We start from the raw sequence: 57009 nt of genomic DNA, 5'->3' as shown, positions 1-57009 counted from the left end.
GGACGCCGAGGGGGCGGCCGACGGGGAGGCTGCTCGGGAAGCGGCGGACGAGACGGTGCCTGAGAACAGCGCCGAGGAGACCGATGAGAAGACCGCCCAGCTGATCGCCACGGCACCCGACGGCACGCCGCAGCCCGAGAAAGGAGCGGCAGGGCCCGAGATGGCAGGGGCTGGGGCAACAGGGTCGTGGGCGGCAGGATCCGGTGCGGAGCCCGGCGGGGAACGTTCCGGCTTCGGGGAGCCGAGCGCAGGATTGCCTGGCGTCGGGATGCCCGGCATCGGGATGCCCGGAGCGGAGGAGTCCGCTGCGGGGGAGCCGAATGTGGGCGCGTCCGGTACGGGGGAGCTGAGCGCAGGATTGCCTGGCGTCGGGATGCCCGGCATCGGGATGCCCGGAGCGGAGGAGTCCGCTGCGGGGGAGCCTGGCCCTCACGACTCCGGCGACCTGACGCACGTGGTGGAGCGCGTGACCCCCGCGACCGAGACGGACGGCACAGGCACCGGCACCGACGCCGACATCGACTCCGCGTGCGAGTACGAGGACGACGACGTCGAGGACCCGGCCAAGCTCCCGGATCCCCTGGCAAGCGAGAACCACCTTGGGACGGCGGCCGCAGGCACACAGGTTGGCGCAGTGGAACAGGACTGCGCGGCGGAACAGGAGGGTGCGCCGGTAGACGAGGTCACGACGGCCGAGGCGACCCGGACGGCCGTGCCGACCGTGACGTCCCTGACGACTGTGACGGCCATGCCGACCGTCGAGAGCGATCGGCCGCAGGACCCGATGCCCGAGACGGGACACGACGTCGCCGCCCTGGCCGGGCAGGACGAGTGGCTCGTCGAGACCTCGCCCGCGCCGACGCTTCCCATGCAGCCGGGCATGGCCGCCGACGACGGCCCGGAGACGGGCGAACTCGATGATGCCGACGACTTCTGGTCGGCCGTGCTGCGCGACGAGACCGAGCGTGACTGGCTCGACAGCCCGGACCGCCCGCGTCGGCTGGAGGAGACCCGTCCGTACGGCAGGCCCGGCGGCCTGGCCGAGGCGGATCCAGGCGGCCAGGTGAGCCTCATGCAGGCGGTGAGCGGGCGCTTCCCGGACCCGCGAGGCACGTGGATCCGCCTGATCAACGCCGAAGGCCCGACGGAGGACGCGTTCAGGTCCAACAACGCCGTCGACTGCGCGCTGTCGGTCATGTCCACCTGGCACGGTGAGCCTGTCGTGGCGGCGCGCAGGCAGCCGGAGTACGACGGGTCGGGACGCCCGCTGCTGACCGGGGAGACCGGGGGCGTCGCCCGCGCCGAGGAGTGGCTCGGGCATCGCTTCGAATACGTGGGCCACGGCCGCCGGGCGTACGTGGCGATCGCGCAGCGGCTGATCTTCGGTGGTCACGGTGCCGCCGCCGTCCTCATCACCCGGTGGGCCGGGGGAGGCAGCCACGCGTGGAACGCCGTCAACTGCCGGGGCGAGGTCCTGTGGATCGACGCCCAGCGGGGTCACATGGCCGTGGAGCCGCCGTACGAGGATGTGACGGGGGTCTTCGCGGTGGTGATCGACCGCCAGGGCCGCCGCCTGTGACCACCCTGCCGACGCCTGCGGCCCGTGCGGCGAGCACGGGCCCTGCGGCGGCGACGGCGGTCAGGGACGGCCGTGGAGCGCGTCGTCCGCGTCGAGCCGTTCGATGAAGCCGAGGACCCGGGCGGCGACCCGCTCGGGGAACTCGCCGTTGAGGGCGTGGGAGGCGTCCGGCCACAGCTCGACCGTGCCGTGGGCGAGCAGCCGGCGGGCGCGTTCCGCGGCCCTGCCCGGATTGTGGATGATGCTGCGCCCGGCGATCACGGCGAGGGCCGGCACGCCGACCGCGGCGACCTCCTCGTCCGAGGGGTACGTCGGCGGGGGGGGGAATGCGGCGAACTCCCGCATCCCGGCGGAGATCAGGGCGGCGACCGGCTCGTCGCCGGATATGTCGGCTCCGCCGGAGATCCAGCCCAGCAGCCGCCTGCGCCACGGCTCGGGGAGCGGCCCCACCGCTCCCAGCGAGACGGCGACCGCCTTCCAGGTGATCCGGCCGAACAGGCAGGCGGGATCGAGCAGGCTCAGGGAGGCGACCTTCTCCGGGGCGTGCATGGCGAGCCGGAAGGCGGTCCACCCGCCGATCGACACTCCCAGGAGGTGCGTACGGTCGAGGCCGAGCCCGGCCAGGAGTTCCGCGAGCCACACGCCGTGGTCGGCCGCGCTCGCGAACGGCCTGCTCTGCACCGAGAGGCCGGGCTCGCCGAGCAGGTCGATCGCGTAGACGACGCGGCCGGAGGCGCGGAGGCCGGCGAGGTTCGGCGCCCACATCGGGGTGGACGCGGTGCGTCCCGGCAGCAGGAGGAGCGGCGTTCCGGCATCGGCGCCGTCCGCGCCGAAGCGGTAGGCGCGGACCGTGCCGAAGCCGGTCGGCACATCCCGGACCTCGTCACACGGCGGGAGGCCGGCCATGGCCCGGTCGTACGTCCGCCGGTAGCGCGCGTAGGCCGGCGCGTCCCGGAAGTGCCCGAGGCGGCGCCGGCGGAACTGCGCTCCGATGTTGGGCCGCACCTCGTTCACGTACGGATCCTCCGCTCACCTTGGCAGTACGATCGTATTGCATCACTATCACAATACGTTCGTATCGCGAAAGAGGGAGCGGGCCGTGCCGAAGCAGGTCGACCACGCGGCCCGGCGGGAGGAGATCGCCCAGGCCGCGCTGCGGCTGTGCGCGCGAGACGGCCTGGCCGGAGTGACCATAGGGCAGGTGGCACAGGAGGCCGGCGTCTCCAAAGGGCTTGTGCAGCACTACTTCGCCGGGAAGGCCGATCTGCTGCGCGCCAGCGCCCAGGTCCTGAGGGGAGAGATCGAGCGCCAGGTTCGCGATGCCGTACGGGACGCTCACGGCCCTGCGGAAACGCTGCGGTGCGTGCTGCTCGCGATCGTCGAGCTGGGCGTGACAGCCGTGGTCCCGCTGCTCGCCGGGCACGCGTTCCTGAGCATGGCCGTCGCCGACCCGGAGATCCGCGCCCTCTATCGTGCCGGCGGTGACGGCGTCCATCGCGAGATCGCCGCGCTGCTGGCGGCCGCCGGCCCGGCCCCGGACGTCGATCCCGGCGCGGAGGCCCACGCACTGCTCGGTCTCGCGCGTGGCCTCGCCGACGGCGTGCTGCTCGGGGAACTCGGCGTCGACGCCGCGGCCGCGATCGTCGACCATCACCTCGGCCGGATCCTGCCCGGGGCCCGGGCCCGCTCCGACGATCCTTCCCCGTCGCGGGTCTCCGGGTGACGACCAGCGTCGGGTGTCGGTCGTCGGTCGTCGGGCATCGTGTGGCCGGAGACGGCGTGCGTGCCCGGCCCCGCCGCCCGGGTCACCCGCTCGCCCGGGTCACCCGCTCGCCCGGGTCACCCGCTCGCGCGGGCGGCCCGGGTCACCGCCGTACCGGCCCGGGCGACCGCTGTTCCGGTCCGGACGGCACTGGTGAGCGGCGGGGGAGCGGGGGTCAGGAGGCGGCCAGCGCTCCGACGACCGAGGCCCGGGCGGCACGGCGGGCGGGCAGCAGCGCGGCGAGCACTCCGGCCAGGCCGGAGGCGGCGATGAAGAGCAGGATCTGCCCGATCGGCAGCTCGAAGGAGACGTCCGTCGTGAACGCCGTCGTCGCCGCCCAGCCGTACGCGGTGCCGAGCACGACGCCGACGATCGCACCGACCAGGCCGAGGACCAGCGCCTCGACCGAGAGCATGCCCCGTAGCTGCGGCCGGGTCAGGCCGAGGGCGCGCAGCAGTGCGGACTCGCGGGTGCGTTCGTGGACCGAGAGCGACAGCGTGTTCGCGATGCCGAGCAGGGAGATCACGATCGCCAGGGCGAGCAGCCCGGTGACGACCATGAGGATCGAGTCGAGCGCCTCGTCGAACTGGCCGCGGATCTCGGTGGTGCTGCCGACCTTGACCGCCGGGTAGGCCGCCGTCGCGGCGTCCACGATCGTGCGCGCCCGTTGGGGGTCCACCCCGTCCGCGGTGTTCACCAGGACCTGCGCGTCGTCCACCCTGCCGAAGTGCCGCTCGAAACTCTGCTCGGCCATGGTGATCGACGGCAGCATCGACACGTCGGACTTCAGCACCGCCACGATCTTGAGCGGGGTGCTCTTTCCCTTCGACGTGACCGTCACGGTGTCACCGACCTTTGCGCCGAGATCCCGGGCCACGTCGTCGGCCACCGCGACGTCGCCCACGCCGAAGCCGTCCATGGTGCCGGACGACGCCTCCGGCTTGATGGCGGTGCCGATGGACGACTGGGTGACCGTGCCCACCTTGTAGTCGTGGCCGTTCACCTTGGCCTTCTCCCCGCGGAACTCGGTCACCGTGGCCAGGTCGCGGTTCGCGCGCAGCGTGTCGGCGATCGAGCGGGGGATCGTGCCCGTCTGCGAGGACAGGATGTAGTCGGCGGGGAACTGCTGGTCGAGCCGGCCGCTCACGGTGGTCCGCATCGTGGAGGTCAGGACCGCCATGAACGTCATCAGCGTCACGCCGACCGTCAGGGCCACCGTCGTGGTCGCCGCCCGCTTGGGGTTGCGCCGCGCGTTGTCCACGGCGAGCCGCCCCGGCACGCCGAACAGCCGCGCCGGCACCCAGCCGGCCAGCCCGCTCAGCGGCCGTACGATCACCGGGCCGAGGATGAGCACCGCGAAGAACACGAGCACGCCGCCCGCCATGACCGTCAGCAGTGCCGCCTGGCTCGGCTCCTGCAGCACGCCCGCCACGGTGAGCCCGACCCCGGCCAGCACGAACAGGGCGGAGGCGACCATCCGGACGACCCCGGTGCGGAAGGTGTGCTCCTCGACCTGCGTGCGCAGCGCCGCGACGGGCGGCACGCGGGTGGCCTGGCGCGCCGGGAGCAGGGCGGCGGCCATCGTCATGACGGTGCCGGTGCACATGCCGACGACGATCGTCTGCGGGGACAGGCTCACGGTGCCCGTGGGGATGTCCGTCCCGACGGCCCGCAGCACGGCGACCGCGGCGGCCCCGAGGCCGAGGCCCGTCAGCAGGCCGAGCACCGACGACACCAGGCCGACCACGGCCGACTCCAGCACGATCGAGCCGAAGACCTGCCGCTTGGTCGCGCCGATGCAGCGCAGCAGCGCCATCTCGCGCATCCGCTGCGCGACCAGGATGCTGAAGGTGTTGTAGATGACGAGCGCGGCGACGAGCAGCGCGACCGCGCCGAACAGCAACAGGCCCAGCCGGAAGGAGGACGTGTCCACATGGTTGCGCTGGGCCACCTCGTCGGCGCGTTCCTGCCCGGTGACGACCTTCGCCTCGCCCGCCGCCGCCGCGACGGCCGTACGCAGGCTCTCCTGCGAGGGGCCCGAGGAGAGGACGTCGATCTCGGTGAAGCCCTTGGCGCCGGTGACGCGCCGAGCCGTGCCGGGGGTGAACGCGACCGCGCCCCGGTAGGCGAGCTCCTGGTCGAGGCCCACGTCGAAGACGCCGACGAGGCGGAACTCCTGCCGCTTGCCGGCATGGTCGAGCACCGCGATGGTGGCCCCGGGCGTGAACCCCTGCGTCTTGGCGGTGTTCTCGTCGAGCACCGCCTCGTCGGCGGCAGAGGGGGCCCTGCCGGAGGTGATCTTGATGCGGCTCGCCGGGATCGACACCCCGGCCGTGGGGTAGTCCCCCACGACCTTGCCGTCCTTGCCGATGAGCGGCACGTCCCCGGACACCATGGGCTGCGCGTCCTTGACGCCCGGCACCGCCTTGATCGCCGCGAGCGCGCTCTCCGGCAGGTTCTCGTCTGGCCCGGCGCCGTCCTTGGGCGTCACCACCACGTCCACCTTGTCGGCGTCCGCGGCGAACGACTGGGCGAACCCGGCGTCGATGGTGTCGGTGAGCACGAACGTGCCCGCGATGAAGCCGACCCCGAGCACGATCGCCAGAGAGGTGAGCACCAGGCGCAGGCGGTGCGCCAGGAGCCCGGCGAGGGTGGTCCGGAACACGGCTCAGGCCTCCAGCGCCATCAGCGTGTCGAGCACGGCCTGCGGCGTCGGCCGATCGACCTCGCTCACCAGCAACCCGTCACGCAGGAAGACCACCCGGTCGGCGTACGACGCCGCCACCGGGTCATGGGTCACCATCACGATCGTCTGCCCGAGTTCGCGTACGGACCTGCGCAGGAACGCCAGCACCTCGGCGCCGCTGCGTGAGTCGAGATTGCCGGTCGGCTCGTCGGCGAAGATCACCTGAGGCTTGCTGATGAGCGCCCGCGCCACGGCGACGCGCTGCTGCTGGCCGCCCGACAGCTCGTTCGGCTTGTGCCTGAGCCGGTCACGCAGGCCGACCGTCTCGATCACGCGGTCGAACAACGCCTGGTCGGCCTGACGGCCCGCGATCTCCAGGGGCAGCCGGATGTTCTGCTCGGCCGTCAGCGTCGGCAGCAGGTTGAACGCCTGGAAGATGAACCCCACACGCTCGCGCCGCAGGAGCGTGAGCTGCTTGTCGTTCAGACCGGTGATCTCGACGTCGCCGATGCTCACCCGCCCGTCCGTCACGGTGTCCAATCCGGCCAGGCAGTGCATCAGGGTGGATTTGCCGGAGCCGGACGGCCCCATGATCGCGGTGAACGCCTCCGCGGCGAAGGCGACGTCGATGCCGCGCAGCGCGTGCACCGCCGCGTCGCCCTCGCCGTACACCTTTGTCAGTCCACGCGCGACGACCGCGGTGCGGACCTGGGTTGTCGTAGTCATGCCGCCACGCTATGGCCGTGATCAGGGCGTTTCCTCGGCCTCGCGGACGTTCTCGGCGTGCGGCCCCGGTACGGGCCCGCTGGGACGTGTGCGACTGGTGAGGTAGTCCGGCCTCAGCCCCGCGGATGATCGGGGGACACTACGCCCGTCTCGTACGCGTAGATGACCACCTGGGCCCGGTCGCGCAACCCCAGCTTGGCGAGGATGCGGCCGAGATGGGTCTTCACCGTCGCCTCCGCGAGATGCAGCCGCGCCGCGATCTCGGAGTTCGACAGGCCGCGGGCCACGTGGACCATCACCTCACGCTCCCGCGCCGTCAGCACGCCCGAGTCCTCCCGCCGCGCGTCCCCCTCCGGCAGGAGCACGGCGAAGCGGTCGAGCAGACGGCGGGTCGTGCTCGGCGCGACCACCGCGTCGCCGGAGTGGACCGACCGGATCGCGCTGATCAGCTCGGCCGGCGGCACGTCCTTCAGCAGGAACCCCGCCGCGCCCGCCTTGATCGCGGCGAACGCGTACTCGTCGAGGTCGAACGTCGTGAGGATCAGCACCTTGGGGCCGTCGGGCGCCGCGCAGATCACGCGGGCCGCCTCCACGCCGTCCATCCGCGGCATGCGGACGTCCATGAGGACCACGTCGGCCTCGACGGCGCGCAGCGCCTCGACGGCCGCCAAGCCGTCCGCCGCCTCGCCCACGACCTCGATGTCCGGCTGCGCCCCGAGGACCATCCGGAACCCGGTCCGCACCAGCTCCTGGTCGTCCACCAGCATGACGCGTATCACTGCCGCTCCGTTCCGCTCGTCATCGCCGCGATCCCCGCAACCGTACGCGGCCGGGAGACGGCCGGGTCACCACGGTCCGGGACCTGCCGTTCATCACGGGTTGGGGCCGGCCGGCCGCTTCGGCCGGGGGACCGCCGGGCGTCCCGGCCGGGGGCCGGCTGGGCGTTGGGCCGGGAGCCGGCCGGGTCACGCGGCCACCCCGACGGGAATGCGGGCGACCACCCGGAACCCGCCGCCCATGCGCGGGGCGGCCTCGACGCTGCCGCCGTACATCGCCGCCCTCTCCCGCATGCCGATCAGCCCGTGCCCGCCGACCATGCGCGGTGCGGCCGCGCCCCTGCCGTCGTCGCTGATCCTCAGCTCGATCTCACGCCTGCCGTACGTCACCTCGACCCAGGCCCGAGTGCCCGGGCCGCCGTGCTTGAGCGCGTTCGTCAGCGCCTCCTGCACGATCCGGTAGACGGCGAGCTGCTCGCCCTCCGGCAGGCTCCGCGCGGTGCCGGACACGGTGAACTCGGTCGGCAACCCCGAGGCCCTGACCTGCTCGATCAGGTCGCCGAGCTGGGCGACGCCGGGCTGCGGAGCGTACTCCTCCGCCGGGCTGCCGGCGTCGTGCCGCAGCACGCCCACCAGCCTGCGCATCTCGGCGAGCGCCTGCCGCCCGGTCGCCGAGATCGCCTGCATCGCGCGCCGGGCCTGCTCGGGGTCGCTGTCGATGGCGTATCCCGCGCCGTCGGCCTGGACGACCATCACGCTGACGTTGTGGGCGACCACGTCGTGCAGTTCGCGGGCGATGCGGGCGCGCTCGGCCGCGGCGGCGATGCGCGCCTGCTGGTCGCGCTCCCGCTCGGCCCGCTCGGCACGTTCGACCAGGCTCTCCACATAGCGGCGGCGCGTGTTGGTGTAGATCCCGGCGAGCCAGACGGCGACGATGAACGCCGAAGACGAGACCCATGCCCGCCCGGCCTCGAGAGACCAGCGCAGCATCGCCAGCAGCAGCCCGAACTCGGCGACCGCACCGGCGGCCAGCGCCCACAGGAGTGTGGAGCGCGCGACGACGTTGTACAGCGCGACGAGCACCGCGATGTTGGCGGGCAGGACGATGACGCCGAGCAGCCACTGGACGAAGCTGACGGCGGAGACCACCGCGAAGACCTCACGGGGATGGTCGCGGCGCCACGTCAGCGGAACGATGAGCGCGGCCGACAACAGCAGCAGCCAGGGCACGCCGACCTCACGTGCCCCCATAGCGCTGGCTCGGCTGAACACTTCGACGGTGATCAGGCTCAACAGCGCCAGCGGGGAGACCGTGAGCGAGTCCACGAGCTTGCTGTGGCGCCGGGTCCAGGCGCGCAGTCTGCCGAACACGTACCCAACCATATGTATCGGCTGCTCAGGAGGGTCTCACCCTTGCGGCGGATCCGGTGGTACGACTCAGGTCGCAGCCGCCTGCCGCGTTTACGCCGTTCTTACGGATCTCGGCGCATTCTTGTCCTCGGGAGCGCTTCTGTGAAGCGGGTCAAGGGAGATTTGGATGGCGGATCAGGACGCGGGGTCGCGCGGCGCAGGGGACGAGCCGCGCGGCCCGCGCCCGGAGCCGGAGACGGGGCCGGCCCGGCCGAGTGAGCCGACCACGACCAGCGGACCGGCCGGACCCGCCGGGCCGACCGCGCCTCTGCCACCTGGGAACACTCCCACGACGCCCTGGACCAGCCCGGCCGGCTCGCCCGGAGGCGCGGGGCCGGGATCGCCACGGACCGGGAACACGCCCGGAGGTGCGGGGCCAGGCTCACCTGGGATCGGCCTGGGAAACACGCCCGGAGGCGGGGCAGGCGCGTCCGGCACCAGTCCGGGAAACGTCGGGCCGGGACCGGCGTGGACCGGCCCGGGGAACGTGGGGCCGGGATCGCCTTGGACCGGGCCTGGGGGCAGGCCCGGCGCGACGGGACCGTACGCGACCTGGGCAGGCTCCGCAGCCCCTGGTGGCCCCGGGCAGGGAGGCGTCGGCGCGCCCCCGACCGGCAGCGGGTATGCCTTCGGCCCCGGCGGCGCGGGATGGAACGCCCCGGGCTGGCACGACCCGCGGCCGCGGGTCGCCTCGGCCCCGCGGCCCGGCATCGGCACGCGCCTGGCGGCCCGGCTGCCCCGCGGACACGTGGGGCAACTCGTCGCCGTCGGCGTCGCGTCGGCGATCGTCGGAGCGCTCCTCGGCGGTGGCGTCGTCGCCATCACCGGCATGATCTGGGACCGGTCGCACGCGGGGACGACCTGGATCGGCGGAGACGACCGGCAGCGGTTCTTCCCCCGCGGCTTCGGCCAGGACGTGCCGCAGGGCCAGAACGGCCTGCCTCCCTGGTGCAGGCAGACCGACGCCGGAGTGCGCTGCCAGGCGCCCGGCTGAGAGCTCGCGTTTCGTCTTCCCGATAGGCGCGTGCCGGCGGAGGGGCCGGCGCGCGCCTACGGGTCTTCCCCGCATCGGCGCCGTCGGTATCGAACTTCCATGGCGGTTGCCGGAGAGCCCGTGGTCGGCGCCGTAACCTCTTGCCGCGCCTGCGCGCATCCCCATCACGGCCACTCCCGCTCACTCTGAGCGCGGAGCAGCGCGATCGCCGTGTGCCGCCGCGAACCGATCGAGGAAGTCGAGGTCGTCCGCCGTGACCATCACGGCCATTCTCGCGGGCGCTCTCCGCCGGTCGAAATAATCGCCGCCTTCGACGGTATTCGGCGTGCCGCTGTTTTCATTTGATTTGTTGTGGGGCCGGCGGGATTCGAACCCCCACTGTACGGCACCTAAAGCCGCGGTCTCCTGCCGTTGGACTACGGCCCCTTTTCCTCTTCCCTTTCCTGCGAAGTTCTCCGTCTGAGAATGGCAGTTCGGGCAGAGAAATCTCAGATTGTCTTTTCTGTTGTCCAGCCAGTTTCCGTTGATGTGGTCGATGTGCAATGTCAACGGCCGGCCTTGCCAAGTGCCGCCTATCTTACAGTCTGCGCAGCGGTAGGGAACTCCCACTTCGCGAAGCGCCCGGCGAAGCTTCGTCGGCTTCTCGCGGGTGGCACCCGGGTGGTTCAGGACCAGCACCTGCGCCGGAAGGCTCCGCCGTGGTGACGCCTGCCCCCGCCTGTGGGCCTGGCCGAGGAAGTGGGATGTGTCGATGCCGAAGTGCTTGAGGCGGCGGCTGATGTGGGCGTGGGCGCCGCCCGACCAGGGGATGCCGAGATAGCGCAGCACGTCGGCGATGCTGGTCGCGCCGGCCGCCGCGTCGGCGAGCAGCTCGGGGGTGTATTTGTACTTCGCCATGCCCCGGAATTTATCGGCCGCGACCGACAATTCCGGGAGTGTGGCGAAAGGGATATCTCAGGAAATTCCCAGCTCTTTGGTGAGTCGGGCGACATGGCCGGTGGCCTTCACGTTGTAGAGGGCCTTCTCGACCTTTCCGTCCGGGTCGATGATGAAAGTGGAGCGGATGACGCCCATCACCGTCTTGCCGTAGTTCGTCTTCTCGCCGTACGCGCCGTACGCCTTGTGCACGTCGAGGCCGGTGTCGGACAGCAGCGGGAAGGTGAGCGCGTCACGCTCACGGAACTGCCGCAGCTTGGCGGGCTTGTCCTTGGAGACGCCCAGCACCACGTAGCCCTGCTCGGTCAGTGCGCCGAGGTTGTCGCGGAAGTCGCAGGCCTGCTTGGTGCATCCGGGGGTCATCGCCGCCGGGTAGAAGTAGAGGATGACCCGCTTGCCGCGGAACGACTCCAGCGAGACCTCGTTTTCGTCGGCGTCGGTCAGGGTGAAGTCCGGCGCGGGGTCGCCGGGCTGGAGCTTGCTCATCACGTCCTCCGGAAAAAGGTGACCCGCGGCGATCGGCGGGCAAGCGTCAACCAAACTACCGGCTCAGCCGCTGTGCGGGGCGACCGCCGGACCTGGCAGACTGATCACACACGAATACCACAGGAGGGGGATCGCATGGCGGACACCGATCCCGATGCGCTGGAACGGAAGATCGAGCGCACGCGGGCGGAACTCGCTCGCACGGTCGACGCCATCGCGGACCGGGTGAGCCCGAAGCGGGTCGCGGGGCGCGGCGTCGCGAAGGCGAAGGCCAACGCGCGCGACTTCGTCACGTCGATGGGGGACATGGTCCTGGGGCCGCGCACGTACGCCCCGGCCGACGGCGAGGGCGAGGAGCCCGCGGAGTACGAGGCGCCCGACATCGCTCCGGTGCTGATCGGGATCGGCGTGGTCGTCGTCGTGGGCGCGGCCATCGTGCTGCTGCGCCGCCGCCGATCTCGCTGAAACGCCGCTGGGCCGCCGGCCCACGGCGGACCGCTGAGACGCCGCGTGGCCACGCCGCCGTGACGGGTTCACGGCGGCGTTCGCGTTCCCCGGCCGTGTCCGGAACCATCGAGACCGGCGGTCAGAGGAAGGTTTTGCCCTCGCCGCGATAGGTCGGGACCTCCTCGGTCACCCGATCGCCCTCGACCAGGTGCAGACCGGCGAAGCGTTCGCACAGCTCCCCGGCCTTCGCGTGGCGGAACCAGACGCGGTCGCCCAGACGGAGGTCGGCGGCGGCCTCGCCCAGTAGCGGCGTCTGCACCTCACCCGCCCCCTCGTCCGGGTGATAGCGAAGCCCCGCCGGCAGGTACGGCTGGGGCAGCCGGGGGGGCCCGGGGGACCCGGAGGCGGGGTAGCCCCCGCCGAGCACGGTCGCGACGTCCGGAGCCGGCTTGCGCACGACCGGCAGGGCGAACAGCGCCGCCGGACGGCCGGTGAAGCCCCGATAGAAGTCGAACAGCCGGGGATGGAAGAACCCCGAGCCCGCCGCGACCTCGGTGATCGCCCGCTCGGCGGCGGTCTTCTCGATGCTTCCCGTCCCGCCGCCGTTGACGAACTCCAGGTCGGTGACCTGGCGTACGGCCTGCACGATCCGGCCGCGCCGCACGACCAGCTCGCGGCGCGACCGTTCCTGCATCCACCGCACCGCGCGGCCGTACGGCCCCGGAACGTCGTCGCCCACCCCGGCGATCTGGGCCTCGTACGCCATGAGCCCGGTCAGCCGCACCCCGGGGCGCTTGACGATGTGCGCGGCGATCTCGGCGGCCTGCTCGGGCTCGCGGATCGGCGACCGCAGCGCGCCCGCACGGAACGCGCCGCCGAAGGCCACGAACCCGGCGTCGATGTCCAGGCACACCCGGATCCGGTGGGGGAGGCGCAGGCTCTCGATGAGGTCGAGGTGCTCGGGCGAGTCGATCACGACGGTGATCTCCCGCGCGGCGATTTCGTCCGTCCCCAGGGCGCGCAGCGCGGTCCTGTCGGCCGTGGGATAGGCCACGAGCACGTCCCGCAGGCCGGTGGAGACCAGCCACAGCGCCTCGGGCAGCGTGAAGGCCATGATGCCCGAGACGCCGTCCATGCCCAGGATGCGTTCGAGCACGGCCCGGCAGCGGATCGACTTGCTGGCCACCCGGATCGGCTTGCCCCGGGCGCGGCGCACCATGGAGGCCGCGTTCGACCGGAGCGCGTCCATGTCGAGGACCGCGAAGGGCGGCTCAAGGTGGGCCGTCGCCTGGTCGAGGCGCTGTCGGTCGTCCATGGGCGCAGCCTAATACGGCACCGCCGGGAAATACATGAGCGCCGTTCACGTTAACCGTGCCCGGGCAAAATCTCCGCCGTGGAGCGTTCATGATCGCGCAAGGCCGCGGGTGACCCGCCCGTCCCGCCGGTGCTCCGTGTACCCATGGTGAGGTGACTACCGGGCGGGCCCGGCACGGTGAGCGGGAAGGGTGAACGGCTGATGAGCGTCGTGCAGGGAATCCTGGCGGGTTCGTCGGCGAGGAGCGCCGACGGCGACGCCGAAGGCTCCGACGACGCCGGACAAGGCTTCGGATACGGCTTCGGATACGGCTCCGGAGGCGCCGAGAGCGCGGGCGGCGGCGACGGCGACGGCGTCAGGGGCGCGGGAAGCGACACCGGCGGCGGACGCGCCGCGGCGGGCCGGAGCGCCACGCGCCTCCTCCTGCCGGGCCGGACCCCGGCCGCCGTCGTGGTCGCCACCGTGATCGCCCTGCTCGGCTGGGTGTGCACCGCCGTGGTCGTCGCCGTCATGCTCGGCATGTCCCTCGACTGGCGGCTGCCGCCCCGGCTGATGAACCTCACGACGTCGGACCCCGCCGTTCCCGCCGCCGGGGCCGGCATGATCGTCTGCGGTCTGGGGCTGGTGGCCCTCGCGCTCGTTCCCGGCCGTCCCCGGCTCATGCCCCTGGCCTGCTCGGACCCGCTGCTCGCGATGGGCCTGACCCGCTCCGGGCTGCGCCGTACGCTCGCCGCCTCGGCCCGCGAGGTCGAGCACGTGCGGCGGGCCGACGTCCACATCCTCCGCAGGCGGATCGAGGTCGCCGTGGTGGCCGACGCCGACACGACCGGCGCCCTGCTCCGCGAGGTCGGCGCGGCGGTCGGCGACCGGCTGTCGGGCCTCGGCGTCCGGTCCCGCCACGAGGTGGTCGTACGGCTGCGCAGGAGAGGGGGCTGACATGCGTCCGCGATGGGGGAACCGCATCGGGCTCCTGCTGGTGGGCGTCGCGCTCGTCGCGGGAGGCTTCGGCCTGCTGACCGCCGTACGCCGGCGGCCCGGCGTGACCCTGATCGACGCGAGCGTGGCCGACGGGAGCGTCGTCGACGGGAAGCCGTGGGCGCTGCCCCTGGTGGCCGGGGCGGCGATGGTGCTCGCCCTGGTCGCGACCCGCTGGCTCTTCATGGCGCTCGGCTGGGGCCGGGTCGGCACCCGCACCGGCGCCGGCATCGCCATGCTCGGCGTGGCGTTGAAGGGGATCGACGGGATCGGCCGCATCTCGGTCAGGCTCGTGCGCGACGGCAGGGTGCGGGTGACGGTGTCGCTCCGGCGGTCGGCCGACCTGCGGCAGGTGATCAGGCGGCTGGACGAGTCGGCGGTCTCACGCGTTCGCCGCGCGGTCGGCCGCGACGACGCGCTTGCGGTCGTTCGCCTGCACGTCCGCCGCCGCTGACCGGCCCTGCCTGCGCCACGGCGCGGGCGTCGCGCCCGTGCCGATGGCAAGCCCGGCGGCCAGGCAGGCGAGCGGCACGACCGGCACCACATAGCGGTGGTCGAAGGCGGCGATCAGGGGCGGCAGCAGGAGCAGGGCCGCCGCCGCGGTCCAGGGCAGCAGCGCCGTCCACCGCCGGGCGACCAGCCCGGCGAGCCCGGCCAGCAGGATCACCGCCAGCAGCGGCCCCCGCAGGAAGCCCTGCTCCTGATAGGCGCGCAGCAGGCCCGCGAACGGCTCCACTACCTTGGTGTCCCCGGAGCTTCCCTGGTAGGCGGTGGTCAGCTCGCCCGCCGTACGGCCGGCGGAGGCCACCTTGGACGTGAACGGCTTCACCGAGGCGGGGAAGACGTACGCGCTCTGCGGCCCGGGGGAGGGGTAGACCTTCCGGTCCCATTCGAACGCCCACATGGCGTCGTGCAGCCCGGTCATGAGGAAGTCGAGGGGCTGGCTGCGGATCGCCAGCGAGGCGAACTCGCTCGCCAGCCGGTCCTTGTCCTTCTTCACCCGCTGGATGGGCGAGTCGGCGTCCCAGATGTAGGCGGGCGCGGCCAGCCGGGGCCCCGACGGGCACAGCACCGCCAGCTCCTTCGGCGGCTCCATCACCGAGCAGTCGGCGAAGGTCATCGTGCGCGACCACAGCCACGTGCTGTTGCCGCCCAGCCCGTACGACCCGTGGGTGTCGTGGAACCAGACGGCATAGCCGCCGAGCACGGCGGACGCGGCGGCGAGCCCGGCGAGCGCGGCCTTCCATCGTCCGGCGAGCACCACCGGCAGCAGCGCCAGCGCGATCAGGGGCAGCCCGAGGGTGCGGGTGACCGTGGCGAACCCGAGCAGCAGCAGCGCCGCGACGACGGCCCACCCGCCCGGGCGGGGACGCCACAGCAGGATCGTCACGGCGGCCACGACCAGCGCGGTGAACGGCAGGTCCGCCATGACGAGGTGTTCGAGCTGGATCTGGTGGACGTCGAGAAGCACCGGCGCCGCCGCCAGCGCCGCGCCCCAGCCGGGCAGCCGGGTGCGGCGGCGCAGCAGCGCGTACACGCACACGGCCATGCCGAGACCGAGCAGATGCTGGACGATCACGACGGCGGTGACGCTGCCCAGCGGGCTCAGCGCCGCCAGGAACAGCGAGTAGCCGGACGGCCGTGAGGGCAGCGGCCGCAGGTCGAGCGCCGAGCTGAGGTAAGCGAAGGAGTCGGCCCAGAACCACAGCGCGGGCCGGTAGCCGAGCACGGCGAGCGCGCGCAGTGCGACGCCCGCCGCCAGCACGACCAGGAACGCCCGATGCGGGCGCAGCGCCTCGCGCCACCTCACGTGACGGCCCTCCTCCTCGCCGGGAAGTCACCACGATATTGGCGAGCGGCACATGCGTCACATTCGAGACGTCACCGCGCGGGCCCTCACGGACGGCGGCGTGCTCAGCGCCACCTCCGGCACCGCACCCGTCCCCGCCGCCGTGCCCGGCGGGGGCGGGGACGCGGGGATCAGCACTCGATGACGTTGACGGCGAGGCCGCCGCGCGAGGTCTCCTTGTATTTGTCGAGCATGTCCCTGCCGGTGTCGCGCATCGTCTTGATCGCCTTGTCGAGCGACACGAAGTGGCGGCCGTCGCCGCGCAGCGCGATGCGGGCGGCGGCGATGGCCTTGATCGAGGCGACGGCGTTGCGCTCGATGCACGGGATCTGGACGAGCCCGCCGATCGGGTCGCAGGTCAGGCCGAGGTTGTGCTCGATGCCGATCTCGGCGGCGTTCTCGACCTGCTCCGGCGTCCCGCCGAGCGCCTCGGTGAGGCCCGCCGCCGCCATCGAGCAGGCCGAGCCGACCTCACCCTGGCAGCCCACCTCCGCGCCGGAGATGGAGGCGTTCTCCTTGAACAGCACGCCGATCGCGCCCGCGGTGAGCAGGAAGCGGATGACGCCGTCCTCGTCGGCCCCTGGAAGGAAGCGCATGTAGTAGGACAGAACGGCCGGCACGATGCCGGCGGCGCCGTTGGTCGGCGCGGTGACGATCCGGCCGCCCGCCGCGTTCTCCTCGTTGACGGCCAGCGCGAACAGCGTGACCCAGTCCATCGCCCGCAGCGGGTCGGCGCCGTCGGCCTCGCTCTGCAGCCGCCGATGGAGCTGGTGGGCCCGTCGGCGCACCTTGAGGCCGCCCGGCAGGACGCCCTCGCGGCTGGTGCCGCGCCGTACGCACTCGGCCATCACCGCCCACAGATGCAGCAGGCTGGAGCGGATCTCCTCCTCCGTACGGCCGAAGGCCTTCTCGTTCTCCATCATCACGCCGGAGATCGACAGGCCCGTGTCGGCGCAGTGCGCGAGCAGTTCGTGCGCGGTCGTGAAGGCGTACGGCAGCACCGTGTCGTCGGGCTTGATCCGGTCGGCGCCGGTGGCGTTCTCGTCCACCACGAAGCCGCCGCCGACCGAGTAGTACACCTTCTCGCGCAGCACGGTGTCGTCGGCGTACGCCGTGAACCGCATGCCGTTCGGGTGGTGGGGCAGCGACAGTTTGCGCTCGAAGACGAGATCCTCGCCGACCACGAACGGGATCTCGTGCACGCCGTACACCGTGACCGTGCCGCTCGCCCGCATCGCCGCCAGCCGTTCGTCGACGGTGTCGACGTCGACCAGTTCGGGCTTGTCGCCGGACAGGCCGAGCAGGACCGCCTTGTCGCTGCCGTGGCCCTTGCCGGTCAGCCCGAGCGAGCCGTACAGGATCGCCTCGATCCGGGTCACCTTCTCCAGCAGCCCGTCCTGGTGCAGCCCGCGGGCGAACCTGTGCGCCGCCGCCATCGGACCGCCCGTGTGCGAACTGGACGGTCCGATGCCCACCTTGAACAGGTCGAAGACGCTGATCGCCATTGACCGTCGCCCTTCGCACCGTCTGTCAGGACTCGCCGGAGGTCAGCGCGGCGTACTCCGCGGCCGACAGCAGGTCGTCGGGCTCCTCCTCCACGCGCACGCGGAACAGCCAGCCCTCGCCGTACGGGTCGGAGTTGACCAGCGAGGGGTTGTCCACGACGGCGGAGTTGATCTCGACGATCTCGCCGCCGACCGGCGCGAAGATGTCGCTCACGGACTTGGTGGACTCCACCTCGCCGACCGCGTCGCCGGCCGCGATGGTCGCGCCGACCTCGGAGTGCACCTCCACGTAAACCACGTCGCCGAGCTGCTCGGCCGCGTACGCCGTGATGCCCACCGTCACGGTGCGGCCGTCCTCAAGCCCGGCCACCCACTCGTGTTCCTTGGTGTAGCTCAGGTCGTCCGGAATGGTGCTCACTTGCTCCTCCTGTAGAAAGGCAGATCGACGACGTCGACCGGTTCTTGGCTGCCCCGGATGTCCACGGCCAGGCCACCCTTCTCCAGGGCGCCCTCGTCCACGTACGCCATGGCGATCGGGCGGCCGAGGGACTGCGACGGAGCGCCGCTGGTCACCTCGCCGACGACGGCCCCCTCCCGGGTGACGGAGTAGCCGTGGCGGGGCACGCGCCTGCCGCGCGCCACCAGCCCGACCAGGCGCCGCCTGGTGCCGTACTCCGCCGCCCGCTCAAGGGCGGCCTTGCCCACGAAGTCGCCCGGCTTGTCGAAGCGGACGACCCGGCCGAGGCCCGCGTCGAACGGCGTGATCGCCGCGCTCAGCTCGTTGCCGTAGAGCGGCATGCCGGCTTCCAGACGCAGGGTGTCGCGGGCCGACAGCCCGGCGGGGACGAGCCCGGCGTCTCTGCCCGCCTCGGCGAGGGCGTTCCACAGCGGCACGGCGTGCTCGTTCAGCACGAAGAGTTCGAAGCCGTCCTCGCCGGTGTATCCGGTGCGGGCGATCAGGGCGGGCGCGCCCGCGACGATGCCGGCGACGATGGCGTAGTACTTCAGCTCGTCGAGGTCGGCGTCGGTCAGCGCGGCCAGGATCTCGGCGCTGCGCGGGCCCTGCACGGCGACCAGCGCGTACTCGTCCGACCTGTCGGTCACCTGCGCGTAGCCCCGGACGCGTTCGGCGAGCTCACGGGCGACGAGGGCGTAGTTGGAGGCGTTGGCGACGACCATGTACTGGTCCTCGTCGAGGCGGTAGACGATGAGGTCGTCGAGGATGCCGCCGGTCTCGTTCACGATCATCGTGTAACGGGCGCGGCCGGGCGCGAGGACGCTGAGGTGCCCCACGAGCGCGTGGTCGAGCGCCTCGCCCGCCTGCGGGCCGACGACGAAGATCTCCCCCATGTGGGACAGGTCGAACAGGCCCGCGGCCGTGCGCACCGCGTTGTGCTCGGCCGACTCGCTGCCGTAGCGCAGGGGCATCTGCCAGCCCGCGAAGTCGGTCAGGGTCGCGCCCAGACTTTCGTGGACCCCGCGGAGCGGGGTGGATCGGGACATGCGCACCTCGGAAGGACGGATGCTGCGTTTGACTATCGGGCATCCTCCCCCTCTGTCATCGGCGCCTGAGAGCTTCGTCCGATCTTTGCCGGACTTTCACCTTCGGCGAGGCCTGACGGCCTTCTTTCCAGAGGTCACCTGGCCCGCACGGTCCTTTGCCTTGAGAGGTTCGCGGGGAGGGCTTGCTCCTTCAGGGGCCCTGACCGGATGCCAGGACGCTCTCCCGCACGGGATCACCGGTGTGCTGCAAGCCTAGTGGGTCGCCGCCATCCCCGTAACCGGCCGGATCACCTGATTTCCCCTGTCACTTCCCGGCCGTGCCATCCCGTACGGGTCAGTGGCTGGAGTCGCACGGCGGCCGATGCGCCGCGCGGAGCCGCACATGGGTGGACGGGAGGTCGTCGCCGGTGAGGATCCGCTGGTGGAGGGCCTGGGTGTCGGGGGACGGCTCGGTGCCGAGGCGGTCGACCAGGGTGCGGCGCAGCCGCTGGTAGGACGCCGAGGCGTCGTGGGTGCGGCCCGACCGGTGCAGCGCCAGCATGAGCTGCCGGTGCGGCCGTTCGCGCAGCGGGTGGCGCCTCGCCCATTGGGCCAGGCCGCCGACGATCTCGTGATGGTGCCCGAGCGCCAGCCTGACGTCGAAGAGGTCCTCGGTCACCGCGCGCCGCTCCTCGTCGAGCCGGTCGGCCCACGCGGAGAGCGCGTCCACATGCCTCATGGCGAGCAGGGCGTCGCCGCGCCACAGGCTCAGCGCGTTCTCGAACATCCGCGCCGCATTGTGGTAATCGCAATTCTCACGAGCGATTCTGCCCTGTGCCGCAAATTGGTTGAATACTTCAGCATCCACGGATGCCGGTGGCACGGAAAGAAGGTAGCCGCCCTCCACGGTGTGCAGTGGAGAAAGGTGGGGGTCGCGGGGCGACAGACGTTGCCGCATCTGCGCGATGTAGGTGGTAAGATTCCGCGCCGCCGATTTAGTGGGACGGCCATTCCACAACAGATCGATGAGCCGGTCCCGGTGGACCGCGATATTCGGATTGAGCAGGAACAACGCGAGCAGCTGCCGGTGCCTCGGGGCGAGTCCGGCGATGACATCCCCTGAGGGCTTCATGGCCAGGAACGTTCCGAGCACGGCGTATAACACGGTTCCCCTCGCACGAAAGCAGCGTGAACGCGCCGACGACGCGGCTGTGATCGCTATTTGACCATATCCCTCTCCGGCGGCGTGCGTCAAAATATATACCGTTTCTATGTCGGCTGCCCGGGGGCCCATAAACACCGCTCCGCCCGGGCCAATGCCGGCTCCGCATGCTCCGATACGCCGATAACCCAAATGAAAGCGGTTGCAGATGCTGCTCTCGTCGGCCGTCCCCGGAGGCGGTGTGCGTGAGTGGCGTCGATTAGCCGGATGATCGGCGCGCGTACGGCGCCGCGCCCGGGCTGGCGTGAATCGAGCCCGGGGAGGGGGAATCGGGCCCGGGGAGGGGGAATCGGGCCCGGGGAGGCGCGAATATCGCGCTCAGCGGGCCGCCGTGAGGCCGTCTTCCGCCGCGGGGGCCCGCAGGGCCTGGTTGACGGCCTCGGTGCGCCGGGCGTCGCCCCACACCCACTCCACGCGGGCCTCGCGCCGCCGCCCGGCCAGCCAGTCGTCGAAGAGCCGCTGCTCGATCCCTTGCCGGGTGGCGTCGTCGAAGGTAGCGGGTCTGACCTCCACGACCTGGACGACCACGGGGTCGGGTCCGTACGGGCCGAGGACGTCGCCCGGTGCGGCGTCCGCCGCCTCCGGGCCGAGCTCGGCGCGGAACAGGCGGCGCAGCCGGGCGTCCGCGCCGTGGTCGAGCGTCTCGGCGGCGGAGGCGAGGGAGCCTGGTCCGCCGTCCCGCAGCCGGTCGGCGGCGGCCCGGGCGGCCTCCACCCGGGGATACCGCAGGAACACCACGCACAACCGGTCGTAGGAGCGAGGGGCGGTGGCGAAAAGACTTTCGGCGCGGTCACCGGCGACCCGGCGACGAAGCCGGGCGATCCCCGCCTCCTGGGCCACGACGTCCTCCAGGCCGGCGTGGTCGAGGCCGCGTTCGGCCATCCACTCCTGGGTGGCCTCGACCGTGAGCAGCCCCCGGGCCCGCCGGAAGGCGTCGAGAGCGTCCTGCAACTCGGCGGCGGACAGGTCTGCCGGGTCGCCGGCCAGCTCCTGCGCGACCAGGGCGGCGTCGACCAGTCTGCTGGCGAGTGAGGCGTCGCTCCACAGCTCGTCCAGCACCGCCATGGCCTGCTCCATGGCGACCTCCATGCCGTTGACCCGCACGACGACCTGCTCGCCGGAGTTGCGGCTGCCCCGCAGCGGCCAGGGCAGCGCGAGGTCGGGAGCGAAGGCGATCGAGACCGTGCCGTCGCCCACCGGGAGCAGCATGTCGTAGTGACATCTGCCGCCGGGGTGGTCGCGCTGCCACACCAGGCGCATCGGCACGCCTTCGTGCTCCGCCCGCAGGCCGCCCAGCAGGAGCCTGGCCTCGGCGGGTTCCCGATCACAGATCCGGCGCAGGTACGCCAGGACATCGGTCAGCAGACGGGCAGAAGGAACAACACCACGGTGGACACCACTCTGGGCGGCGCGGTGGGCGGCACTGCCGACAGGAGTCTCGGTGGCACCAACGGCGGCAACGACGGCGGCACTCTGGGTGGCGCGGTGGGCGGCACTGCCGGCCGGAGATTCGGTGGCATCAACGGCGGCACCAAGCGGGGCACCGACGGCGGCACTCGGGGCGGCGCGATCGGCGGTGCTGCGGTCGGCACTGCGGTCGGTGCTGTGGTCGGTGTTGTGGTCGGTGTTGTGGTCGGCACTGTGCGGCATGTCGGGCTCCTCGGGGCGCGGTCGATCCCGCTCCCTCCGAGCGGGATCTGTCGGGCTGGTCGGCGGCGGGGATGTCAGGCCGGTTCGAGCAGGAGGTCGCAGAGGGCCTCGCTGATCGGCAGGCCGGTCATGTTCTCGACCCACAGCCACTGGGCGTTGGGGTTGACCTCAAGGAAGACGTGACGGTCGTCCGGTGTGACGATCAGGTCGACGGCGCCGTACAGCAGGCCGAGGCGGTCCATAAGCGCGAGGCACCGGTCGGCGATCTCCTCCTGCAACCGGTGCGGCCGATGCGGCGTGGTCCTGGTGTCGTAGTAGCGCCAGTCGAGGCTCGACCGGTTGGACGCCTGCGAGTGGATCTCGGCGGCGAAGATCCGTCGCCCGACGATGGTGACGCGCAGCTCGACGCGCTTCGGCACCATCTCCTGCACGATCACGGGGCAGAACCGCAGGCCGTCGGCGTACGCGAGGTCGCGGGGCGACACCGGCTCGGTGAGGCGCGTCGCGGTGAGGCCGCCCGCGACGCCCTCCACGAGCGGGACGTGGAAGGCCTTCGTGATGATCCGGCCGTCGTGCCGGTCGTGGAAGTCGAGGAACGACTCGGCGTCCGTGGTGATCAGTGTCTCCGGGATCGCGAACCCGAGCTCCGCGGCGAGCGCGAGCTGGGAGGACTTCTGGCCGGACCGGCGGAAGACCGACTCGCGGGCGGGCACCTGACGGCACGGCAACTGCTCCCACAGGTCGCCGAGCAGGCTCTTGCACTCCTGCACGGTGTGGGCGGCGACCGCAGGATCGGCGATCTCGGGGTGCGCCCGCGGGGGAGTCGGCCGGCGCCACCACACGGCGGACACCGTGTCGAGGTCGATCGTCTCCTTGTCGCGGCGCAGGATGCGGCGGGTGCCGAGGTCGGTGCCGTAGCCGAGGTCCAGCTTCGCGGAGACGGGGAAGTCGCCGGGGTCGAAGACGCTGACGCGCGCGCCGCGCCGGGCGAGCAGACCGCCGACCCGCTCGGCGTGCGGGTCGTCCTCGCTGGTGAGCACGAGAACGTGAGAAGAGCGCAACGGAGGGCCTTTCGACGTGCCTCAACAGACCTGAGCGCGGACGGGACGCCGGGGCGGCGCCTTCCGGAAGTGGCCCGAAACCGGACAGAACCCGAATCGACCGGGCCTGAATGGACGCGGCCTGAATGGACCGGGTGTGAACGGCCAGGGCCTTGATCGAGCGAGCCGTGCATCGGCAGGTACGGGATCGAGCGGGCCGTGGACCCACGAGGCGCAGTGCGGGGCCGTGGATCTACGGGCCAGGCGGGTAGGGACGCCACCGAGAGCCACCGGGCGCGGGCGGAGACCGCTGGCTGCCATCGGTGGCCACGTGAGCGACCTGAGCCCCGGTGCCGCACCACCGGAGCTGCCTGGCTGCCGAGGTCACCGGTGTCGCATCACCGGAGCTACCGCCGTCGCCCAGGGCCGCAGGAGCTAGTGCGGCCACGGCCGCCGCAGGGGCTACCGGTGGGCCACCGGAGCTGCCCGGCCGCCGAGGCCGCCGGGCCAGCCCGGAGCCAGCCCGGAGCCAGCCCGGAGCCAGCCCGAGGCCGCCCGGGGTGGCGTCCCCGCCTTGTGCGTCACGGGCGTGCTTCACCCGGCCGGGTCATGCCGTGACGCGGTGAGCATGTGTCAGACGGCGATGTCGTCGTACTTGCACATGCCGTCGGCGTAGCAGCCGGTCCTGTCGAACTCCGGGGCCTGGCCGCCGGTCACGCCGCGCAGGCGCTCCTCGTCCAGTTCCTCGCCCACGGCGTCGATGGCGGTGAGGACCGTGCGAACGGTGCGAGACGTCATGACCACTCCCTCAGCACAGGTAGTCGTCGTAGCCGGCGCCGGACCGCGTGCGTGAGGCCATGGGGTCCTGCATCCCGCCGGTGATGCCCTCCAGGCGGCTCTCGTCCAGCTCGGCGCCCACCTCGGAGAGGTCGCGCAGCTCGGTCCTGAGCTGTCCGCTCATCGTCTTCTCCTTTCGGTCGTGTCGGGAGCCGGGTGGCTCCCCCCGTGTCCCAGAGCCTGTCGCGGTGGTCTTGGAACCGGATTGCGGGGGAGAGGTAAGCGACTTGTGGCCGGCTTTAGCCGCAGCTCGTGAAGGTCAGGCGCCCAGCCGCTGCGCGGCGACGAGGCGGGCGTAGTGCCCGTCGCGGTCGAGCAGCTCGTCACGGCCGCCCGCCTCCACGATCCGGCCCCGGTCGAGCACGAGGATGAGGTCGGCGTCCCGCACGGTGCTCAGTCGGTGGGCGATGACGACGCGGGTGCCCGCGAAGCCGCGCAGGCTCTCCTCGATCGCGGCCTCGGCCACGGTGTCGAGGTGGCTCGTGGCCTCGTCGAGCAGCAGCATCCTCGGCTCCGACAGCGGGGCGCGGGCGAGCGCGAGCCGCTGGCGCTGCCCGCCCGACAGCCCGCCGCCGTCGGTGAGCAGCGTGCGGTAGCCCATCGGCATGGCCCTGATCTCCTCGTGCAGGCGGGCCGCCCGGGCCGCCCGTTCCACCTGCTCCGGGGTGGCGGAGGGGACGTTGAGCGCGATGTTGTCGAAGATCGTGCCGTGGAAGAGGACGGGCTCCTGCGGCACCACGCCGAACTGGCGGCGCAGGGCGCGGGGATCGAAGGCGGCGGCGGGCACGCCGTCGTAGCGGATCTCGCCCTCGCCGGGCGTGAGCAGCCCCAGGATCAGCCGGGCCAGGGTGGTCTTGCCGGAGCCCGAGGCACCGACCAGCGCGACCTTCTGCCCGGGGCGCACGGTGACCGTGACGTCCCGCAGGATCCACGGGCTGTCGGGGCCATAGCGGAAGCCGACGCCGTCCAGCTCGATCCGCCCGGTGAGCGTACGGGTGACCGGGGCGGCGGGAACGGGCTCGGGCTCGGCGTGCCAGACGTCGGCCAGCCGCTCCACGTGCGGCCTGACCCCTTGTACGGCCTGCAGGCCGGCGATCAGCGAGCTCAGCGGGGCGAGCGCGGCGCCGGCCAGGGCTTGCAGGGCGAGCATCCCGCCGAGCGTCAGCGTGCCGTCCGCCACCTGGCGGGCGCCCGTCCAGACGAGGGTGAGCGGGGCGGCGAACTGCAGGGCCCCGAGCAGGGCCTCCTGCATGGCCTGCGCCCGGCCGCTTCGCCCGGAACGCTCGGCGACGGTGGCGACGGCCGTCGCCCATCGGTCCGCGATCCGCGGCTCCGCGCCGGAGGCCTTGACGGTCTCGATGCCGCGCAGGCCCTCGATCAGCCTGCTCTGCAGGTCGTTGCGGGCTTCGGTCTCGCGGTGGGTCAGGTCGCCGACGCGGCGGCGGGTGAGGAGCAGCAGGCCCGCCTGGGCGAGGGCGAACGCGACCAGGCAGCCGCCGATCAGCGGGCTGCGCACGCCGATCGCGATCACGTATCCCAGGGCCAGCGGGGCCTCCAGGAAGGCGAGCGTCACCTGGTTGGTGAGGACCTCCCGGATCAGCGAGGTCGCCAGCACGCGGTTGACCAGGTCGGCGGAGCCGCGCAGGGCGAAGAACCGGTAGGGCGCCGCGAGGAGCCGTTCGCCCGTTACACGCACCAGCTCGCCGTCCGCGCTCGCCCTGAGCGAGACCATCGCGTATCCGCGCAGCACCCGGACCAGCCCGTACGCGGCGACCAGGCCGAGCACTCCGAAGCCCGCGACGGTAAGCAGGTCGTGGTCGCCGGCCGGCAGCACCCGGTCGACGACCAGCTCGGTCAGCGCCGGGAGGGCGAAGCCGAACGCCTGCATGACGACGCTGAGCGCCACCAGCAGCGCGAGCAGCCGGCGGTGGCCCGCGAAGGCGACAGAGGCGGGCCACCGCCACCAGCGGCCCCGCCGGGGGCGCGCGGTCCGCCGGAATCCGGGGCCGGGGGGGAAGACGAGCAGCACGCCGCTGTAGTCCAGGGCGAGCTCGGCGGTGGTGACGCGACGGCGGCCCGTCTCGGGATCGACGATCGTGACCCCGCCGCGCCCGTGACGCTCGACGACCACGTAGTGGTCGCCCTTCCAGTGCGCGATCGCCGGGAGCGGCGCGTGCGCCAGCCCCTCGGGAGGCAGGGAGAAGGCCCGTGCCTCCAGCCCGCGCCGCCTCGCCGCCCTGACCAGGGTGAGCGCGGAGGTGCCGTCACGGCCGGCGCCCAGCTCCTCGCCGAGCTCGCGCACCTCCACGTGGTGCCCGTACGCGCCGAGGACCATGGCGAGGCAGGCGGGGCCGCACTCGGTGGGGGTGCGCTGGTGGACGACAGGAACCCTGCTGAAAGCTGTGCCGCGATTGAGCCTCATGGTCCACGGAGTGTCGGCCGGGAGGCTTGTCCATCGCTTGTGACCGGCTTCAATCCCGCGGCCCCGAGAAGCGGTGGCGAAAAGCGGCGGCTCAGTGGCGGGCGGCGGTGACCAGGGCGTGGAACAGCGGCCCGTCCTCGTCGGCCTCCGGATGCCACTGGACGGCCAGGGCGAACGCCGCGCCCGTGACCTCGACGGCCTCGATCGTGCCGTCGTCCGAGCGGGCGGTGACCTCCAGCCCGTCCGCCAGGCGGTCGATCGCCTGGTGATGGTAGTGGGCGGGCGTGAGGTCCTCGCCGTCGTAGATCTTGGCCAACCCCGGCGAGAGCCGTACGGGAAGGCGGCCGAACGTCCCGGGCGCGGGGGAGTGGGCGGTGTGGCCGACCACGTCGGGCAGGTGCTGCTGGAGGGTGCCGCCCAGCGCCACGTTGAGCACCTGCAGGCCCCGGCAGATGCCGAGGAACGGCAGGCCGGTGCGCAGGGCGGCCTCCAACAGTCCGAACTCCGCCTCGTCGCGGAACTCCCTGACATATCCGGTCTGTTCCGCGGGCGGCGCGCCGTAGCGGGCGGGGTCGATGTCGCCCCCGCCCGCGATGATCAGCCCGTCCAGCCGTTCCACCAGCGCGGCGGGCTCCCCGGCCGGCGGCAGGATGACCGGCTGGCCGCCCGCCCGCGCGATGTGGTCGACGTACATGTACGGCAGCAGCGCCGTCGGCATGTCCCAGACGGTGAACCTCGCCGGCTCGACGTAGCAGGTCACGCCGATGACGGGACGGGCCATGGCATACCCCTTTACAGCGGAGTGACGTACGCGCCGGAGATGCCGCCGTCGACCAGGAACTCCGAGGCGGTGATGAACGACGCGTCGTCGGAGGCGAGGAACGCGACCGCCGCGGCGATCTCCTCGGCCCGGGCGAAACGGCCGATCGGCACGTGGACGAGACGGCGCTGGGCGCGCTCGGGGTCCTTGGCGAACAGCTCCCGCAGCAGCGGGGTGTCCACCGGCCCGGGGCACAGCGCGTTGACCCGGATGCCCTCGCGGGCGAACTGGACGCCCAGCTCGCGGCTCATCGCGAGCACGCCGCCCTTGGAGGCGGTGTAGGAGATCTGCGAGGTGGCCGAGCCCATGACCGCGACGAACGACGCGGTGTTGATGATCGAGCCCTTGCCCTGCCGCTGCATGTACGGGATGACGTGCTTGCAGCACAGGTAGACGCTGGTGAGGTTGACCTCCTGCACCCGGCGCCAGGCGTCGAGGCCGGTCTCCAGGATGGAGTCGTCGTCCGGCGGCGAGATGCCCGCGTTGTTGAACGCGATGTCGACGCTGCCGAACTCCTCGAACGCGGTCCGGTACATCCGGGTCACGTCGTCCTCGTTCGCCACGTCGGCCTTGACGAACAGGCCGCCGACCTCGGCGGCGGCCTTCGCACCGGCCTCCTCGTCGAGGTCGGCCACCACGACCTTGGCGCCCTCCTGGGCGAACCGGCGGGCCGTGGCCAGGCCGATGCCGCTGCCCGCGCCGGTGATGACGGCGACGCGGTCCTGCAAACGCTGCATTGATCTACTCCGTGGAGATGAAGACGTTCTTGGTCTCGGTGAAGGCCGACAGGGCGTCCGGGCCGAGCTCCCGGCCGAGGCCCGACTGCTTGAAGCCGCCGAACGGGGTCCAGTAGCGGACGCTGGAGTGCGAGTTCACCGACAGGTTGCCCGCCTCGACGGCCCGCGCCACCCGCAGCGCCCGGCCCACGTCGCGGGTCCAGATCGACCCCGACAGGCCGTACGCCGTGTCGTTGGCGATCCGCACCGCGTCGGCCTCGTCCTCGAACGGCACGACCGACACCACGGGCCCGAAGATCTCCTCGGTGAACGCCCTGCGGAAGGACTCCGAGGACGATCCGGCCAGCACGGTCGGCGGGAACCAGAAGCCGGGGCCGCTCGGGCACGACCCGGCGGCGTACACGTCGGCCTCGGTGACGAACGACGCGACGCGCTCCCGGTGCTCGGCGCTGATCAGCGGGCCCATCTGGGTCGCCGGGTCGTTCGGGTCGCCCACCCGCACCGCGCGCACCGCCTCGGCGAGCCGCGCGAGGAAGTCGTCATAGACGGAACGCTCCACCAGGATGCGCGAGCGGGCGCAGCAGTCCTGGCCGGAGTTGTCGAAGACCGCCATCGGGGCGGACTCGGCCGCCCGGGCGAGGTCGGCGTCGGCGAAGACGATGTTGGCGCTCTTGCCGCCCAGCTCCAGCGTCACCCGCTTGACCTGCTCGGCCGCCTTGGCGCCGATGAGCTTTCCGACCTCCGTCGAGCCGGTGAACACGATCTTCCGTACGTCGGGATGCTCGACGAGCCGGGCGCCGGCGACCTCACCCTCGCCGGGCACGACCTGGAGCACGCCCTCGGGCAGCCCGGCCTCCAGGGCGAGCTCGGCCAGCCGCAGCGCGGTCAGCGGCGTCCACTCGGCGGGCTTGACGATCACCGTGTTGCCGGCGGCCAGGGCCGGGGCGACTCCCCAGGTCATGATGACCATCGGGAAGTTCCACGGCACGATGATCCCCACCACGCCCAGCGGCTCTGCGAACGTGACGTCCACCCCGCCCGGCACCGGGATCTGCTTGCCGTGGTCGCGCTCCGGCGCGCCCGCGTAGAAGTTCAGCACGTCGCGGACGTTGCCCGCCTCCCAGCGGGCGTTGCCGATCGTGTGCCCGGCGTTGGCGATCTCCAGCCGCGCCAGCTCCTCCGCGTGGTCCTCGACCACCTGCGCGAAGCGGCGCAGCAGCCGGGCCCGCTCGCCCGGGGCGACCGCCCGCCACGCGGGGAAGGCCCGGGCGGCCCGCTCGACCACCCGGTCCACCTCGGCGGCGTCCGCCATCTCGACCTCGGCGACCACGTCTTCGGTCGCCGGATTGACTATCTTCACAGCCGTTCGAACCCCCGATAGAGCTCCCAGTCGGTGACCGCCGCGTCGAAGGCGGCCAGCTCGACCCGCGCGTTGTTGGCGTAGTGCTCGACCACGTCCTTGCCGAAGGCCTCCTCGGCGATCGGCGACTCCTCCCACAGCGCCAGGGCGTCGCGGAGCGTGGAGGGCACCCGCTCGGCCCCGGAGTCGTACGCGTTGCCGGTGAACGGCTCCTCCAGCTCCAGCCCGTCGTCGATGCCGCGCAGCCCCGCCGCGATCATGGCGGCGACCGCGAGGTACGGGTTGACGTCGCCGCCGGGCACCCGGTTCTCGATCCGCAGCGAGGGGCCGTGGCCGACCAGCCGCAGCGAGCAGGTGCGGTTGTCCACGCCCCACTTGACGGCGGTGGGGGCGAAGCTGCCGGGCACGAACCGCTTGTAGGAGTTGATGTTGGGCGCGTAGAGCAGGGTCAGCTCCCGCATCGCCGCGAGCTGACCGGCGATGAACCGCCGCCCGGTCTCCGACAGCCCGTACGGCTCGCCGCCCGCCATCACGGGGGTGCCGTCGGCCTCGCGCAGCGAGATGTGGATGTGGCAGGAGTTGCCCTCGCGCTGGTTCGGCTTGGCCATGAAGGTGATCGACCTGCCGTCCTGGGCGGCGATCTCCTTGGCGCCGTTCTTGTAGAACACGTGGTTGTCGCACGTGGTCAGCGCGTCGGCGAACCGGAAGGCGATCTCGTGCTGGCCGAGGTTGCACTCGCCCTTGGCCGACTCGACGTACAGCCCCGCGCCCTCCATGCCGAGCCTGATCCTGCGCAGCAGCGGCTCGATGCGGGAGGTGCCGAGCAGCGAGTAGTCGACGTTGTAGAGGTTGGCCGGGGTCAGGTCGCGGTAGCCCCGCTGCCAGGCCTGCTCGTAGCTGTCGTCGTAGACGACGAACTCCAGCTCGGTGCCGACGTAGGCGGTCCAGCCGCGTTCGGCGAGCCGGGCGAGCTGGCGGCGCAGGATCTGCCTGGGGGAGGCCACGACGTCGGCGCCGTCCTCCCACACCAGGTCGGCGAGCAGCAGCACGGTGCCCTCGTGCCAGGGCACGCGGCGCAGCGTCGACAGGTCGGGCCGCATGACGAAGTCGCCGTAGCCGCGCTCCCAGGACGACATGGCGTAGCCGTCCACGGTGTTCATGTCGACGTCCACCGCGAGCAGGTAGTTGCAGCCCTCCGCTGCGTGGCTCAGCACCTCCTCCAGGAAGTACCGCGCAGAAAGCCGCTTGCCCTGCAGCCGCCCCTGCATGTCGGTGACCGCGAGCAGGACCGTGTCCACGCGGCCCGCTTCGACGTCATCGCGGAGTCGATCCACGCTGAGCACGGTGCCTCCCGTCCAAAAGTCTGGAATCAGACCATTGAGGGCATGCAAGCACCATGTTCCCCTCGTCGTCAACAATGTCCGAGGGGTTTAACCTCGATCACAGGGACGGGGGACCCGCTGTGACGGGTGGAGGGACGATGCGCATGGAGATCACCCCGGCGGAGACGTCCGTCTCCCGTTCCCGGACCCCGGCCGAGCCCGCCTCTCGGGACGCGGCGGTGGGGATCACCGGCGCGGTGTCGCTGCTGCGGCCGGTGCGGGCGGGCAACGCGTTCGAGGAGACCGTCGAGCGCCTGCTCCAGGCCATCAAGCTCGGCGTCGTCCCGCACGGCGAGAAGCTGCCGCCGGAGCGCGAACTGGCCGCCCGGCTCGGCATCAGCAGGGTCACGCTGCGCGAGGCGATCCGCGCGCTGCAGGAGGCCGGTTACCTCGACGTACGGCGCGGCCGGTACGGCGGGGCCTTCGTCGTCTACCAGCCGCCGAGCCCGCGCAAGGGCGACCTGCGCAGGGCCGTCACCCGGATGGGAGAAGACGACCTCGAAGACGCGCTGACGTTCCGGATGGCCGTCGAGTGCGGGGCGGCCCGGGTGCTCGCGACCACCGAGCTGACCCCGGGACAGCGGGAGACGCTCGCCGCCCGGCTGGCCGGGGTGAACGACGCGGCGCCGGCCGACTATCGCAGGATGGACATCGCGTTCCACCTGGCGATCGCGGAGCTGAGCGGGTCGCCGCTGCTGGCCGCCGCGTGCGCCGACGCCCGGCTGCGGGTCACCGACCTGCTCAACGCGATCCCCGTGCTGGGGCCCAACATCGAGCACGCCGCGGTGCAGCACGCCGCCATCGCCGCCGCGATCCTGGACGGCGACCCCGAGGCGGCCGAACGGGCGGTGGCCGAGCACCTGGAGGGCACGGCGGCCCTGCTGCGCGGCTTTCTCGCGTGACCACTTCCCCCGCGTCGTAGCATCGGAGGCCGGGGGATCGCTTGATGGCCGGCTGGTTTCACGAACGCATCATCGAGGCGCACCGTCTGCCGCTGTTCTGCTTCTTCGCCGCGTTGATCACGGCGTTCGTCTTCACACGGGTGAACGTACGGCTGATCAGGGCACGGGTGCGGTGGCTCGGCAACGTCAGCGTGGGCGAGATGCACATCCACCACGTGGTGTTCGGCGTGGTGCTCACGCTGCTCGGCGGGGTGGCCGGGCTGGTCCTGTCGGACGTGTCCACGGGGTGGTACTCGTTCTCCGCGGCCGTGTTCGGCGTGGGCGCCGCCCTCGTGCTCGACGAGTTCGCGCTGATCCTGCACCTGCGCGACGTCTACTGGCAGGAGGAGGGCCGCACCTCCGTGGACGCGGTCTTCGTGGCGATCGCCGCCACCGGCCTGCTGCTGCTCGGGCTGCGCCCGCTCACCTGGAACGGCGCGGCGGACGGCGGCCACTGGACGGCTCTCGCGTTCCTCTTCGTCAACCTAATCTTCGCCGTGATCACCCTGCTCAAGGGGAAGATCTGGAGCGGCCTGCTGGGCCTGTTCGTGCCGCCGCTGCTGTACGTGGGGGCGGTGCGGGTGGCCCGTCCCGGCTCGCCCTGGGCCCGCTGGTGCTACTCCGAGCGGGCGCGGCGGCCCCGGCCACGCCTGATGGCCAAGGCGATCCACCGGGAGGAGCGCTGGCGCCGCCCGGTCATCCGGGTGAAGATCGCGGTGCAGGAGTTCGTCTCCGGCCGCCACGACCTGCCCGCGCCCGCGCTGCCCGACCGGCGCCTCCGGCGGCGGGTCGTGTCCCCCCGTCCCCGGCAGGGGGCGGACCATCCCGGGCGTCCCTGGCGGTCGGGCCGGCCCCGCGCCCACTGAGACCACGCCGCCGTCCCGAAAGAGGGATGATCCGTGACGCCGGGCCGACGACCGTGAGCGGTCACCGAACCTCCGGGGCCGGGGAGGAGTCGTAGGAGACAGGGCGGCAGCCGCGCCTTTCCGATTCGCCTTCGCCAAGGAGGCTGTGACTGATGGCTCGATGGTCATTCCGGCGGTTTTTATCGGGTGCCGGGTCGGTCGCGTTCTTCGTGGCCTGGTTCGGCATCCTGATCGTGGCGCTCGTCGCCCAGGTTTCCAACCTCGTCTCGGCCCTGGACCTGGGGCGGCACGGTGTCCGCACCACCGGCGTCGCCCTCGCCACCCGGTCGGAGACGTGGAACGACACCGACGGCCACCCCATTACCGTTGACTACACGAAGATCGGTTTCACGGTGGGCGCACAACGGCACGTCGAGGAGATCTCCGGCCGGTACGCGACAGGGGAGAAGGTCCGCATCGTCTACGACCCCGAGAACGTGAACGTCGTCAGGAGCGAGGAGGACACCGGCCTCGGCGGGCTGGCCGGACATTTCGTGCTGATCGCCATCCTGCTCGCCATGCTGGTCTTTGGCGTCAGCTTCGTTTTCTCCTGGTACCGATGGTGACGATGCCCGCCGCGATGTGATCGAGATCCGCGTACGCGCCGAGGATCCGGCTCCGGGAACGCCCTGCCGGGACGTGTGCCGATCGCTCAAAGAGCATTTCGGCCGGTTCTGTGGGTATTTCACCCCAAGTAAGAGCGGTGGGGGTGGGAGGGGTGGTCATGGAGTCTCGCGAGCGGTTCATGTTCCAGCGGATGGCGGCACAGCTCAAAGGGGAGGCGGCGCTCCTGACGGGGGACCGGCTCATGGCTGCCGAGGCACGCGCGGAGGAGGCCGAGGCCGACCTGTGCCTCACCTGGTACGCGATCATGGACACCACCCGGATGATCCGCCTGACCTACGGAGTGCCGGGATGAGGGATCATCACGGTGGGTGCGCGGGCGATACTGACGTGGTGACCGCGTCTTCCACCTTCCCGGCGCCCCCGTTCCACCTGCGCCTCATCGAGGACGCGCGGCCGGTCCTCGACCGCTACGGCCTGCTGCTCGCCGGCGGTTACGCGCTGCTGGCGCACGGATGCACGTCGAGGCCGGTGGACGACCTCACCTTCGCCACCGGCGGCGAGGCCCCGCTGGAGGAGGCCGGCCGGGCGCTGGCCGAGGCGTTCGGCAGCACCGGCCTGTCGGCCGAGGTGCGCGAGGCCGGCGCCCGCATCGGCCGCGTCGTCGTCACCGACGAGATCACCGGCCAGTCGTGCGAGGTCGCCCTGCTCCGCGAGCCGCTGCGCGACCGGCCCGCCGACATCGGCCCCTGCCGGGTGCTCGGCCTGGACGACGCCGTGGGGCTCAAGGTGCGCGCGCTGCAGGACCGCGGCCTGCCGCGCGACTTCGCCGACGTGGCCTCGGTGTCCGGCCTCTACTCCTTCCGCCTGCTCGAACAGCTCGGCGCGCGCTACGACGACGAGTGGCGGGTGGAGGACCTGGTCGAACGGCTGGAGACCGTCGACCTGCTGGCCGACGAGGCGTTCGGCGGCCTGGACGAGGAGGGCGTCGCCGCCGTACGCCGCTTCGCGTACGCCTGGGCGGAGGACATCAAACTGCGCCGCGTCGACGACGGCGACGCCGAGTTCGACCTGGACGTCCCCGACCTGGACTGATCCACGACGTCCGAAATCCCCGCGCGCATCGGCGTTTCCGGTGAATTAGGGTCTCCGGGAGATCGCACACAGGCTGCGCAGGGCCCGGGCACAGGGCCGGCGCGCCCGGTCCGTGCGCAGTGCTCGCGGAGGGGGCTCCATGGGGACGGAGGGCGACGGCCCTGACGGGGGACGGCCCGCGCCACGGCCGAAGGCGTCACTAGGGGAGCGCGCCGCCTGGCGGCTGCTGCTCGACCAGGTGCGCCCCCACCGGCGGGTGCTGCTGCTGGGCGGCGTGCTCAGCCTCGTCGGCAGCCTCACCGGGCTCGCCATGCCGGTCATGGCCAAGCGGGTGATCGACACGTTCGGCGCGGGCGGCGCACTGGCCGGCCCGGTGCTCGGGCTGTCGGCCGCCGTCCTGGCCGGGGCGCTGATCTCGGCGGCCGGGCGGTTCCTGCTGGAGCGGATGGGCGAGACCATCGTGCTCGACTCGCGCCGGGGCCTGGTCGACCGCATCCTGCGGCTCACGGTCTCCGACGTCGACCGGCTCAAGCCCGGCGACCTGCTGTCGCGGGTCAGCTCCGACACCACCCTGCTGCGAGCCGTGTGCACCGACGCGCTGGCCTCGCTGGTCGGCTCGGTGTTCACGTTCCTGGGCGCCGCCGTGATGATGGCGATCATGGACGGCCTGCTGCTGGTCGTCACGCTCGCCGTCGTCGCGCTGGTCGGGCTCCTGGGCGTGGTCATCGCCCCGCGCATCCGCCGCGCCTCCCTTCAGGCACAGGTGGCGCTCGGCGAGATGGGCTCGATGCTCGACCGCGCCCTCCAGGCGTTCCGTACGGTCAAGGCCAGCGGCGCGGAGGCGCGGGAGATCGCGACGGTGGGCACGGCGGCCGCCGAGGCGCGCGACCGGGGCGTGGCCGCCGCCGCGTGGACCTCGCTGGCCGGGATCGGCGCGTGGATGTCGATCCAGCTCGCGTTCCTCGCGGTGCTGGGGGTGGGCGGCGCGCGGGTCGCGTCGGGGCAGATGGAGATCTCCACCCTGATCGCGTTCCTGATGTACCTGTTCTATCTGGTCTCCCCGATCGGCCAGATCGTGCAGAGCCTCACGCAGATCCAGAACGGCCTGGCCGCGGTGACCCGCATCCAGGAGATCGCCACGCTGCGCACCGAGCCCGCCGCCCCGGCGGCGCGGGCGGGGGGCGAGCCGGTCGGGGTGACGTTCTCCGGGGTCGTCTTCCGCTACGGCGACGACCGGCCGGTGGTCCACCAGGGTGTGACGTTCGAGGTGCCGGCGGGCGGCATGACCGCGCTGGTCGGCCCCTCGGGCGCGGGCAAGTCGACGGTGTTCGGCCTGGTCGAGCGGTTCTACGAGCCGCAGGAGGGGACGATCACCGTCGGCGGGCGCGACATCCGCGAGTGGCCGCTCGGCGAGCTGCGGGCCATGCTCGGCTACGTCGAGCAGGACGCCCCCGTGCTCGCGGGGACGTTGCGGGAGAACCTCGTCTTCGGCGCGCCCGGAGCGACCGACGAGGAGGTCGCCCGCGCCCTCGCCCGTACGCGCCTGGACGACCTGGTCGAGCGGTTGCCCGAGGGACTGGAGACGCCGGTCGGCCATCGCGGCGTGCTGCTGTCGGGCGGCGAGCGGCAGCGGGTCGCCATCGCCAGGGCGCTGCTGCGCAAACCCCGGCTGCTGCTGCTCGACGAGGCGACCTCACAGCTCGACGCGGTCAACGAGATGCGGCTGCGGGAGGTCGTGGCGGAGGTGGCGCGCGAGACCACGGTGCTGGTGATCGCCCACCGCCTGTCCACCGTGACCGGCGCCGACCGGATCGTGGTGATGGAGGCCGGTCGCGTGCGGGCCTGGGGGACCCACGACGAGCTGGTCTCGGCCGACGAGCTCTACCGCGAGCTGGCCGCCACGCAGTTCCTCGTCTCGTCCTGACCGGCGTCCGCGAAGTCCTGCCGACCGGCACACGCGATGTCCGTCCGACCGGCACACGCGAAGCCCGTCCGACCGACGCACGCGATGTCCGTCCTGACCGGCGTCCGCGAAGTCCGGCCGACCGGTGTCCGAGATCCCCGCGTGACCGGTGCCCGTGATCTCCGCAGACGCCGATGGCGAAGCCGTGAGCAGCCCTTACACCGGGCCACAGCTTCTTTCGACCGGAGACCGGGAAGATCGGTGGTGCGTAACCTCTCCTTCACCACCGCCCGGTTGCCGGAGCTGTCGCGCGTGCGGGCGCGTCCGGTGACCAGGGTCGGAGGCGGGGCGTCCCGGCCATGCCGGGGCGCTCCGCCACGCTTCACAGGCTGCCGGTTATCCGGCTACCCGGTTATCCGGCGAGGTGGCGCATGGAGCGGACCGACCAGGCCAGGGCGGGCACCGCGAGCACCGCCATCAGGACGAACGCGAGCGCCACGTGGCCGTCCGCGAGGTCGCCGGCGAACAGCGCCCGCCCGGCCTCGACCGCGTGATAGAGCGGGTTTACCTGGGCCACCGTCCGCATCCACGCCGGAGCGAGCGACATCGGCAGCAGGATGCCGGTGAACAGGATCAGCGGCAGCGCGAAGAACTGCAGGATCTGCGACATGCCGTTCTCGTCCCGCACCGCGAGGGCCAGGCCGTACGACAGGCCGGAGGCGAAAAGACCGGTCAGGGCCATGAGCACGAGCATCAGGGCGACGCCGGGCAGGCTGGGCCGCATGCCCATCAGCAGGGCCACCACGATGATCACCAGAGCCTGCGCCACCAGCACGATCATGTCGCGCAGTGTCCGGCCCAGGACGATGGCCGGGCGGCTCGCCGGGCTCGCGGCGAGCCGTTCGAGCACTCCGGTGCGGATCTCTGCGATCATGCCGAAGCCGACGAACAACGAGCCGAACAGCGCGATCATCACCATCACGCCGGGGGTGAACATGGCGAGCGTCCGCTCGTCCCGCACGCCGGGCATGGTGTTGGCCAGCAGCGGGGCGAACAGCAGCAGATAGAGGACGGGCTGGAGGAGGCCGAAGAACGGCCAGATCGGATTGCGGGCGGTGTTGCGCAACTCGTAGGCCAGGAACAGGCCGGTGTGCTTCAGCATGGCTGCGTCTCTCCGTCGGCGTGTCTTTCCGCGGGCGGGTGATTTTCGAGTGGAGTTCAGGCGGCGTCGCGGAGCGAGCGGCCGGTCTTGTGCAGGAAGACGTCGTCGAGCGTGGCCCGTTCGAGCGCGACCGACTCCAGGGTCAGGCCGTGCCCGGTGAGCGCGGCCATCAGGTGCGGCAGTGCCCGCTCGCCGTCGTCGAGATAGACGCGCAGCAGGTCGCCGCCGGCCCGCACCTCCCGCGCGTACGGCAGGCCCTCCAGCACTCGCGCCGCCTCGTCCGTGCCGGACACCCGCAGGGACACGACATCCCCGGCGATCTCGCGCTTGAGCTCGGCGGGCGTCCCGGCCGCGACGACGCGCCCGTGGTCGACGATGACGAGGCGGTCGCACAGCGCGTCGGCCTCGTCCAGATAGTGGGTGCTGAGCAGGACGCTCGTCCCGGCGTCGCGCAGCGCCTTGATCTGGTCCCACAGGTTGGCCCGGTTCTGCGGGTCGAGGCCGGTGGTGGGCTCGTCGAGGAACAGCAGCGGCGGCCGGTGCACCAGGCCGAGCGCGATCGCGACCCGCCGCTTCTGGCCTCCCGACAGGGTGCGGGCCGGCCGGTCGGCCAGTGTCGTGAGGTCGAACGCCGCGAGCACCTCGGCGGTGCGGGTGGTGGCCTCGGCCGCCGTCAGGCCGTTGACCCGGGCGGCGAGCATGAGGCCGGCCCTGGCCGTGTTGTATTCGTCCACGCCGCCGGCCTGGCCGACGTACCCGATGCGGCGCCGCACCTGCTCGGGGGAGGCCAGCAGGTCGTGCCCGGCCACCGTCGCGGTGCCGCCGGTGGGCGCGACCAGCGTGGCCAGCATGCGGATCGTCGTGGTCTTCCCCGCGCCGTTCGGGCCGAGCACCCCGAAGATCTCGCCCTCGGCGACGTCGAGGGCGACGCCGCGCACGGCCTCCACCGGCTCGGCGGCCGGGCCGCCGCGGCGGCCACGGCGCCCACGGGGGCCGCGAGGGCGGTAGGTCTTGCGTAACTCCCGCGCTTCAATGATCACATTCGGCTCCTCGTCGGTCAGGGAAGGTCGTCGTGCTCGATGCGCTCGACGGCCTGTTCCAGCCACTCCAGCTGGGCGCGGAATTCGGCCGCGGTCAGCTCCAGGCACTCGTCCACGTGCCGCGGGGCGCCCGCCGCGCGCTTGGCGTGACGGGCCCGCTCGTAGCTCGCGAACCCCGCGCGCAGCAGCTCGGCCCTTTCCCGCACGATCGCCGGCAGATCGGCCTTGGGCAGCCGGTCCATGAACGTCAGCGCGACCTGGAACGGGTCGACGATCGGCATGATCTCCGACCAGTGCTCGCGGAGCCGCCGGTCGAACTCGGCCCGTCCCTCGGGCGTGATGCCGTAGACCGTCCGCCCCCGGCCGGAGGGCCGGTCGTCGCCGACCACTTCGAGCAGGCCCTCCTGGGCCATCTTCCCGAGGGCGTGGTAGATCGAGCCGAAGGCGATGTTGGCCCAGTGCTGGGCGCCCCACAGTTCGAGTTTCTTGCGCACCTCGTAGCCGTGCAGCGGCCCATCGAGCAGCACGCCCAGGATCAGCACTCGCGTCGATGACATATTCAAATTTGTATACAAGTTTGAGTATGGTAGTCAACCATGAACCGCGAGACAGACAGGCACGAGATCCGCAGGGACGACGACGGCGCCCTGCTCGGATACGTCCGGCGGACCGGCGGGGGGTGGGGGCCGCTGACCGTCTTCGGCTACCCCATCGGCCCGGCCGGGCCGTACGAGCGGGCGGAGGAAGAGGTGCGCCGCGCCGGGCTCGACGTGCTCGCCGGGCAGTGGGAGTTCCTCGAAGACGGCGAGTGGTATCGCTGCGTGATCCTGGAGGCCTCCGCCGGCGAGGTGCGGGTGCGCCCGGCCGACCACCGCTACCCCCACCACCGCTACGCCCTGACCCTGGAGCGCCCCACCCCCGAGACGCTGCGCCCGGGGCGGTGAAACGCCCGCCGCACCCGGCCGGCCGGAAACGCGCCACGCGGTGTGCGGCAAGATCCGCGCGGCGTTCTAAGGTGAGGTCCATGCGACCCACGGCTCTGATCACCGGCGCCTCGCGGGGTGTGGGGGCGGCGATCGCCCGTGCCCTCGCCTCCGACTACGACCTCTTCCTGGGCGGCCGGGACGGCACGGCGCTCGACGCGCTGTGCGCGGAACTGCCCGCCGCCCGCCCCTGGGCGGTGGAGCTGACCGAGCTCACCCCCGCCGACGTGGAGGGGATCGAGCGGCTCGACGTGCTCGTCCACAGCGCGGGCGTCGCCAGTGTCGGGCCCCTGGCCGACACCCCCGCCCGCGAGTGGCGGCGGCTGATGGAGGTCAACGTCATCGCGGTCGCCGAGCTGACCCGGCTGCTGCTGCCCGCGCTGCGCGCGGCACGCGGGCACGTCGTGCTGATCAACTCGGGGGCCGGGCAGCGGGCCAACCCCAACTGGGGCGCCTACGCCGCGAGCAAGTTCGCCCTGCGGGCGTTCGGCGACACGCTGCGCGAGGAGGAGCACGCCAACGGCGTCCGGGTCACCGCGATCTTCCCCGGGCGGGTGGACACCGACATGCAACGAGCCATCCGGGCCCAGGAGGGCGGGCCGTACGAGCCGGGAAGATACCTGGAGCCGGAATCGGTGGCGCGGGCCGTGCTGGCCGCGGTGACGGCGACGCCCGACGCCCACGTCACCGAGATCACCGTGCGGCCGGCTGGGGGACCCACCCGCTGACGCCCCCGCGAGGCGCGCGGGACGGATGTTCATTACAGTGGCATCACCGCCATGCCGCCCATCTGGAGGACCGGTGCACGTGACCTACTGGTGCGAGATGGCGTGGCTGCCGCCCGGCGAGATCGTGGAGAGCGTGGTCGTCGGCGTCGAGGGCCGCCGCATCGTCGAGGTCAGGCCCGAGGCGGCGCCTCCACCCGGAGCCGTACGGCTGGCCGGGCTCACCCTGCCCGGCCTGGCCAACTGCCATTCCCACGCCTTCCACCGCGCCCTGCGCGGCCACACCCAGACCGGCCGCGGCAGCTTCTGGACCTGGCGCGAGCGGATGTACGCGGTCGCCGAGGCGCTCGGCCCGGACAGCTACCTCGACCTGGCCACCGCGACGTACGCCGAGATGGCGCTCGCCGGGATCACCACCGTGGCCGAGTTCCACTACCTGCACCACGGACCCGGGGGGCGGCCGTACGCCGACCCGAACGCGATGGGCCACGCGCTGGTCGAGGCGGCCAGGAGGGCCGGGCTGCGCATCACCCTGCTCGACACCTGCTATCTGACCGGCGGCATCGGCGACGCCCTCACCGGCACCCAGCTGCGCTTCGGCGACGGGGACGCCGATCGATGGGCCGCCAGGGCCGACGACCTCGCCCAGGTGTACGAGGGCGAGGAGGACGTCGAGATCGGCGCGGCCATCCACTCCGTGCGCGCGGTGCCGCCCGAACAGATGCCCGTGGTCGTCGACTTCGCCCACCGGCACACCGCGCCGCTGCACGCGCACGTCTCCGAGCAGCCGGCGGAGAACGAGGCGTGCGTCGAGCTCTACTCGGCCACGCCCGTGCAGGTGCTGCACGAGCACGGCGCGCTCGGACCACGCTCGACGGCGGTGCACGCCACCCACCTGTCCGACGTGGACGTGGCGCTGCTCGGCGGCTCCACCACCCACGTGTGCATGTGCCCCACCACCGAGCGCGACCTCGCCGACGGCGTCGGCCCCGCCCGCAGGCTGCTGGACGCCGGATCGCCCGTCACGCTCGGCACCGACAGCCAGGCGGTCATCGACCTGTTCGAGGAGGCCAGGGCGGTGGAACTGGACGAGCGGCTGGTCACCGGCGAGCGCGGGCACTGGCACGCCGAGCAGCTCCTGAACGCCGCGACCGCCATCGGGCAGGCGTCGCTGGGTTTCCCCGACGCCGGATGCCTGGTGCCCGGGGCCTGGGCCGACCTCGTCTCCGTCCGGCTCGACTCGGTCCGTACGGCCGGAGCCACCAAGGCGACTGCGGTGGAGGCGGTGGTGTTCGCCGCCACCTCCGCCGACGTCTACTCGGTGGTCGCGGGCGGACGGCGGATCGTGGAGGACGGACGGCACGTGCTCGGTGACGTCGGCGCGCTGCTGGGCGAGGCGCTCGCCCCGCTCAACCGGTGAGGTTTGCGCCGTTCACGGGGTGGCGAGGATCAGGAAACGTGGGGCCGAGCGGCATGACATCAGTCGTTTACACGGGGATCGGATCGCTGTACACGGCGGACCCCGAGCGGGAGGAGATCGAGGACGCCGCGCTGGTGGCGGAGAACGGGGTGGTCCGGTGGATCGGCCGGTCCGCCGACGCCCCGGCCGCCGACGAGCAGGTCGACGTGGAAGGGCGCGCGGTCATCCCGGGGTTCGTGGACAGCCACGCGCACCTGGTGTTCGCCGGCGACCGCACCGAGGAGTTCGCCGCGCGGATGGCCGGACGGCCCTACACCGCGGGCGGCATCCGCTCGACCGTCGAGGCCACCCGCCGGGCCACCATCCCCGAGCTGGTGTCCACCACCGCTCTGCTGGTGTCGGAGATGGCCATGCAGGGCACGACGACGTTCGAGATCAAGAGCGGCTACGGCCTCACCGTGGACGACGAGCGCCGCAGCCTGGAGATCGCCTGCCAGTTCACCGAGGAGACCACGTTCCTCGGGGCGCACGTCGTGCCGCCGGAGGCGTGCGCCGACGACTACGTCCGCCTCGTGACCGGCCCGATGCTGGAGGCGTGCGCGCCGTACGCCAAGTGGGTGGACGTGTTCTGCGAGCGCGGCGCGTTCGGCGAGGAGCACAGCAGGGAGGTGCTCGCGGCGGGCCGCAAGGCCGGGCTGCAGCTCAGGGTGCACGCCAACCAGCTCGGCCCGGGGCCGGGCGTGCGGCTGGCCTGCGAGATGGGGGCGGCATCCGCCGACCACTGCACCCATCTCGATGACGCCGACGTGGACGCGCTGGCCGCCTCCGGGGTGGTCGCCACCCTGCTGCCGGGCGCGGAGTTCTCCACCAGGTCGCCCTACCCGGACGCGCGGCGGCTGCTCGACGCGGGCGTCACGGTGGCCCTGGCGACCGACTGCAACCCGGGCACCTCGTTCACCACCTCGATGCCGTTCTGCGTCGCTCTCGCCGTACGCGAGATGGGCATGACGCCGCTCGAGGCCGTGCGGGCGGCAACCCGTGGCGGCGCACGGGCGCTGCGGCGCACCGACGTGGGCACCCTGTGCGTCGGCGCCCGCGCGGACCTCGTCATCCTGGAGGCGCCGTCGTACGTCCACCTCGCGTACCGGCCCGGAGTGCCGCTGGTGGCGCAGGTGTGGCGAATGGGGCGCCGCCTCGTTTAGACCCGCGCAACCTGGGTAAACGCCTTTCTTCCCGGCCGCGCATCCTCCTCAGGGAGGAAACCGAAACCATTCCCCGGTCGTATCCGTTTGGGGAATCTTTGCCATGGACCGGCCGTTGTCCGGGTCAGAAGCAGGAAGCCGGGGACCGTGCCGAACGGGGCGGACACGTCCGGCTCACCGGCTCACATATTGCATATCGCGGCGGCGGAACGAGGTGCCATCGGATGGCGACGGGGAATCGGACGCAGGAACAGCACATCTCTGACCGGGATCTGCTCGGGACATATCTGGCCGAGATCGGCCGCGTCCCCTTGCTGACCGCGGAGCAGGAGGTCGAGCTGGCCAAGCGTATCGAGGCGGGGTTGTTCGCCGAGCAGTTGCTCGACAGCGGGCGGCCCGAGCCGAAGATCGCGAATGCGACCGACGAGGAGCTGGAGCGAATCGCGATCTCGGGACGGCGGGCCAAGGACGAATTCATCCAGGCCAATCTGCGCCTCGTGGTCGCGGTCGCGAGGAAATACTCCGGACGGGGAATGCCGCTGATCGATCTTGTGCAGGAGGGCAACCTCGGTCTGGTCCGCGCGGTGGAGAAGTTCGACTATCGCCGGGGATACAAGTTCTCGACCTACGCCACCTGGTGGATCAGGCAGTCGGTGGGCCGCTCGATCCACGAGCAGGCGCGGCCGGTGCGGCTGCCCACCCACGCGGGCGAGCAGATGACGCGGCTCATGCGGGTGCGCAGGGACATGCTGGCGGAGTTCGACGCAGAGCCGACCGACGCCGACCTCGCCGAGGTGCTCGACCTGCCGATCGAGCGGGTGCAGGAGCTGCGCCGCTGGGCCTCCGACCCGGTCTCCCTCCAGCTCGGCGTGGGCGACGAGGACGAGACCGAGCTCGGTGACATGATCGCCGACGAGACCTGGGCGGACCCCGAGCAGCAGGCCATGGCCACGCTGGAGAAGGAGCGCCTGGAGGAGTGGCTGACCGGCCTGGAGGGCCAGATGCGCGAGATGCTGCGCTGGCGGTACGGCCTGGTGGACGGCCGCGAGCACACCCTCACCGAGGTGGGGGAGCGCTACGGCATCGGCCGTGACCGCGCCCGGCGCATCGAGCGCGACGCGCTGGTGCGGCTGCGCAAGATGGCCAGCGCCGCGTAACACGCGCCCCCACACCGGCCGGTTCGTCACGCGGGGCGGGCGTTCGCCCCGCGTGCCGGCCGCCTCGCCGCTACGAGGCTTCGCCGTCGAGCCCCAGCGCGTGCGCGTTTCCGGCGCACCAGTCGGAGAAGCCGGGGGGCGGTGGCCGATGGTGGCGGCGATGCTCTCGACCTGCCCCGCGATGGTGAACGTCTCGTCGCCGGTGAGGGTGTAGGTCCGGCCTTCGTGGCCGTTCTCGGTCAGCACGAGGGCGGCGACGGCCGCGACAGCAGGCTCGTGAGGCTCTGGCTGACCGACGCGGGCCGAGCGCTCCGGGAGCCGGTCGCGGCCGAGCGCCATGGCCTGGAGGAGAAGATCACCGCCGGGCTCACCGAGGCCGAGATCCGCAAGCTGATGACCGCGCTGGGCAAGGTCTACGAGTCGGCCAGAGCTCTGCTGTGAGCAGGGCATCGTGACGCGCACCCTCTTTGGGGGTGCGCGTTTTGTCGTTCCAGACACATCCGAAACAGGCCCGAAACACGGTGGTGGCGAGTTTCACACATGTGAAACACACATGGTCGTGGGCTGAAACGGCGGAAGAACACGCTGTCGCCAACGTCAGTGCGCCAGCCGGCCGAGGTTGCCCGGGAGGAAGTCACTGCGGGAGTGATAACGGCCATACGCCAAATGTAAGGAGGGCCGCGTCGGTGAAGATCGATACCGGCACCACCGCCTGGATGATCACAGCCACCGCTCTGGTGCTGCTGATGACGCCCGGGCTCGCGTTCTTCTACGGGGGCATGACCAGGGCGAAGAGCGTCCTGAACATGATGATGATGTCTTTCGTCAGCATCATCACCATCACCCTCGCCTGGGTCCTGTACGGCCACTCGCTGGCCTTCGACGCCTTCGGCGACGGTGACAACTTCATCAACAAGCTCGTGGGCGGGGGAGACGCCCTTGGCCTGCAGAGCCTGATCGACACGCCCACCGCGGACGACGGCACCGGTATGCCGAGCCTGGTGTTCTCGGCCTTCCAGCTCACCTTCGCGATCATCACCGTGGCTCTCATCAGCGGCGCCATCGCCGACCGCGCGAAGTTCGGCGCGTGGGTCGTCTTCGGCCTCGCCTGGGCGACGATCGTCTACTTCCCCGTGGCCCACTGGGTCTGGGGCGGCGGCTGGCTGGCGAACCTCGGCATCGAGGACTTCGCGGGAGGCACGGTCGTCCACGTGAACGCCGGTGCCGCCGGCCTCGCGCTGGCGCTGGTGCTCGGCAAGCGCACCGGGTGGCGCAAGGACCCGATGCGGCCGCACAACCTGACCCTGGTCCTGCTCGGCGTGGGTCTGCTGTGGTTCGGCTGGTTCGGCTTCAACGCGGGCTCCGAGCTCGCCGTCGACGGCACCGCCGGCCTCGCCTTCATGAACACCCAGGTCGCCACGGCCGCCGCCGCCGGTGCCTGGATCCTCGTGGAGAAGCTGCGCGACGGCCACTCCACCACCCTCGGCGTCGCCTCCGGCGCCGTCGCCGGCCTCGTCGCCATCCCCCCCGCCTGTGGCTTCATCGACCCGTGGGCGGCGCTCGTGCTCGGCCTCGTCGCCGGCGCGGTCTGCGCGTACGCGGTCGGCCTGAAGTATCGCCTCGGCTTCGACGACTCGCTCGACGTGGTCGGCGTGCACCTGGTCGGCGGCGCGATCGGCGCGGTCGCGCTCGGTATCATCGCCCGCTACCCCTTCGCGGACGGCCAGAACCAGGGCCTCATCTACGGCGGCCCGATCTCGCAGCTCGGCGTGCAGGCCCTCGGTCCTGTCGCGGTCGGCCTCTACTCCTTCATCATGGCGTATGTCATCGGGAAGATCATCGACAAGACGATGGGCTTCCGGATCAACCAGGAGGACGAGGTCACCGGCATCGACATCACGACTCACGCCGAGACCGGGTACGACCTCGGCACCGTCCACTCCTCGGGAGTGGCCTCAGTCAACGGGCCCGTGCCCGCGCCTGCGAAGAAGGTCGACGCATGAAACTCATCACCGCAGTCATCAAGCCGTTCAAACTGGACGACGTGAAGGCCGCCCTGGAGCAGTTCGGCATCAAGGGAATGACCGTCTCGGAGGCCAGCGGCTACGGCCGTCAGCGCGGCCACACCGAGGTCTACCGCGGCGCCGAGTACCAGGTCGACCTGGTGCCCAAGGTCCGGGTCGAGGTCCTCGCCGAGGAGGACGACGCCGAAGACGTCATCGACGTCATCGTCAAGGCGGCCCAGACCGGCAAGATCGGCGACGGCAAGGTCTGGTCGGTCCCCGTGGACACCGTCGTCCGGGTCCGCACCGGGGAGCGCGGGCCGGAGGCGCTGTAACCGGATGATGAGAGGGGAGGCGCGCTCGTTCGCCGCGGTCCGCAAGGACAGGGCCGCGGACATCGACAGATGGCTCACCGATCTGTTCCGCACGGCGGCGACACGGCCGTACGCGCGGGAGGGCGGATCGGGAGGGAAGGGCGGCTTCCCCGACGAGCGTGGCCCCGCCGCCTCCCACGGGATCGGCCCCACTGGAATCGGACACAGCGGGGCCGCTCCCAACGGGATCAGCGGGGTCGCCCTCGTCGCGGTCGGCAGCCTGGGGCGGGGCGAGCTCGCCCCGGGCAGCGACCTCGACCTGGTCCTGCTGCACGACGGCCGCGACGATGTGGCGAAGATCGCCGACCGCATCTGGTATCCCATCTGGGACTCCGGAATCGGCCTCGACCACTCGGTCCGTACGGTGGACGAGGCGGTGAAGGTCGCCAGGGAGGACCTCAAGGCCGTGCTGGGCCTGATCCAGGCGCGCCACGTCGTGGGGGACCCAGAGCTGACCAGGGCCGTACGGGAGGCCGTGCTCGCCGAGTGGCGGGCCGACTCCCGGCGCAGGCTCGCCGAGCTGCGCTCCTCGGCCGACAAGCGCGCCGAGGTCGGCGGTGAGCTGGCCTTCCTGCTCGAACCCGATCTCAAGGACTCCAGGGGCGGGCTGCGCGACGTGCAGGCGATGCAGGCCGTGGCCGCCGCCTGGGTCGCCTCGGCCCCCGGCCCGCGGGTCCGGGAGGCGTACGAGCTGCTGCTGGATATCAGGCACGGGCTGCACCTGGTCACCGCGCGCGGCACCGACCGCCTGGTGCTCCAGGAACAGGACGCGGTCGCGGGCACACTGGGCCTGCTGGACGCCGAGGCGCTGATGCGCCGCCTGGCCGAGGCGGGGCGCACCATCTCCCACGCGTTCGACGCCACCTGGCGGACGGTCGACCGGCTGCTCACCGGTCCCGCGCCGCGGGGCCGCAGGCCGCTCGCCGACGGCGTGGTGGAGCACGGCGGCGAGGTCGTGCTGGCCCGCGGTGTCAACCCGCGCACCGACCCCACGCTCGTGCTGCGCGCCGCCGCGGCCGCCGCCGAGGCCGGGCTGCCGCTCGCGCCCGCGACGGTGAGCGCGCTCGCCGCGCAGTCGCCGCCCTTGCCCGTGCCGTGGCCTCCGGAGGCGCGCGGCGCGCTGGTCGCCCTGCTCGGCGCGGGGCGCGCGGCCGTGCCGGTCTGGGAGGAGCTCGACCAGGCCGGTGTGCTCGTGAAGCTCATCCCCGACTGGGAGCGGGTGCGGCACCGCCCCCAGCGCAACCCGGTCCACCGCTACACCGTGGACCGGCACCTCATCGAGACCGCGGCCGGGGCCGCGGCCTTCACTCGCGAGGTGTCCCGTCCCGACCTGCTGCTGATCTCGGCGCTCCTGCACGACGTCGGCAAGGGCTGGCCGGGCGATCACTCCACCACAGGTGAGATCGTCGCCAGGGACATCGGCACCCGCATGGGCCTGCCGCCGGCGGACGTGGACATCCTCGCCACCGTGGTGCGTCATCACCTGCTGCTGCCGGAGACCGCCACCCGGCGCGACCTGGACGACCCGGTCACCATCTCCAGGGTCGCGGAGGCCGTCGGGTCCCGGGAGGTGCTCGAACTGCTGGCCGCGCTGGCGGTGGCCGACGGCAACGCCACCGGCCCGGCCGCATGGAACTCCTGGAAGGCGTCCCTGGTCTCCGACCTGGTCCGGCGGGTGCGGTCGGTGCTGTCCGGCACGCCGCCGATGCCCGCGCCCGTGCTCTCCCCCGAACAGGCGGCGCTCGCCCGGCACGGCGGTGGCGCGGTGCGGGTGAACGGGAGCGCGGTCACCGTGGTCGCGCCCGACCGGCCGGGCCTGCTGTGGCGGGCGGCCGGGGTGCTCGCGGCGCACCGCATGGCGGTCCGCTCCGCCTCCGCCGCGTCGGCCGGGTCGACGGCGGTCATCGAGTTCGTCGTCGTCCCCGAGTACGGCACGCCGCCCGACCCGGCGACGCTGGAGGCCGACCTGCGCCTCGTGCTGGCCGGCCGGCTCGACATCGAGCAGCGCCTGGCCCGGCGGGCGAGGTCGATGCGCCCGTCGCGAGTGCCGGTCGCGCCGCCCCGGGTCACCCTGGTGGACGACGCGTCGCTCACGGCCAGCGTGGTGGAGGTGCGGGCGCACGACAGACCCGGGCTGCTGTGGCGGATCGGCCGTGCTTTCGGCGACTGCGGCCTTGACGTACGCGCCGCGCGTGTGGAGACTCTGGGCGCAGAAGCGGTGGATGTCTTCTATGTGGCGGATCGAATGGGTCGTCCCATTCTCGATGAGCAACAGCGGATCCAGGTGCGAGAGCACGTGCTTGCGGCACTCAGATGACGTAAGTAACGATCCTCACCTCTTGGTAACAATTGGGGTGCTGCGGTAGGGGTAGGGCCGCTCCCCGTCGTGACCTTGTGGTCGAATTGTCCCCGCTTATACAGCTGTGTCACTTCATGCTGTCCAGACGCGTGAAGGCAGGCCGAACGATGGCGGGGCCGGTGAGCATGGAGCAGTCGAATACCGATAACCGCAGGCGACGGAGTCGTCTCTCGCCGCGCAACTGGAGAGTGCCGACACGTCTGACCGCGCTGATCCTCGCCCCGACGCTCGTGGCCGTGCTCCTCGCCGGTGTCCGCGTCGTGGGTTCGATCGACAGCCTGACGGCCTACCAGCGGACCAGGTCGGCGGCGGAATACTCGGTGCACCTGCGGGATCTGGCCGAGCAGCTGGCTCTCGAGCGCGACCTGTTCGTCTGGGGCGGCAACACCAGCCGCAAGTTCAACGTCGACGGGGAGACCGTCGTGACCCGCGCCCAGCAGCGCGCGGCGGTCGACCCGCTCATCGCCCAGGTGAAGGCCGACCTCAAGAACATCGACGAGGAATACGGCACCCGTGCGGTGGAGCAGGCCCAGCAGCTCGAGAGCCGCCTCTCGAGCCTCGCGGGCATCCGCAAGAACGGCGCGCCGGAGGACTTCAGCGCCGTGATCGCCAACGTCCTGCGCCTGCACGACGAACTGGGCAACAACGACGACAACGCCGCGATCCTGGGCAACCTCCGCGCCCTCAGCGCCCTGGCCCACGCCAAGGAGGAGGCCGCGCTGCAGCGGGCCATCCTCACCCGTGAGCTGCTGGAGCGCAACCAGGTCTTCACCACGTTCGAGCTGGAGGACTTCCTGGCCTCCCAGTCGCGTCAGCAGAGCGCCCTGGCGACGTTCTACACCGAGGCCCCGGCGGCCGAGGCGAGCCGCCTGGTCACCCTTCTCGGCGACAAGGACGTGGTCAACAGCGAGCTGACCAAGTCGTGGGCGCTCACGCTCGGCCTGCAGAACCAGTCCCTCAGCCGCTATCGGAGCAGGGACAGGACGGCCCAGACGTGGTTCCAGGACAGCACGAAGGCGATCGAGCAGATGGCGGCCGTCGAGGGCCGCGTGTCGGACCTGGTGCAGAGCCGCGCCCGCGACCTGCAGTCGGTCGAGCAGCGCAACGCCCTCATCGCCGGTGGCCTGATCCTCGCGCTCCTCGTGCTCGTGCTCGTCACGACCGTGCTCATCGCGCGGTCGATGGTGCTGCCGCTGCGCCGCCTGCGGGCGGAGGCGCTCGACATCGCGGGGCGGAGGCTGCCGGGCATCGTCCGCCAGATGCGCGAGTCCGAGGACCCCGAGCGCGAGGCCCACGTGCAGCCGATCCCGGTCGACAGCAGCGACGAGATCGGCGAGGTGGCGCAGGCGTTCGACGAGGTCCACACGCAGGCCGTGCGCCTGGCCGCCGAGGAGTCCCGCCTGCGCGCCAACGTCAACGCGATGTTCGTCAACCTCTCCCGCCGTACGCAGACGCTGGTGGAGCGGCAGATCTCGCTGATCGACGGCCTGGAGCGGGGCGAGGAGGACGGCCGGCGTCTGGCCGACCTCTTCAAGCTGGACCACCTGGCCACGCGCATGCGCCGCAACAGTGAGAACCTCCTGGTCCTCGCCGGTCACGAGCCGCCGCGCAAGCGGAGCCAGCCCGCCCGGCTGGTCGACGTGGTGCGCGCCTCGCTGTCGGAGGTCGAGGACTACGAGCGGGTCGTCGTGCGGGTCCCCCGGACGATCGCGATCGCCGGGCACGCCGCGAACGACGTCGTCCACCTGCTCGCGGAGCTGGTCGAGAACGCCATCGCCTTCTCGCCGCGCAACACCAAGGTGGTCGTCTCCACCAGCCCTGTCGAGGGCGGCGCCGTGATGCTCGGCGTCACCGACGCGGGCATCGGCATGTCGCCGGAAGAACTCGCCGAGATCAACCGCCGCCTGGCCGAGCCGCCCACGATCGACGTCTCGGTGTCCCGGCGGATGGGCCTGTTCGTGGTCGGCCGCCTCGCGCTGCGGCACGGCATCCGCGTGCAGCTGCGCCGGGGCGACGGCGCTGGCGTCATCGCGATGGTGCTGTTCCCCTCCCAGCTCATCTCCAACGCCGACCAGCCGGTGGTGCCGCGTCCCTCCGTACCCGCCGGGCAGACGGCGTCCGGACTGCCGGCGCGGCAGGCGTTCGCCGAGCCGGACCCGCTGGGCCCGGCCGCGCCGGGGGCCGGTTCGTTCGAACCCTGGAGCCCGGGCAACGGCGCGGCGGGCGGCGTCGGAGCCCGCAGGCCCTCGGCCGCCGCCGGGAACGGTCCCGGCGGGAACGGGCTGAGCGGAGCCGGCGGCAACGGCACGGGCGGGTTCGCCGCGTTCGGCGCGCCGACGCTGGACGCGCCCGCAGAGAGCGCCTACGGGGACAGCGCCTACCGGGACAGCGCCTACGGGGAGAGCTCGTTCGGCGAACACTCGGGGCCGCATTCGATGCCGGGCCGGGCCGGAAGGGCGCCGGAGGGCGACATACCCCGTCCGGCGTTCGGCGAGCAGCCCGGGTCGTCGTGGCCGTCGTCGTTCCCCGAAAGCGGACCGCAGAGCGGATCCCCCGGCGGCTCCGTGAGCGGCCCCCTGAGCGGCTCCGTGAGCGGATCGCAGAATGGCTCGCAGGGCGGTGCGGCGAGCGGGGGCGGCGACGACCGCTCGGAGCACTCGTGGCCGTCGCTGCCCACCGGGCCGAACGCGCTGCCGCAGCGGGGCGCGTCCAGGGGCCCCACGGCCTTCTCGCCGTCGAGCACCGGGCCGAACGCGTTCTCGCCGTCCAGCACGGGGCCGACGGGGTTCCCTCAGCCGGGCTCCCCGTCGAGCACGGGCCCGAACGCGTTCTCGCCGTCGAGCACCGGGCCGAACGCGTTCTCGCCGTCCAGCACGGGGCCGACGGGGTTCCCTCAGCCGGGCTCCCCGTCGAGCACGGGCCCGAACGCGTTCTCGCCGTCGAGCACCGGGCCGAACGCCTTCCCCGGTGCGGCGTCGTCCGCGGGAACGGCCGAGGACGCCGCGGCGGCCACGGGGTCGCTGCCGTCGGTGGAGGAGTCGCCGCTGGAGCAGGGTGAGGAGTTCCTGCCGATCTTCGCCTCGGTCGAGTCGGCGTGGTTCCGTCGTCCCTCCGACACCGGCCCGCAGGCCGCGCCGGCGGCGCGGACCGGGGCGGACGCGGAGAACGCCGGGGAGAAGCCCGGAGAGACCACCGGGGAGATCGCGAGGGTGCCTGGTTCCGGCCCCGCCCCGAGGCCCGCCGCCGCCCCGCAGGCGCAGGGCGGGAACCCCGGTGCGTGGCGGTCGCGGGCCGACAGCGGCTTCCAGGCCGCGGCCAGCGCCCGTGACCCCCTGCTGGGCGGCGTGACCGCGGCGGGCTTGCCGAAGCGCACGCCGAAGGCCAACCTGGTGCCGGGTTCGGTGGGCGCGGACGGCCCCGCCGCCGCGGCCCCGCGCCCCCCGGTCTCGGCCGACGCGGTGCGCAGCCGCCTGTCCAGCTTCCAGCAGGGTGTGAGGCGAGGCCGGGCCGAGACGGCCGGAGGGCTCGCCGAAGGGTCGGGTAAAGAGGAGGAGGGCTCGTGACTGAGCTGAGCGTGGAAGCACGCAGGTTCGACTGGCTGATCACCGAGTTCGTCGGCAGCACGCCTGGCGTGGCGCATGCGGTGGTGGTGTCGTCGGACGGCCTGCGGCTGGCCCAATCGGACGGCTTTCCGCCTGACCGCGCCGACCAGCTCGCGGCCGTCGCCGCCGGCCTGCTCAGCCTCACCGTCGGCGCCTCGCGGGTGTTCGAGGGAGGCGCGGTGACGCAGACCGTCGTCGAGATGCAGCGGGGACTGCTGCTCGTGATGGCGATCAGCGACGGCTCCTGCCTCGCGGTGCTCGCCGCACCGGACTGCGACATGGGCCTGGTGGCCTACCAGATGACCCTGCTCGTCGAACGAGCAGGTCAGGTGCTCACTCCGGCGCTGCGCGCCGAGCTGCAGACGTCGCGGCGATGACAAGAGGAGAGGGCCGTGCGTGATCGTGACGGGACAGAGGACGAGCCCCTGTTCCGTCCGTACGCCGTCACCGGTGGCCGATCCGAGCCGCGTTACCACATGGCGATGGAAACCCTCGTATCATCGGTGACCTTGAAGAGCAACGATTATTCTCTGCTCAGCCCAGAGCAGGAATCGATCATGATGCTATGTCGTTCCGTACGATCGGTCGCGGAGATCTCGGCACTGCTCCGGGTCCCGCTCGGCGTGGCCCGCGTGCTCATCGCCGACATGGCCGACGAGGGTCTGGTCCGCCTGCACATGCCGCAGCTGAACCAGGGACAGCCAGACCTCAACCTGCTCGAAAGGGTGCTCAGTGGACTACGCAGGCTCTAGCCGTGGTCTTACCTCGACGAAGATCGTCGTGGCGGGTGGGTTCGGCGTCGGGAAGACGACCTTCGTCGGTGCCGTCTCCGAGATCCTGCCGCTGACGACCGAGGCCGTGATGACCGACGCCAGTGCGGGCATCGACGACCTCGGGCTCACGCCGAACAAGACGACCACCACGGTCGCCATGGACTTCGGCCGGCTCTCGCTCGACCAGGACCTCATCCTCTATCTGTTCGGCACGCCGGGCCAGCACCGCTTCTGGTTCATGTGGGACGACCTCGTCCGTGGCGCCATCGGCGCGGTCGTGCTCGTCGACAGCCGCAGGCTCGCCGACTGCTTCCCGGCCATCGACTACTTCGAGGAGGCCCAGCTTCCCTTCCTGGTCGCGATGAACGGCTGGGAGGGGCAGTTCCTCCACTCGGAAGAAGAGGTCCGTGAGGCGCTGTCGCTGCCTCCGCACGTCCCCGTCGTCCGTACGGACGCGCGCTCGCGGGAGGCCGTCAAGTCCACGCTCATCAGCCTGGTCGAATACGTGCTCACCGTCCGGGCCGCGTACGGCAGACAGTACTGAGACGGAACACGGCGTGTTCCAGGAAGACCGCGCCCCGAGGCTCGGGGCGGCGAGGGCGGCATCCCGGTGGGTGCCGCCCTCGCGGCGTCCGGCCAGGGCACGGCGCCGGGGCGGGATTCTTTGCCTTCGGGGGCCTCATCCCCAGGACCCGCGACTACCCGGCAGGGCAGAATTCGGTATTGATGCTGACCCGATATTTAACCAAATAACATCATCTACATGCCTGTCTAGGCTGTTTGTGCACGGGTGTTCGGTTGGCCTCCCTGGTGTCGGTGTGCTGCAATTACCCTCGCCTGCAGGATGTCTCGCACGTCACGCCAGCCACATCCGTGCTGAGACACTCCCCCTGTGCGCACATACTGCGAGAGGTTGCAAAGCCTGTGAGGACACAAGACCCCCGGACCGACGAGAGCCCCGGGACCGGGGTTCCGGCTGAGCAGGAGCCCGACGAGGGTAGTCGTTTTCTCCTGCGCAACTGGCGCGTGCGCTCCAGGCTTGTCGCGCTGATCCTCATCCCCACCGCGGCGGCGCTGCTGCTCGGCGGTCTGCGGGTGGTCACGTCGGTGAACACGGCGGCCGAGTATCAGCAGATCAGTGACCTGGCGCGACTCGTCGACAAGGTCGCGGGCCTCACCCACGAGTTGCAGTCGGAACGCGACCGCGCCGCCTGGAACGCGACGCTCGGCCATCCGGCGAAGGCGACCGCCGCGGTCAAGGCGCAGACCCTGCTCACCAACAAGGCGGCCACCGCCGTACGCAACCTGGCCAACGAGGTCAGGACGAAGGTGAGCACCCGCGCCTCCGACGAGATCGACCACATCATCGGCAAGCTCGACGGCGTGGAGGTCCTGCGGAGCCAGGCCATGCAGGGGAACCTGCAGCCGAGCGCCGTGCTCGACCAGTACACCCTCGTCATCGAGACCCTGCTGGCCCTGCAGGACGAGCTGGCCAAGAGCACGCAGGACGACCGGCTCGCCGCCTCGTCCGTCACGCTGGCCGCGCTCGCCCGCGCGAAGGAGAGCGCCTCCATCCAGCGCGGCCTGCTGACCACGGTGCTGCCCAACGGCCGCTTCGAGCAGGCCCAGCTGCAGAACTTCCTCGGCGCCGTGTCCGCCCAGGACAGCGACCTGCGCGCCTTCCGCAAGAGCGCCACCCCCGCGGAACGCGCCGACTACGACAACACGGTCACAGGTGGCCAGGTAGACCAGGCGGAGTTCATCCGCACGCTGGTGCTCGACCGCGCCAACGCGGGCTTCCCGCTCAAGGGCCTGGACCTGTCCGTGCGCGACGACACGCGCCTCTGGTACGACGCGATGTCGCAGCCCATCAACCGGATGCGCACCGTCGAGGCCAAGCTGACCTCCTCCATCGTGGCGCGGAGCCAGACGCTGAAGGACGACGAGCAGCAGCGGGCCATCATCGTGGCCGTCGCCGTCGCCCTCCTGCTGATCGCGGTTCTGCTCGTCACCACCGGCGTCGCCCGCTCGCTCGTACGCCCGCTGCGGCGGCTGCGCTCCGAGGCGCTGGAGATCGCCGGCAGCCGCCTGCCCGACACGGTCCAGAAGCTGCGGGAGGCCGGCGACTCCGCCGAGGTCCCGCCGATCGCCCCGATCCAGGTGGTCGGCCGCGACGAGATCGGTGAAGTCGCGCGGGCCTTCGACGAGGTCCACCGCGAGGCGATCCGGCTGGCGGGTGACGAGGCCCGGCTGCGGAGCAACGTCAACGCGATGTTCGTGAACCTGTCGCGCCGTACGCAGACGCTGGTGGAACGCCAGCTGTCCCTGATCGACGGCCTGGAGCAGGGCGAGCAGGACGAGCAGCGGCTCGGGAACCTGTTCAAGCTCGACCACCTGGCGACCCGCATGCGCCGCAACAGTGAGAACCTGCTGGTTCTCGCCGGACAGGAGCCCGCACGCCGCTGGGGCCAGCCGGTGCCCATCGTCGACGTCGTACGCGCCTCGCTGTCGGAGGTGGAGGGCTACGAACGCGTCGACATCCAGGTGCAGGCCGGAGCGTCGGTCGTCGGCCAGTCGGTCAACGACGTCGTCCACCTCGTGGCCGAGCTGGTGGAGAACGCCATCTCCTTCTCGCCCCGCGACACCAAGGTCACGGTGTCGAGCAACCGCATCGACGGCGGCGGCCTGATCATCTCGGTCAGCGACCAGGGCATCGGCATGACCCCCGAGGAGCTGGCCCAGACCAACTACCGGCTCGCCACCCCGCCGGTCGTCGACGTGTCGGTGTCCCGCCGCATGGGCCTGTTCGTGGTCGGTCGTCTGGCGTTGCGTCACGGCATCCGCGTGCAGCTGCGCCAGCAGGACACCGGCGGCCTGACGGCCATGGTGCTGCTGCCCGAGGCGCTGCTGGCCAGCGCCGGCCCGGCGTTCCCCGGCGTGCCGGGCATGCCGCAGCCGGAGCTGACCAGCCCGATGCCGGCGGTCGGCACCGGGCCGCAGTTCGGCGCCTCCGTGTTCGGCAACGCCCCGGCCCTCGCCAGCCCGACGCCGTTCGAGAACCCGCCGCGCACCCCGGTGTTCGGCGCGGACGCGCCCGGTGTCGGCGCCCCGGGCGCGGATCCCTTCGAGCGCGGGCCCTTCGAGTCGTTCCCGCGGGAGACCGTCGGCTTCGACCCCGACCCGTTCGCCCGCAACCCGTTCGCGCCGCCGCCGGGCCGCGGCGCCGACGCCGACCCGTTCGCGCGCAACCCGTTCGAGGCGGGCGGTGCGGGGCGGCCGGGCGAGCCGTCCGATCCCTTCGCTCGCAACCCCTTCGACACCGGCGGGGTCGGCCAGGGCGGGCAGTCCGACCCGTTCGCCCGCAGCCCGTTCGAGTCGGGGCCGTTCGACCGGGCGGCCTTCGACAAGACGCCGGTCGAGAGGACGGTGCCGGAGCGGGACCCGTTCGAGACGGCGACGTTCGACTCGGGACCGTTCGACGCCAGCCCCTTCGACACCAACCCGTTCAGCCGGGGTCATGTCGGCGAGGCCCCCGTGGACACGCCCTGGCCCGGCCACCTGCCCCCTCCGGGAGGCGGCGGCTCCTGGCCCGGCGCGTCGCAGGACGACGGCGCGGGCTGGCCCGGCCGGACCGGCCGCGGCGGGGTCGAAGGCGACGACAACACCGGCCCGCTGCCGGTGGTGCGGACCTCGCCGCTGGAGTCGGAGGAGGAGTTCCTGCCGATCTTCGCAGCGGTCGAGTCGGACTGGTTCAAGAAGGTCGACCTCCCGGCGGACAAGAACGACTCGGACGGCGAGTCCGCCGCCGACACCAGGAGCTGGTCGTCCCCGGCGGACGCCGGCTGGCAGGCGGCCAAGGCGGCCAGCGAGCCGGCCCTGGGCGGGGTCACCTCGTCCGGCCTGCCCAAGCGGGTGCCCAAGGCCAACCTGGTGCCCGGCTCGGCCACGGCTCCCACCCCTTCCGCGGAGCCCGCCGCGGCAGCGGCGGCCGCCCCGCCGCCGCCCCCGCCCGTGCTCTCGCCCGAGCGGGTGCGCAGCAGACTCTCCAGCTTCCAGCAGGGCATCCGGCAGGGCCGGGCCGTCGCCCGCGGGGAGGCCGGGGAGGACCAGGGATATCCCGGGGCGGCGCCCCTGGGCACGCCCGATGCCCAGGACAGTGAGAAGGAGGACTGATGAGGGAAATGAGCCAGGCCGCGCGCGGCATCAACTGGTTGATCACGGACTTCGTGAACAACGTGCCGGGTGTGGCGCACACCGTGGTGGTGTCGGCCGACGGGTTGCCTCTCGCGTTCTCGGACGGCTTTCCGAAGGACCGGGCGGATCAGCTGGCGGCGGTGGCGGCCGGGTTGATCAGCTTGACGCAGGGTGCGTCGCGGGTGTTCGAGGGTGGCCCGGTGACGCAG

Annotated in this window: 53 protein-coding genes and 1 riboswitch (1 of these 54 only partly in view); of the genes, 28 read left to right on the top strand and 25 right to left on the bottom strand. The window is 72.1% G+C overall.

Annotation, left to right across the window (positions count from 1 at the left end; all coding sequences use genetic code 11):
• Window positions 1-1579, top strand: the 3' portion of a protein-coding gene (locus FLV34_RS42725) for a toxin glutamine deamidase domain-containing protein (protein WP_261985932.1). Its footprint begins 491 nt before the window's first position; 1579 of the gene's 2070 nt are visible here — the last part of the coding sequence; its start codon lies off the left edge, out of view; its stop codon occupies window positions 1577-1579.
• 60 nt (window positions 1580-1639) lie between these two features.
• On the opposite strand, the gene FLV34_RS27715 is transcribed toward FLV34_RS42725, so the two are convergent.
• Window positions 1640-2593, bottom strand: a complete 954-nt coding sequence (locus tag FLV34_RS27715; RefSeq protein ID WP_222709647.1) for an alpha/beta fold hydrolase — start codon at window positions 2591-2593, stop codon at window positions 1640-1642.
• A gap of 85 nt (window positions 2594-2678) precedes the next feature.
• Between FLV34_RS27715 and FLV34_RS27710 the strand changes: the two genes are divergently transcribed.
• Window positions 2679-3302 (top strand): TetR/AcrR family transcriptional regulator, encoded by a 624-nt coding sequence (locus FLV34_RS27710; RefSeq protein ID WP_168065836.1) that lies wholly within the window; start codon window positions 2679-2681, stop codon window positions 3300-3302.
• Between the two features lie 214 nt (window positions 3303-3516).
• On the opposite strand, the gene FLV34_RS27705 is transcribed toward FLV34_RS27710, so the two are convergent.
• The 4 genes from FLV34_RS27705 to FLV34_RS27690 all read right to left on the bottom strand — a co-directional run bounded on the left by FLV34_RS27705 (window position 3517) and on the right by FLV34_RS27690 (window position 8900).
• Window positions 3517-6006, bottom strand: coding sequence for an ABC transporter permease (locus FLV34_RS27705; RefSeq protein WP_147944470.1), 2490 nt, complete (start codon window positions 6004-6006; stop codon window positions 3517-3519).
• A gap of 3 nt (window positions 6007-6009) precedes the next feature.
• Window positions 6010-6753, bottom strand: coding sequence for an ABC transporter ATP-binding protein (locus FLV34_RS27700; protein ID WP_142647097.1), 744 nt, complete (start codon window positions 6751-6753; stop codon window positions 6010-6012).
• A gap of 113 nt (window positions 6754-6866) precedes the next feature.
• Window positions 6867-7532 (bottom strand): response regulator transcription factor, encoded by a 666-nt coding sequence (locus FLV34_RS27695; protein ID WP_222709646.1) that lies wholly within the window; start codon window positions 7530-7532, stop codon window positions 6867-6869.
• Window positions 7533-7718: 186 nt separating this feature from the next.
• On the bottom strand, window positions 7719-8900 hold the full coding sequence (locus FLV34_RS27690; protein WP_260617200.1) for a sensor histidine kinase: 1182 nt from the start codon (window positions 8898-8900) through the stop codon (window positions 7719-7721).
• Between the two features lie 787 nt (window positions 8901-9687).
• Here FLV34_RS27690 and FLV34_RS27685 point away from each other — a divergent pair.
• Window positions 9688-9933, top strand: coding sequence for a hypothetical protein (locus FLV34_RS27685; RefSeq protein WP_142647095.1), 246 nt, complete (start codon window positions 9688-9690; stop codon window positions 9931-9933).
• A 180-nt stretch (window positions 9934-10113) separates the two neighbouring features.
• Here FLV34_RS27685 and FLV34_RS27680 read toward each other — a convergent pair whose 3' ends face one another.
• A complete protein-coding gene (locus tag FLV34_RS27680) occupies window positions 10114-10830 on the bottom strand; it encodes an HNH endonuclease signature motif containing protein (protein WP_147944469.1) in 717 nt (238 codons plus the stop codon).
• A gap of 57 nt (window positions 10831-10887) precedes the next feature.
• Window positions 10888-11355 (bottom strand): thioredoxin-dependent thiol peroxidase, encoded by a 468-nt coding sequence (gene bcp, locus FLV34_RS27675; protein ID WP_147944468.1) that lies wholly within the window; start codon window positions 11353-11355, stop codon window positions 10888-10890.
• 135 nt (window positions 11356-11490) lie between these two features.
• Here bcp and FLV34_RS27670 point away from each other — a divergent pair, with 135 nt between their 5' ends.
• Window positions 11491-11820 carry a DUF3618 domain-containing protein gene (locus tag FLV34_RS27670; RefSeq protein WP_142647093.1) on the top strand — a complete coding sequence of 110 codons (330 nt, stop codon included), beginning with the start codon at window positions 11491-11493 and terminating at the stop codon, window positions 11818-11820.
• Window positions 11821-11941: 121 nt separating this feature from the next.
• Here the strand turns inward: FLV34_RS27670 and FLV34_RS27665 are convergent, their stop codons facing one another.
• The gene (locus FLV34_RS27665) at window positions 11942-13117 is read right to left on the bottom strand and encodes an amino acid deaminase/aldolase (protein WP_147944467.1); all 1176 of its coding nucleotides are present in this window, start codon (window positions 13115-13117) and stop codon (window positions 11942-11944) included.
• Between the two features lie 201 nt (window positions 13118-13318).
• Between FLV34_RS27665 and FLV34_RS27660 the strand changes: the two genes are divergently transcribed.
• Both FLV34_RS27660 and FLV34_RS27655 read left to right on the top strand, forming a co-directional pair.
• Complete coding sequence (locus FLV34_RS27660; RefSeq protein ID WP_142647091.1) at window positions 13319-14053, top strand: DUF6286 domain-containing protein; 735 nt, start codon at window positions 13319-13321, stop codon at window positions 14051-14053.
• 1 nt (window position 14054) lies between these two features.
• Window positions 14055-14546, top strand: a complete 492-nt coding sequence (locus FLV34_RS27655; protein WP_142647090.1) for a hypothetical protein — start codon at window positions 14055-14057, stop codon at window positions 14544-14546.
• Here the strand turns inward: FLV34_RS27655 and FLV34_RS27650 are convergent.
• Window positions 14475-15902: a hypothetical protein gene (locus tag FLV34_RS27650; RefSeq protein ID WP_142647089.1), complete on the bottom strand. Its 1428-nt coding sequence runs from the start codon at window positions 15900-15902 to the stop codon at window positions 14475-14477. The two genes, FLV34_RS27655 and FLV34_RS27650, sit on opposite strands and share 72 nt — an antisense overlap.
• A gap of 52 nt (window positions 15903-15954) precedes the next feature.
• On the opposite strand from FLV34_RS27650, the gene FLV34_RS42720 reads away from it, so the two are divergent.
• Entirely contained in the window at window positions 15955-16086 is a 132-nt protein-coding gene (locus FLV34_RS42720; RefSeq protein ID WP_260617199.1) for a hypothetical protein, read from the top strand.
• Here FLV34_RS42720 and FLV34_RS27645 read toward each other — a convergent pair.
• From FLV34_RS27645 to FLV34_RS27595, 13 genes are all read right to left on the bottom strand, one after another.
• Window positions 16073-17446, bottom strand: a complete 1374-nt coding sequence (locus FLV34_RS27645) for an L-serine ammonia-lyase (RefSeq protein WP_142647088.1) — start codon at window positions 17444-17446, stop codon at window positions 16073-16075. The two genes, FLV34_RS42720 and FLV34_RS27645, sit on opposite strands and share 14 nt — an antisense overlap.
• Before the next feature lie 25 nt (window positions 17447-17471).
• On the bottom strand, window positions 17472-17864 hold the full coding sequence (gcvH, locus tag FLV34_RS27640) for a glycine cleavage system protein GcvH (RefSeq protein ID WP_142647087.1): 393 nt from the start codon (window positions 17862-17864) through the stop codon (window positions 17472-17474).
• The gene (gcvT, locus tag FLV34_RS27635) at window positions 17861-18949 is read right to left on the bottom strand and encodes a glycine cleavage system aminomethyltransferase GcvT (RefSeq protein WP_142647086.1); all 1089 of its coding nucleotides are present in this window, start codon (window positions 18947-18949) and stop codon (window positions 17861-17863) included. The genes gcvH and gcvT overlap by 4 nt, the downstream gene beginning before the upstream one ends.
• Window positions 18950-19087: 138 nt before the next feature.
• Window positions 19088-19185, bottom strand: a riboswitch (glycine riboswitch).
• 98 nt (window positions 19186-19283) lie between these two features.
• A complete protein-coding gene (locus FLV34_RS27630) occupies window positions 19284-20060 on the bottom strand; it encodes an AfsR/SARP family transcriptional regulator (protein ID WP_356994763.1) in 777 nt (258 codons plus the stop codon).
• Between the two features lie 408 nt (window positions 20061-20468).
• Entirely contained in the window at window positions 20469-21800 is a 1332-nt protein-coding gene (locus FLV34_RS27625; protein WP_147944465.1) for a TIGR04500 family putative peptide maturation system protein, read from the bottom strand.
• A 74-nt stretch (window positions 21801-21874) separates the two neighbouring features.
• Window positions 21875-22840, bottom strand: coding sequence for an MvdC/MvdD family ATP grasp protein (locus tag FLV34_RS27620; protein WP_260617198.1), 966 nt, complete (start codon window positions 22838-22840; stop codon window positions 21875-21877).
• 633 nt (window positions 22841-23473) lie between these two features.
• Window positions 23474-23638 (bottom strand): hypothetical protein, encoded by a 165-nt coding sequence (locus FLV34_RS40745; protein WP_187280757.1) that lies wholly within the window; start codon window positions 23636-23638, stop codon window positions 23474-23476.
• Between the two features lie 10 nt (window positions 23639-23648).
• The gene (locus tag FLV34_RS40740; RefSeq protein WP_187280756.1) at window positions 23649-23801 is read right to left on the bottom strand and encodes a hypothetical protein; all 153 of its coding nucleotides are present in this window, start codon (window positions 23799-23801) and stop codon (window positions 23649-23651) included.
• Between the two features lie 135 nt (window positions 23802-23936).
• Window positions 23937-26099: a peptidase domain-containing ABC transporter gene (locus FLV34_RS27615; protein WP_147944464.1), complete on the bottom strand. Its 2163-nt coding sequence runs from the start codon at window positions 26097-26099 to the stop codon at window positions 23937-23939.
• Window positions 26100-26190: 91 nt separating this feature from the next.
• Window positions 26191-26880 carry a gamma-glutamyl-gamma-aminobutyrate hydrolase family protein gene (locus tag FLV34_RS27610; protein WP_142647081.1) on the bottom strand — a complete coding sequence of 230 codons (690 nt, stop codon included), beginning with the start codon at window positions 26878-26880 and terminating at the stop codon, window positions 26191-26193.
• Window positions 26881-26891: 11 nt separating this feature from the next.
• The gene (locus FLV34_RS27605; RefSeq protein WP_142647080.1) at window positions 26892-27656 is read right to left on the bottom strand and encodes a 3-oxoacyl-ACP reductase; all 765 of its coding nucleotides are present in this window, start codon (window positions 27654-27656) and stop codon (window positions 26892-26894) included.
• A gap of 4 nt (window positions 27657-27660) precedes the next feature.
• Window positions 27661-28968: an aldehyde dehydrogenase gene (locus FLV34_RS27600; RefSeq protein WP_240971317.1), complete on the bottom strand. Its 1308-nt coding sequence runs from the start codon at window positions 28966-28968 to the stop codon at window positions 27661-27663.
• A gap of 44 nt (window positions 28969-29012) precedes the next feature.
• Window positions 29013-30350: a glutamine synthetase family protein gene (locus FLV34_RS27595; RefSeq protein WP_312845729.1), complete on the bottom strand. Its 1338-nt coding sequence runs from the start codon at window positions 30348-30350 to the stop codon at window positions 29013-29015.
• A 146-nt stretch (window positions 30351-30496) separates the two neighbouring features.
• Here FLV34_RS27595 and FLV34_RS27590 point away from each other — a divergent pair, with 146 nt between their 5' ends.
• From FLV34_RS27590 to FLV34_RS27565, 6 genes are all read left to right on the top strand, one after another.
• Window positions 30497-31300: a FadR/GntR family transcriptional regulator gene (locus tag FLV34_RS27590; protein WP_240971308.1), complete on the top strand. Its 804-nt coding sequence runs from the start codon at window positions 30497-30499 to the stop codon at window positions 31298-31300.
• Between the two features lie 44 nt (window positions 31301-31344).
• A complete protein-coding gene (locus FLV34_RS27585) occupies window positions 31345-32205 on the top strand; it encodes a hypothetical protein (RefSeq protein ID WP_240971307.1) in 861 nt (286 codons plus the stop codon).
• Window positions 32206-32357: 152 nt separating this feature from the next.
• Window positions 32358-32810: a DUF3592 domain-containing protein gene (locus FLV34_RS27580; RefSeq protein ID WP_147944463.1), complete on the top strand. Its 453-nt coding sequence runs from the start codon at window positions 32358-32360 to the stop codon at window positions 32808-32810.
• A gap of 158 nt (window positions 32811-32968) precedes the next feature.
• Entirely contained in the window at window positions 32969-33163 is a 195-nt protein-coding gene (locus FLV34_RS27575; protein ID WP_142647077.1) for a hypothetical protein, read from the top strand.
• Between the two features lie 38 nt (window positions 33164-33201).
• Window positions 33202-33903 (top strand): hypothetical protein, encoded by a 702-nt coding sequence (locus FLV34_RS27570; protein ID WP_261985931.1) that lies wholly within the window; start codon window positions 33202-33204, stop codon window positions 33901-33903.
• Between the two features lie 139 nt (window positions 33904-34042).
• Window positions 34043-35827 (top strand): ABC transporter ATP-binding protein, encoded by a 1785-nt coding sequence (locus tag FLV34_RS27565; RefSeq protein WP_147944462.1) that lies wholly within the window; start codon window positions 34043-34045, stop codon window positions 35825-35827.
• A 391-nt stretch (window positions 35828-36218) separates the two neighbouring features.
• Here FLV34_RS27565 and FLV34_RS27560 read toward each other — a convergent pair whose 3' ends face one another.
• Genes FLV34_RS27560 through FLV34_RS27550 form a run of 3 tightly spaced genes read right to left on the bottom strand, consistent with a single transcriptional unit; the run spans window position 36219 to window position 38565 of the window.
• On the bottom strand, window positions 36219-36968 hold the full coding sequence (locus FLV34_RS27560) for an ABC transporter permease (RefSeq protein WP_142647075.1): 750 nt from the start codon (window positions 36966-36968) through the stop codon (window positions 36219-36221).
• A 56-nt stretch (window positions 36969-37024) separates the two neighbouring features.
• Window positions 37025-38008, bottom strand: a complete 984-nt coding sequence (locus FLV34_RS27555) for an ATP-binding cassette domain-containing protein (RefSeq protein WP_147944461.1) — start codon at window positions 38006-38008, stop codon at window positions 37025-37027.
• Between the two features lie 17 nt (window positions 38009-38025).
• Window positions 38026-38565 carry a PadR family transcriptional regulator gene (locus FLV34_RS27550; RefSeq protein WP_142647073.1) on the bottom strand — a complete coding sequence of 180 codons (540 nt, stop codon included), beginning with the start codon at window positions 38563-38565 and terminating at the stop codon, window positions 38026-38028.
• Between the two features lie 39 nt (window positions 38566-38604).
• On the opposite strand from FLV34_RS27550, the gene FLV34_RS27545 reads away from it, so the two are divergent.
• The 15 genes from FLV34_RS27545 to FLV34_RS27475 form a co-directional block, all read left to right on the top strand.
• Window positions 38605-38952 carry a hypothetical protein gene (locus FLV34_RS27545; protein ID WP_147944460.1) on the top strand — a complete coding sequence of 116 codons (348 nt, stop codon included), beginning with the start codon at window positions 38605-38607 and terminating at the stop codon, window positions 38950-38952.
• A gap of 80 nt (window positions 38953-39032) precedes the next feature.
• A complete protein-coding gene (locus FLV34_RS27540) occupies window positions 39033-39719 on the top strand; it encodes an SDR family oxidoreductase (protein WP_142647071.1) in 687 nt (228 codons plus the stop codon).
• Between the two features lie 73 nt (window positions 39720-39792).
• Complete coding sequence (locus FLV34_RS27535; protein WP_260617196.1) at window positions 39793-41136, top strand: formimidoylglutamate deiminase; 1344 nt, start codon at window positions 39793-39795, stop codon at window positions 41134-41136.
• 53 nt (window positions 41137-41189) lie between these two features.
• On the top strand, window positions 41190-42338 hold the full coding sequence (gene hutI, locus FLV34_RS27530; RefSeq protein ID WP_142647069.1) for an imidazolonepropionase: 1149 nt from the start codon (window positions 41190-41192) through the stop codon (window positions 42336-42338).
• A gap of 224 nt (window positions 42339-42562) precedes the next feature.
• Window positions 42563-43495: an RNA polymerase sigma factor RpoD/SigA gene (locus FLV34_RS27525; RefSeq protein WP_142647068.1), complete on the top strand. Its 933-nt coding sequence runs from the start codon at window positions 42563-42565 to the stop codon at window positions 43493-43495.
• A 225-nt stretch (window positions 43496-43720) separates the two neighbouring features.
• The gene (locus tag FLV34_RS27520) at window positions 43721-43936 is read left to right on the top strand and encodes a MarR family winged helix-turn-helix transcriptional regulator (protein ID WP_147944459.1); all 216 of its coding nucleotides are present in this window, start codon (window positions 43721-43723) and stop codon (window positions 43934-43936) included.
• A 245-nt stretch (window positions 43937-44181) separates the two neighbouring features.
• A complete protein-coding gene (locus tag FLV34_RS27515; protein WP_147944458.1) occupies window positions 44182-45498 on the top strand; it encodes an ammonium transporter in 1317 nt (438 codons plus the stop codon).
• Window positions 45495-45833, top strand: coding sequence for a P-II family nitrogen regulator (locus FLV34_RS27510; protein ID WP_030510869.1), 339 nt, complete (start codon window positions 45495-45497; stop codon window positions 45831-45833). The genes FLV34_RS27515 and FLV34_RS27510 overlap by 4 nt, the downstream gene beginning before the upstream one ends.
• Window positions 45834-45837: 4 nt before the next feature.
• A complete protein-coding gene (locus tag FLV34_RS27505; RefSeq protein ID WP_240971306.1) occupies window positions 45838-48189 on the top strand; it encodes a [protein-PII] uridylyltransferase in 2352 nt (783 codons plus the stop codon).
• 230 nt (window positions 48190-48419) lie between these two features.
• Window positions 48420-51794, top strand: a complete 3375-nt coding sequence (locus FLV34_RS27500) for a nitrate- and nitrite sensing domain-containing protein (RefSeq protein WP_187280755.1) — start codon at window positions 48420-48422, stop codon at window positions 51792-51794.
• 5 nt (window positions 51795-51799) lie between these two features.
• On the top strand, window positions 51800-52210 hold the full coding sequence (locus FLV34_RS27495) for a roadblock/LC7 domain-containing protein (RefSeq protein ID WP_205830126.1): 411 nt from the start codon (window positions 51800-51802) through the stop codon (window positions 52208-52210).
• 15 nt (window positions 52211-52225) lie between these two features.
• A complete protein-coding gene (locus FLV34_RS27490; RefSeq protein WP_030510865.1) occupies window positions 52226-52585 on the top strand; it encodes a DUF742 domain-containing protein in 360 nt (119 codons plus the stop codon).
• Between the two features lie 28 nt (window positions 52586-52613).
• The gene (locus FLV34_RS27485; protein ID WP_260617195.1) at window positions 52614-53150 is read left to right on the top strand and encodes an ATP/GTP-binding protein; all 537 of its coding nucleotides are present in this window, start codon (window positions 52614-52616) and stop codon (window positions 53148-53150) included.
• 482 nt (window positions 53151-53632) lie between these two features.
• Window positions 53633-56779, top strand: a complete 3147-nt coding sequence (locus FLV34_RS27480; RefSeq protein ID WP_187280754.1) for a nitrate- and nitrite sensing domain-containing protein — start codon at window positions 53633-53635, stop codon at window positions 56777-56779.
• A gap of 8 nt (window positions 56780-56787) precedes the next feature.
• A partial coding sequence (locus FLV34_RS27475) for a roadblock/LC7 domain-containing protein (protein WP_147944478.1) occupies window positions 56788-57009 on the top strand: 222 nt, incomplete at its 3' end.

Origin of the sequence: Microbispora sp. CSR-4, assembly GCF_008033685.1 — a bacterium.
Lineage (GTDB): Bacteria > Actinomycetota > Actinomycetes > Streptosporangiales > Streptosporangiaceae > Microbispora.
Note: the sequence above shows the minus strand (reverse complement) of the source record. Positions and strands in the feature narration are given on the sequence as shown.

What these genes read in the sequence shown, in the direction of transcription:
- FLV34_RS27575 (WP_142647077.1), top strand. Translation starts at nt 32,969, where the DNA reads ATGGAGTCTCGCGAGCGGTTCATGTTCCAGCGGATGGCGGCACAGCTC.
- FLV34_RS27510 (WP_030510869.1), top strand. Translation starts at nt 45,495, where the DNA reads ATGAAACTCATCACCGCAGTCATCAAGCCGTTCAAACTGGACGACGTG.
- FLV34_RS27525 (WP_142647068.1), top strand. Translation starts at nt 42,563, where the DNA reads ATGGCGACGGGGAATCGGACGCAGGAACAGCACATCTCTGACCGGGAT.
- FLV34_RS27550 (WP_142647073.1), bottom strand. Translation starts at nt 38,565, where the DNA reads ATGTCATCGACGCGAGTGCTGATCCTGGGCGTGCTGCTCGATGGGCCG.
- FLV34_RS27590 (WP_240971308.1), top strand. Translation starts at nt 30,497, where the DNA reads ATGCGCATGGAGATCACCCCGGCGGAGACGTCCGTCTCCCGTTCCCGG.
- FLV34_RS27600 (WP_240971317.1), bottom strand. Translation starts at nt 28,968, where the DNA reads ATGGCGGACGCCGCCGAGGTGGACCGGGTGGTCGAGCGGGCCGCCCGG.
- FLV34_RS27655 (WP_142647090.1), top strand. Translation starts at nt 14,055, where the DNA reads ATGCGTCCGCGATGGGGGAACCGCATCGGGCTCCTGCTGGTGGGCGTC.
- FLV34_RS27610 (WP_142647081.1), bottom strand. Translation starts at nt 26,880, where the DNA reads ATGGCCCGTCCCGTCATCGGCGTGACCTGCTACGTCGAGCCGGCGAGG.
- FLV34_RS27665 (WP_147944467.1), bottom strand. Translation starts at nt 13,117, where the DNA reads ATGGACGACCGACAGCGCCTCGACCAGGCGACGGCCCACCTTGAGCCG.
- FLV34_RS27585 (WP_240971307.1), top strand. Translation starts at nt 31,345, where the DNA reads ATGGCCGGCTGGTTTCACGAACGCATCATCGAGGCGCACCGTCTGCCG.
- FLV34_RS27580 (WP_147944463.1), top strand. Translation starts at nt 32,358, where the DNA reads ATGGCTCGATGGTCATTCCGGCGGTTTTTATCGGGTGCCGGGTCGGTC.
- FLV34_RS27660 (WP_142647091.1), top strand. Translation starts at nt 13,319, where the DNA reads ATGAGCGTCGTGCAGGGAATCCTGGCGGGTTCGTCGGCGAGGAGCGCC.
- FLV34_RS27670 (WP_142647093.1), top strand. Translation starts at nt 11,491, where the DNA reads ATGGCGGACACCGATCCCGATGCGCTGGAACGGAAGATCGAGCGCACG.
- FLV34_RS27630 (WP_356994763.1), bottom strand. Translation starts at nt 20,060, where the DNA reads ATGAAGCCCTCAGGGGATGTCATCGCCGGACTCGCCCCGAGGCACCGG.
- bcp (WP_147944468.1), bottom strand. Translation starts at nt 11,355, where the DNA reads ATGAGCAAGCTCCAGCCCGGCGACCCCGCGCCGGACTTCACCCTGACC.
- FLV34_RS27625 (WP_147944465.1), bottom strand. Translation starts at nt 21,800, where the DNA reads ATGCCGCACAGTGCCGACCACAACACCGACCACAACACCGACCACAGC.
- gcvT (WP_142647086.1), bottom strand. Translation starts at nt 18,949, where the DNA reads ATGTCCCGATCCACCCCGCTCCGCGGGGTCCACGAAAGTCTGGGCGCG.
- FLV34_RS40740 (WP_187280756.1), bottom strand. Translation starts at nt 23,801, where the DNA reads ATGAGCGGACAGCTCAGGACCGAGCTGCGCGACCTCTCCGAGGTGGGC.
- FLV34_RS27605 (WP_142647080.1), bottom strand. Translation starts at nt 27,656, where the DNA reads ATGCAGCGTTTGCAGGACCGCGTCGCCGTCATCACCGGCGCGGGCAGC.
- FLV34_RS27680 (WP_147944469.1), bottom strand. Translation starts at nt 10,830, where the DNA reads ATGGCGAAGTACAAATACACCCCCGAGCTGCTCGCCGACGCGGCGGCC.
- FLV34_RS27700 (WP_142647097.1), bottom strand. Translation starts at nt 6,753, where the DNA reads ATGACTACGACAACCCAGGTCCGCACCGCGGTCGTCGCGCGTGGACTG.
- FLV34_RS27615 (WP_147944464.1), bottom strand. Translation starts at nt 26,099, where the DNA reads ATGAGGCTCAATCGCGGCACAGCTTTCAGCAGGGTTCCTGTCGTCCAC.
- FLV34_RS42720 (WP_260617199.1), top strand. Translation starts at nt 15,955, where the DNA reads ATGCGTCACATTCGAGACGTCACCGCGCGGGCCCTCACGGACGGCGGC.
- FLV34_RS27505 (WP_240971306.1), top strand. Translation starts at nt 45,838, where the DNA reads ATGATGAGAGGGGAGGCGCGCTCGTTCGCCGCGGTCCGCAAGGACAGG.
- FLV34_RS27645 (WP_142647088.1), bottom strand. Translation starts at nt 17,446, where the DNA reads ATGGCGATCAGCGTCTTCGACCTGTTCAAGGTGGGCATCGGACCGTCC.
- hutI (WP_142647069.1), top strand. Translation starts at nt 41,190, where the DNA reads ATGACATCAGTCGTTTACACGGGGATCGGATCGCTGTACACGGCGGAC.
- FLV34_RS27540 (WP_142647071.1), top strand. Translation starts at nt 39,033, where the DNA reads ATGCGACCCACGGCTCTGATCACCGGCGCCTCGCGGGGTGTGGGGGCG.
- FLV34_RS27545 (WP_147944460.1), top strand. Translation starts at nt 38,605, where the DNA reads ATGAACCGCGAGACAGACAGGCACGAGATCCGCAGGGACGACGACGGC.
- FLV34_RS27565 (WP_147944462.1), top strand. Translation starts at nt 34,043, where the DNA reads ATGGGGACGGAGGGCGACGGCCCTGACGGGGGACGGCCCGCGCCACGG.
- FLV34_RS40745 (WP_187280757.1), bottom strand. Translation starts at nt 23,638, where the DNA reads ATGACGTCTCGCACCGTTCGCACGGTCCTCACCGCCATCGACGCCGTG.
- FLV34_RS27560 (WP_142647075.1), bottom strand. Translation starts at nt 36,968, where the DNA reads ATGCTGAAGCACACCGGCCTGTTCCTGGCCTACGAGTTGCGCAACACC.